This is a genomic window from Rhodococcus sp. NS-SX18 (assembly GCF_057367935.1).
Map to the genome: position 1 here is coordinate 4,736,433 of NZ_CM170633.1, position 55,840 is coordinate 4,792,272.

The 55,840-nt window shown below is 68.9% G+C and carries 56 protein-coding genes (2 of these 56 only partly in view); 24 read left to right on the top strand and 32 right to left on the bottom strand.

Translation table 11 applies throughout. The features are described from left to right. The 7 genes from AC2IPW_RS21645 to AC2IPW_RS21675 all read right to left on the bottom strand — a co-directional run. Positions 1-565 carry the 5' end (the start) of an acyl-CoA synthetase gene (locus AC2IPW_RS21645; RefSeq protein WP_486375644.1) on the bottom strand. Its footprint begins 986 nt before the window's first position, so only the first 565 of its 1,551 coding nucleotides appear in the window; its start codon is at positions 563-565; its stop codon lies off the left edge, out of view. Between the two features lie 31 nt (positions 566-596). After that, positions 597-1,754 carry an acyl-CoA dehydrogenase family protein gene (locus AC2IPW_RS21650; protein ID WP_486375645.1) on the bottom strand — a complete coding sequence of 386 codons (1,158 nt, stop codon included), beginning with the start codon at positions 1,752-1,754 and terminating at the stop codon, positions 597-599. Positions 1,755-1,802: 48 nt separating this feature from the next. Then, the gene (locus AC2IPW_RS21655; protein ID WP_003938189.1) at positions 1,803-2,612 is read right to left on the bottom strand and encodes a crotonase/enoyl-CoA hydratase family protein; all 810 of its coding nucleotides are present in this window, start codon (positions 2,610-2,612) and stop codon (positions 1,803-1,805) included. A 121-nt stretch (positions 2,613-2,733) separates the two neighbouring features. Further along, complete coding sequence (locus AC2IPW_RS21660) at positions 2,734-4,074, bottom strand: permease prefix domain 1-containing protein (protein WP_486375646.1); 1,341 nt, start codon at positions 4,072-4,074, stop codon at positions 2,734-2,736. Further along, a complete protein-coding gene (locus AC2IPW_RS21665; protein WP_003938191.1) occupies positions 4,074-4,430 on the bottom strand; it encodes a PadR family transcriptional regulator in 357 nt (118 codons plus the stop codon). Before AC2IPW_RS21665 ends, AC2IPW_RS21660 begins: the two co-directional genes overlap by 1 nt. Positions 4,431-4,644: 214 nt before the next feature. Beyond that, positions 4,645-4,896, bottom strand: coding sequence for a hypothetical protein (locus AC2IPW_RS21670; protein ID WP_003938192.1), 252 nt, complete (start codon positions 4,894-4,896; stop codon positions 4,645-4,647). Between the two features lie 92 nt (positions 4,897-4,988). Further along, entirely contained in the window at positions 4,989-5,411 is a 423-nt protein-coding gene (locus tag AC2IPW_RS21675; RefSeq protein WP_486375647.1) for a hypothetical protein, read from the bottom strand. A 126-nt stretch (positions 5,412-5,537) separates the two neighbouring features. Here AC2IPW_RS21675 and AC2IPW_RS21680 point away from each other — a divergent pair, with 126 nt between their 5' ends. Continuing rightward, positions 5,538-5,780 carry a DUF2630 family protein gene (locus AC2IPW_RS21680; RefSeq protein WP_486375648.1) on the top strand — a complete coding sequence of 81 codons (243 nt, stop codon included), beginning with the start codon at positions 5,538-5,540 and terminating at the stop codon, positions 5,778-5,780. A gap of 34 nt (positions 5,781-5,814) precedes the next feature. Beyond that, positions 5,815-6,306, top strand: a complete 492-nt coding sequence (locus tag AC2IPW_RS21685; RefSeq protein WP_486375649.1) for an acyl transferase — start codon at positions 5,815-5,817, stop codon at positions 6,304-6,306. Between the two features lie 16 nt (positions 6,307-6,322). Here the strand turns inward: AC2IPW_RS21685 and AC2IPW_RS21690 are convergent, their stop codons facing one another. Continuing rightward, positions 6,323-7,096, bottom strand: a complete 774-nt coding sequence (locus AC2IPW_RS21690; protein WP_486375650.1) for an alpha/beta fold hydrolase — start codon at positions 7,094-7,096, stop codon at positions 6,323-6,325. A gap of 66 nt (positions 7,097-7,162) precedes the next feature. Next, complete coding sequence (locus AC2IPW_RS21695) at positions 7,163-7,870, bottom strand: SOS response-associated peptidase (RefSeq protein ID WP_003938197.1); 708 nt, start codon at positions 7,868-7,870, stop codon at positions 7,163-7,165. A gap of 252 nt (positions 7,871-8,122) precedes the next feature. Here AC2IPW_RS21695 and thiD point away from each other — a divergent pair, with 252 nt between their 5' ends. Both thiD and AC2IPW_RS21705 read left to right on the top strand, forming a co-directional pair. Then, positions 8,123-8,935 carry a bifunctional hydroxymethylpyrimidine kinase/phosphomethylpyrimidine kinase gene (gene thiD / locus AC2IPW_RS21700; RefSeq protein WP_040783512.1) on the top strand — a complete coding sequence of 271 codons (813 nt, stop codon included), beginning with the start codon at positions 8,123-8,125 and terminating at the stop codon, positions 8,933-8,935. A gap of 179 nt (positions 8,936-9,114) precedes the next feature. Next, positions 9,115-9,813 (top strand): SDR family NAD(P)-dependent oxidoreductase, encoded by a 699-nt coding sequence (locus tag AC2IPW_RS21705; protein WP_416061951.1) that lies wholly within the window; start codon positions 9,115-9,117, stop codon positions 9,811-9,813. 12 nt (positions 9,814-9,825) lie between these two features. On the opposite strand, the gene AC2IPW_RS21710 is transcribed toward AC2IPW_RS21705, so the two are convergent. Next, on the bottom strand, positions 9,826-11,226 hold the full coding sequence (locus AC2IPW_RS21710) for an ABC1 kinase family protein (protein ID WP_486375651.1): 1,401 nt from the start codon (positions 11,224-11,226) through the stop codon (positions 9,826-9,828). A gap of 167 nt (positions 11,227-11,393) precedes the next feature. Here AC2IPW_RS21710 and AC2IPW_RS21715 point away from each other — a divergent pair, with 167 nt between their 5' ends. Beyond that, positions 11,394-12,389, top strand: coding sequence for a sigma-70 family RNA polymerase sigma factor (locus tag AC2IPW_RS21715; protein ID WP_054374345.1), 996 nt, complete (start codon positions 11,394-11,396; stop codon positions 12,387-12,389). A 9-nt stretch (positions 12,390-12,398) separates the two neighbouring features. On the opposite strand, the gene AC2IPW_RS21720 is transcribed toward AC2IPW_RS21715, so the two are convergent. Next, positions 12,399-12,851, bottom strand: a complete 453-nt coding sequence (locus AC2IPW_RS21720) for a VOC family protein (protein ID WP_054374347.1) — start codon at positions 12,849-12,851, stop codon at positions 12,399-12,401. 443 nt (positions 12,852-13,294) lie between these two features. Between AC2IPW_RS21720 and AC2IPW_RS21725 the strand changes: the two genes are divergently transcribed. From AC2IPW_RS21725 to AC2IPW_RS21735, 3 genes are all read left to right on the top strand, one after another. Next, a complete protein-coding gene (locus tag AC2IPW_RS21725) occupies positions 13,295-14,263 on the top strand; it encodes a pirin family protein (protein WP_003938203.1) in 969 nt (322 codons plus the stop codon). Between the two features lie 55 nt (positions 14,264-14,318). Then, positions 14,319-15,092, top strand: coding sequence for a pirin family protein (locus tag AC2IPW_RS21730; protein ID WP_003938204.1), 774 nt, complete (start codon positions 14,319-14,321; stop codon positions 15,090-15,092). Positions 15,093-15,167: 75 nt separating this feature from the next. After that, positions 15,168-16,085 carry a PaaI family thioesterase gene (locus AC2IPW_RS21735; protein ID WP_486375652.1) on the top strand — a complete coding sequence of 306 codons (918 nt, stop codon included), beginning with the start codon at positions 15,168-15,170 and terminating at the stop codon, positions 16,083-16,085. Positions 16,086-16,109: 24 nt separating this feature from the next. On the opposite strand, the gene AC2IPW_RS21740 is transcribed toward AC2IPW_RS21735, so the two are convergent. From AC2IPW_RS21740 to AC2IPW_RS21750, 3 genes are read right to left on the bottom strand one after another with little or no spacing between them, the layout of a single operon-like run. After that, a complete protein-coding gene (locus AC2IPW_RS21740) occupies positions 16,110-17,615 on the bottom strand; it encodes a tripartite tricarboxylate transporter permease (protein WP_003938206.1) in 1,506 nt (501 codons plus the stop codon). After that, positions 17,615-18,169 carry a tripartite tricarboxylate transporter TctB family protein gene (locus tag AC2IPW_RS21745; RefSeq protein ID WP_486375653.1) on the bottom strand — a complete coding sequence of 185 codons (555 nt, stop codon included), beginning with the start codon at positions 18,167-18,169 and terminating at the stop codon, positions 17,615-17,617. Before AC2IPW_RS21745 ends, AC2IPW_RS21740 begins: the two co-directional genes overlap by 1 nt. After that, positions 18,166-19,173 (bottom strand): Bug family tripartite tricarboxylate transporter substrate binding protein, encoded by a 1,008-nt coding sequence (locus tag AC2IPW_RS21750; RefSeq protein WP_486375654.1) that lies wholly within the window; start codon positions 19,171-19,173, stop codon positions 18,166-18,168. The genes AC2IPW_RS21745 and AC2IPW_RS21750 overlap by 4 nt, the downstream gene beginning before the upstream one ends. 168 nt (positions 19,174-19,341) lie before the next feature. On the opposite strand from AC2IPW_RS21750, the gene AC2IPW_RS21755 reads away from it, so the two are divergent. Continuing rightward, a complete protein-coding gene (locus AC2IPW_RS21755; RefSeq protein ID WP_486375655.1) occupies positions 19,342-19,752 on the top strand; it encodes a universal stress protein in 411 nt (136 codons plus the stop codon). 18 nt (positions 19,753-19,770) lie between these two features. Here the strand turns inward: AC2IPW_RS21755 and AC2IPW_RS21760 are convergent, their stop codons facing one another. Then, a complete protein-coding gene (locus tag AC2IPW_RS21760) occupies positions 19,771-20,976 on the bottom strand; it encodes a serine hydrolase domain-containing protein (RefSeq protein WP_289380586.1) in 1,206 nt (401 codons plus the stop codon). Next, positions 20,976-22,370, bottom strand: a complete 1,395-nt coding sequence (locus AC2IPW_RS21765; protein WP_486375656.1) for a WS/DGAT/MGAT family O-acyltransferase — start codon at positions 22,368-22,370, stop codon at positions 20,976-20,978. The genes AC2IPW_RS21760 and AC2IPW_RS21765 overlap by 1 nt, the downstream gene beginning before the upstream one ends. 136 nt (positions 22,371-22,506) lie before the next feature. Here AC2IPW_RS21765 and AC2IPW_RS21770 point away from each other — a divergent pair, with 136 nt between their 5' ends. Beyond that, positions 22,507-24,480 (top strand): M13 family metallopeptidase, encoded by a 1,974-nt coding sequence (locus AC2IPW_RS21770; RefSeq protein ID WP_486375657.1) that lies wholly within the window; start codon positions 22,507-22,509, stop codon positions 24,478-24,480. A 54-nt stretch (positions 24,481-24,534) separates the two neighbouring features. Here AC2IPW_RS21770 and AC2IPW_RS21775 read toward each other — a convergent pair whose 3' ends face one another. The 3 genes from AC2IPW_RS21775 to AC2IPW_RS21785 all read right to left on the bottom strand — a co-directional run bounded on the left by AC2IPW_RS21775 (position 24,535) and on the right by AC2IPW_RS21785 (position 27,502). Further along, a complete protein-coding gene (locus tag AC2IPW_RS21775) occupies positions 24,535-25,245 on the bottom strand; it encodes a M23 family metallopeptidase (protein ID WP_003938213.1) in 711 nt (236 codons plus the stop codon). A gap of 395 nt (positions 25,246-25,640) precedes the next feature. After that, positions 25,641-26,939, bottom strand: coding sequence for an alpha/beta hydrolase family protein (locus AC2IPW_RS21780; RefSeq protein ID WP_486375658.1), 1,299 nt, complete (start codon positions 26,937-26,939; stop codon positions 25,641-25,643). A gap of 71 nt (positions 26,940-27,010) precedes the next feature. Then, a complete protein-coding gene (locus AC2IPW_RS21785; protein WP_486375659.1) occupies positions 27,011-27,502 on the bottom strand; it encodes a metallophosphoesterase family protein in 492 nt (163 codons plus the stop codon). Between the two features lie 143 nt (positions 27,503-27,645). Between AC2IPW_RS21785 and AC2IPW_RS21790 the strand changes: the two genes are divergently transcribed. Then, positions 27,646-29,412 (top strand): thiamine pyrophosphate-requiring protein, encoded by a 1,767-nt coding sequence (locus AC2IPW_RS21790; RefSeq protein WP_416061957.1) that lies wholly within the window; start codon positions 27,646-27,648, stop codon positions 29,410-29,412. A gap of 6 nt (positions 29,413-29,418) precedes the next feature. Here AC2IPW_RS21790 and AC2IPW_RS21795 read toward each other — a convergent pair whose 3' ends face one another. Together AC2IPW_RS21795 and AC2IPW_RS21800 are read right to left on the bottom strand one after the other, a co-directional pair. Beyond that, positions 29,419-31,470 (bottom strand): CocE/NonD family hydrolase, encoded by a 2,052-nt coding sequence (locus tag AC2IPW_RS21795; protein WP_486375660.1) that lies wholly within the window; start codon positions 31,468-31,470, stop codon positions 29,419-29,421. Continuing rightward, positions 31,470-32,756 (bottom strand): ATP-grasp domain-containing protein, encoded by a 1,287-nt coding sequence (locus AC2IPW_RS21800; protein ID WP_486375661.1) that lies wholly within the window; start codon positions 32,754-32,756, stop codon positions 31,470-31,472. The genes AC2IPW_RS21795 and AC2IPW_RS21800 overlap by 1 nt, the downstream gene beginning before the upstream one ends. Before the next feature lie 192 nt (positions 32,757-32,948). Between AC2IPW_RS21800 and phoU the strand changes: the two genes are divergently transcribed. Continuing rightward, entirely contained in the window at positions 32,949-33,620 is a 672-nt protein-coding gene (gene phoU, locus AC2IPW_RS21805) for a phosphate signaling complex protein PhoU (protein ID WP_486375662.1), read from the top strand. Here the strand turns inward: phoU and AC2IPW_RS21810 are convergent. Continuing rightward, positions 33,571-33,858, bottom strand: coding sequence for a hypothetical protein (locus AC2IPW_RS21810; protein WP_054372498.1), 288 nt, complete (start codon positions 33,856-33,858; stop codon positions 33,571-33,573). The genes phoU and AC2IPW_RS21810 overlap by 50 nt on opposite strands. Positions 33,859-33,956: 98 nt before the next feature. Here AC2IPW_RS21810 and AC2IPW_RS21815 point away from each other — a divergent pair, with 98 nt between their 5' ends. Beyond that, complete coding sequence (locus tag AC2IPW_RS21815) at positions 33,957-34,754, top strand: SDR family oxidoreductase (protein ID WP_486375663.1); 798 nt, start codon at positions 33,957-33,959, stop codon at positions 34,752-34,754. A gap of 2 nt (positions 34,755-34,756) precedes the next feature. On the opposite strand, the gene AC2IPW_RS21820 is transcribed toward AC2IPW_RS21815, so the two are convergent. Next, a complete protein-coding gene (locus AC2IPW_RS21820; RefSeq protein ID WP_416061962.1) occupies positions 34,757-36,184 on the bottom strand; it encodes a DUF1254 domain-containing protein in 1,428 nt (475 codons plus the stop codon). 287 nt (positions 36,185-36,471) lie between these two features. On the opposite strand from AC2IPW_RS21820, the gene AC2IPW_RS21825 reads away from it, so the two are divergent. Together AC2IPW_RS21825 and AC2IPW_RS21830 are read left to right on the top strand one after the other, a co-directional pair. After that, complete coding sequence (locus tag AC2IPW_RS21825) at positions 36,472-37,833, top strand: APC family permease (RefSeq protein ID WP_486375664.1); 1,362 nt, start codon at positions 36,472-36,474, stop codon at positions 37,831-37,833. 184 nt (positions 37,834-38,017) lie between these two features. Further along, the gene (locus AC2IPW_RS21830; protein ID WP_486375665.1) at positions 38,018-38,767 is read left to right on the top strand and encodes an acetate uptake transporter family protein; all 750 of its coding nucleotides are present in this window, start codon (positions 38,018-38,020) and stop codon (positions 38,765-38,767) included. A 155-nt stretch (positions 38,768-38,922) separates the two neighbouring features. On the opposite strand, the gene AC2IPW_RS21835 is transcribed toward AC2IPW_RS21830, so the two are convergent. The 6 genes from AC2IPW_RS21835 to AC2IPW_RS21860 form a co-directional block, all read right to left on the bottom strand. Beyond that, a complete protein-coding gene (locus AC2IPW_RS21835; RefSeq protein WP_289381549.1) occupies positions 38,923-39,330 on the bottom strand; it encodes a four-helix bundle copper-binding protein in 408 nt (135 codons plus the stop codon). Positions 39,331-39,459: 129 nt separating this feature from the next. Further along, complete coding sequence (locus AC2IPW_RS21840) at positions 39,460-40,359, bottom strand: potassium channel family protein (protein ID WP_486375666.1); 900 nt, start codon at positions 40,357-40,359, stop codon at positions 39,460-39,462. Continuing rightward, a complete protein-coding gene (locus tag AC2IPW_RS21845; protein ID WP_486375667.1) occupies positions 40,344-41,720 on the bottom strand; it encodes a DUF2254 domain-containing protein in 1,377 nt (458 codons plus the stop codon). Before AC2IPW_RS21845 ends, AC2IPW_RS21840 begins: the two co-directional genes overlap by 16 nt. 7 nt (positions 41,721-41,727) lie before the next feature. Beyond that, a complete protein-coding gene (locus AC2IPW_RS21850; RefSeq protein ID WP_486375668.1) occupies positions 41,728-42,285 on the bottom strand; it encodes a DUF421 domain-containing protein in 558 nt (185 codons plus the stop codon). 56 nt (positions 42,286-42,341) lie between these two features. Then, positions 42,342-43,574 carry a cation:proton antiporter domain-containing protein gene (locus AC2IPW_RS21855; protein ID WP_486375669.1) on the bottom strand — a complete coding sequence of 411 codons (1,233 nt, stop codon included), beginning with the start codon at positions 43,572-43,574 and terminating at the stop codon, positions 42,342-42,344. A gap of 30 nt (positions 43,575-43,604) precedes the next feature. Beyond that, on the bottom strand, positions 43,605-45,089 hold the full coding sequence (locus tag AC2IPW_RS21860) for a PAS domain S-box protein (RefSeq protein ID WP_289381554.1): 1,485 nt from the start codon (positions 45,087-45,089) through the stop codon (positions 43,605-43,607). A 154-nt stretch (positions 45,090-45,243) separates the two neighbouring features. Here AC2IPW_RS21860 and AC2IPW_RS21865 point away from each other — a divergent pair, with 154 nt between their 5' ends. The 7 genes from AC2IPW_RS21865 (at position 45,244) to AC2IPW_RS21895 (ending at position 50,954) form a co-directional block, all read left to right on the top strand. After that, positions 45,244-46,428 carry an acyl-CoA dehydrogenase family protein gene (locus tag AC2IPW_RS21865; RefSeq protein WP_003934819.1) on the top strand — a complete coding sequence of 395 codons (1,185 nt, stop codon included), beginning with the start codon at positions 45,244-45,246 and terminating at the stop codon, positions 46,426-46,428. 52 nt (positions 46,429-46,480) lie between these two features. Next, positions 46,481-46,843 carry a hypothetical protein gene (locus AC2IPW_RS21870; RefSeq protein ID WP_003934820.1) on the top strand — a complete coding sequence of 121 codons (363 nt, stop codon included), beginning with the start codon at positions 46,481-46,483 and terminating at the stop codon, positions 46,841-46,843. Positions 46,844-46,846: 3 nt separating this feature from the next. Further along, positions 46,847-47,386 carry a nuclear transport factor 2 family protein gene (locus tag AC2IPW_RS21875; RefSeq protein ID WP_486375670.1) on the top strand — a complete coding sequence of 180 codons (540 nt, stop codon included), beginning with the start codon at positions 46,847-46,849 and terminating at the stop codon, positions 47,384-47,386. Between the two features lies 1 nt (position 47,387). After that, entirely contained in the window at positions 47,388-48,668 is a 1,281-nt protein-coding gene (locus AC2IPW_RS21880) for an aromatic ring-hydroxylating oxygenase subunit alpha (protein ID WP_371382091.1), read from the top strand. Continuing rightward, positions 48,661-49,164 (top strand): aromatic-ring-hydroxylating dioxygenase subunit beta, encoded by a 504-nt coding sequence (locus AC2IPW_RS21885; RefSeq protein WP_486375671.1) that lies wholly within the window; start codon positions 48,661-48,663, stop codon positions 49,162-49,164. Before AC2IPW_RS21880 ends, AC2IPW_RS21885 begins: the two co-directional genes overlap by 8 nt. A gap of 9 nt (positions 49,165-49,173) precedes the next feature. Then, a complete protein-coding gene (locus tag AC2IPW_RS21890; protein WP_486375672.1) occupies positions 49,174-49,932 on the top strand; it encodes an SDR family NAD(P)-dependent oxidoreductase in 759 nt (252 codons plus the stop codon). 71 nt (positions 49,933-50,003) lie between these two features. Next, positions 50,004-50,954, top strand: coding sequence for a PDR/VanB family oxidoreductase (locus AC2IPW_RS21895; RefSeq protein WP_486375673.1), 951 nt, complete (start codon positions 50,004-50,006; stop codon positions 50,952-50,954). Here the strand turns inward: AC2IPW_RS21895 and AC2IPW_RS21900 are convergent. The 3 genes from AC2IPW_RS21900 to AC2IPW_RS21910 form a co-directional block, all read right to left on the bottom strand. Beyond that, a complete protein-coding gene (locus AC2IPW_RS21900) occupies positions 50,948-51,598 on the bottom strand; it encodes a response regulator transcription factor (protein ID WP_486375674.1) in 651 nt (216 codons plus the stop codon). The two genes, AC2IPW_RS21895 and AC2IPW_RS21900, sit on opposite strands and share 7 nt — an antisense overlap. Before the next feature lie 88 nt (positions 51,599-51,686). Next, positions 51,687-51,983 (bottom strand): hypothetical protein, encoded by a 297-nt coding sequence (locus tag AC2IPW_RS21905; RefSeq protein ID WP_010593636.1) that lies wholly within the window; start codon positions 51,981-51,983, stop codon positions 51,687-51,689. 99 nt (positions 51,984-52,082) lie between these two features. Further along, positions 52,083-53,378 (bottom strand): amidase, encoded by a 1,296-nt coding sequence (locus tag AC2IPW_RS21910; RefSeq protein WP_486375675.1) that lies wholly within the window; start codon positions 53,376-53,378, stop codon positions 52,083-52,085. A gap of 165 nt (positions 53,379-53,543) precedes the next feature. On the opposite strand from AC2IPW_RS21910, the gene AC2IPW_RS21915 reads away from it, so the two are divergent. Together AC2IPW_RS21915 and AC2IPW_RS21920 are read left to right on the top strand one after the other, a co-directional pair. Beyond that, on the top strand, positions 53,544-54,974 hold the full coding sequence (locus tag AC2IPW_RS21915; RefSeq protein ID WP_486375676.1) for an MFS transporter: 1,431 nt from the start codon (positions 53,544-53,546) through the stop codon (positions 54,972-54,974). Between the two features lie 58 nt (positions 54,975-55,032). Next, positions 55,033-55,840, top strand: the 5' portion of a protein-coding gene (locus AC2IPW_RS21920) for a flavin reductase family protein (protein WP_289379326.1). Its footprint extends 380 nt past the window's final position; 808 of the gene's 1,188 nt are visible here — the first part of the coding sequence; its start codon is at positions 55,033-55,035; the stop codon falls past the right edge of the window.

Consider the following 55,840-nt stretch of genomic DNA (forward strand, 5'->3'; position numbering starts at 1 on the left):
CGACCGCATTGGAGGCCGCCTGCTCGCCGACCTGGGCACCGCCGAGCGCAGGCTTGATTCCCTTGGGACGGCCCGTCGTTCCGGAGGAGTAGAGCATGTCCGTGCCGCCGGGCTGGTCGGCCGGCGGCACGGTGCTCATCGCGGCGATCTCGGCTTCGTATCCGAGGTGTCCGGGGACGTCGCCGCCGAATGCCAAGCGGTGCCGCACCTTCGGCGTGTCGTCGGCAACGGCGACGGCCAGGTCCGCGAGCGGAGCGGAGACCACGAGGGCGGTGGCGTCGCAGTCGTCGACGATGTAGGCGACCTCGGAGGGGGCGAGATGCGTGTTGACGAACGTCACGTACATGCCGGACCGTACTGCCGCCCAGTACAGTTCGAATGCGGTGACGTCGTTGACCGACAGCACCGCGAGATGGTCGCCGGGGCCGAGGCCGTGGGCGCGGAGCCAGTGCGCGAACTGCACCGAACGGTCCTCGAGCTCACGGTAGCTCACCACCCGGCCGGTGGCGGCCTCGATCGCCGCCGGCTTGTCCGGGGTGGCCGACGCGTAGCGTCCGGGATACATCCGAGCTCCTTCCACCTGCCTGACGGGACGGCTACAGGCCGAGGTCCTTGGCAATGATCGTCTTCATGACTTCGCTGGTGCCACCGTAGATCCGGCTGACGCGGGTGTCGGCGTAGAGCCGGGCGATCGGATACTCGGTGATGTAGCCGTACCCGCCGTGCAGCTGCAGGCACTTGTCGATCACGCGACCGGCGACCTCGGTGCAGAACAGCTTCGCCCGGGCGGCGTCGGCGACCGACAGCTCGCCCCGGTCGAGCAGCTCGAGGCAGTGGTCCGCGAAGACGCGGGCAGCCTGCACCTCGGCGGAGCATTCCGCGAGGACGAACTTGGTGTTCTGGAACGAGGCCACCGGCTTGCCGAACACCTTGCGGTCCCGGGTGTACGCGAGGGCATGCTCGATCGCGGCCGCAGCCTGGCCCACCTGGTTCAGGGCGATGCTCAGACGTTCCTGGGGCAGGTTGTGGGCGAGGTAGCCGAACGCCTTGCCCTCCTCGCCGAGGAGATTCTCCACCGGCACCTTCACATCCTGGTACGACAGCTCGGCGGTGTCCTGCTGGTGCAGACCGAGCTTGTCGAGCTTGCGGCCGACGGAGAACCCCTCGGCGTCGGTGGGGACGCAGAGGATCGACAGACCGGCGCGACGGTCCTGCGGGTCGAACGGCGCGGTGCGGCACACGGTGAGGACGAGATCGGCGGTGACGCCACCGGTGATGAACGTCTTCGCGCCGTTGACGACGTAGTGCGAGCCGTCGGCGGACAGCTTGGCGGTAGTGGCGATGTTGGCCAGATCCGAGCCGGTGCCGGGCTCGGTCATCGCGATGGCGGTCATCATCCGGCCGGACGCGAAGTCCGGCAACCAGCGCTTACGCTGCTCGTCGGTGCCGTATTCGAGCAGGTACGGCAGGATCAGGCAGGAGTGCACGGTGTACGAGCCGAAGGAGACGCCGGCCCGCGCCACTTCCTCGAACACGATGGCGTTGTACTTGAAGCTCGACTCGCCGCCACCGCCGAACTCCTCGGGCACCTGGATGCCGAGGATGCCGAGTTCACCGAGACGGTGGAAGAACTCACGCGGGGGCCGGCCCAGCCCGTCCCACTCCTCGTGCTGCGGCAGCACCTCTCGCGCGATGAAATCGCGCACCATGGACCGGAATTCGTCGTGCTCCCGGCTGAAGATCGTCCGCTCCACGGCCGTGCTCCTTCGTTTGCGTGCGGCGACCCGAGGGGGTCGCGGCGGTCAGTTCCCGGTGAAGTTCCCGCTGCGGCGTTCGAGGAACGCCGAGAGGGCCTCGCCGTGGTCGGCGGTGTGGTGCGAGAGGGCCTGGAACGCTGCGGAGAGCTCGAGGATGCTGTCGAGATCCTGGCGCTGGCCCTCGCGCATCAGCTTCTTGGTCATGCGCAGTGCGTGCGGCGGGTTCGAGGCGACGCGGGCGGCGAGCTCACCGGCCGTGGCGAGCAGCTGATCGGGTTCGACGACCCGGGAGACCATGCCCCACTCCAGCGCGGTGGCGGCGTCGACGCGGTCGCCGGTGAAGGCCATCTCCGCGGCCCGCGCCGACCCGATGGCGCGGGGCAGCAGCCAGGCACCGCCGTCGCCGGGGATGATGCCGAGCTTGACGAAACTCTCGGCGAAGAACGCGGTGTTCGAGGCGATCCGCATGTCGCACATCATGGCCAGGTCGCAGCCGGCGCCGACCGCGGGTCCGTTGACGGCGGCGATGATCGGCACCTCGCAGTGGTAGATCGCCTTGGGCAGCCGCTGGATTCCGCGACGGTAACCCTCCCGCAGCTGATGCGGGGCGCCCCCGAACATCCCCGTACGGTCGGCCATGTCCTTGACGTTGCCGCCGGCCGAGAACGCGCTCCCGGCTCCGGTGAGGATCACCACGCGGGTCTCGTAGTCCGCGTTCGCCTCGTCCACCAGCTGCACCAGTCGCTCGACGACGTCGTCGCCGGAGATCGGATTACGCGCCTCGGGCAGGTTGATCGTCCATGTCGTGACGTGGCCTTCGCGGCTGGAGAGTACGACGTCCTCGGGTGCGCTCATGCGGAGGTCCTTTCGGCCGACGGAACGGCAGGCAGCAGATTAGGTCGAACGATCGTTCAAATTACTGTGCCGAGGACCTGTTGTAAAGAGGTGGACGCCGCGACGGCCGGGCCGGCCGCGCTCAGGCGAAGTCGAATACAGGTGGGAGCACGCACACCACCAGCGCCGCCCAGATCCCGAAGACCGGCAGGTAGCGGGTCTGCCAGCGTTCGACGGAGCCGAAGCCGCGGCGGCCACGGACGAACCCGAACAGGAGCCGAGCCGACCAGGCGAGACCGACCAGCAGAACCAGGTTCATCCCGAGTGCGGCCACCTTGTTGGCAGTGAAGCCGAACTCCGCGATTCGCGTGAGCATGGCGGCCAGCATGAGCACGTCGACCACCAGCGCGAGGACGACGAGGACGAGCTGCAGGCGGTCGAACAGGTCGGGCGGCAGGTACGGCTCGCGGGCGGAGACCGCGTACAGCAGCAGGCCCAGGACGACGACGAGGATCAGGTCCATCAGGATCAGCAGATTCCGGTCGACGTCGACGACGCTTCCCGTGGTCGCGAAGGCCCCGAGCAACACCAGCAGCATGACGATGGTGACGGGTGTGAACACGCGCGTCAGGACGGGCGCGATGTTCTCCACCACGTTCTGTTTCGCCTCGACCAGCCAGGCGGCGACGACGACCGCGCCCGCCGCGCCGAACGGCAGCACCCATTCCTCGACGACCCACTCGGCATCCGTGCCGAGCGCATCGAACGCGCCGATCGTCAGACCCACCAGCACACCCCCGCCGAGGGCGAGAAGGGTGAGATAGACGACCCATTCGCCGGTGAACCGGATGAAGTCCATCCGGCGCCGGTCGGACCGCCACTCGCCACCGACGTAAGCGAGGCCGACGACGAACCACAACACGATCGGGGTGTGGATCGCGACGATGACCTCGGTCGATCCGTTCGGCGTGAAGGGGTACCCGTTGATCACGACCGCCGCCACCGCGAACGACACCAGCAGCGCCGCGGCGCCGCGGGGCGACATCCGGCGCTTCCACGCGAAGTATGCGGTCAGGAACGGGAGCACGAGCAGAGCGAGGTTGCGCGCGACGACGCCCTCGTCCAGCGTCGCCAGCCCCACCTTCAGGGCGACGGCACCGCCGACGGCGAGCGCGAGAACGACGAGCAGTTCACGCCTGGGGCGGGGACCGCCGTCGCCCGAGGCGTCGGACGTCAGGACGAGCTGCTTCCAGAGCCGATCGGAATGCTCGCGTGCGAATTCCCGGGAGATGTCGTCCACGCTGCCCATGCGTTTGACCGCGACCAGGAATGCCTCGTCGGCCGCCAGTCCGGCGGCGGACAGATCCGAGATCTGGTCCCTCAGGTGGTCTTCCATCTCGTCGGCGTCGGCGGTGGAGATCACGCGGCGACGCTCGACGTAGCCCCGCCACCGACCGATCTGCGACTCCAGCGCGGCGTCCATCACGACCACCCCGGGGCCGCGGGCATCTCCGCGCAGCGCCAGACCTGGTCGAGCGCGTCCGCGACGACGTCCCACTGACTGCGCCGCTCGGCGAGCGCGCTCCGTCCCGCGTCGGTGATCGCGTAGTGCTTGCGTCGCCGTCCGGTGTCGGAGCTTCCCCACGACGCCGACACGTATCCGGACCGTTCGAGCCGGTGCAGCAGGGGGTAGAGCATTCCGTCGGTCCATTGGATCCGTCCACGGGACAGGTCCTTGACGCGTTTGAGGATGGCGTAGCCGTAGGACTCACCCTCGGCGAGGATTCCGAGCACGAGCGGGGTCGCCGACGCCGCCACGAGGTCCTTCTCGATGTACATAGGTCTCCTATGCCTAGATCTGCTAGGCATGAAGGTAGCAGGTCCAGCACAGGACGGTCGGTCTTCTGCTGCGAACCACGGGTTCGAAGCGGCCGTCACGCACTTACGCCGCAGGGAGGGTGCCGGTGTCCCGGCACCCTCCCTGCGGTGGGCATACGTCGCCACTCCGTACTGCTGTGTACCGCCCGGTCGGCAGGCGGCTCTCGTGACGCGGTCAGCCCTTCTTCGGCTCCGCCTCCACCTCGTCGTCGTCGGCGAAGACCAACCGGCCGTCATCCAGCGCGACGGCCCAACGGCGTACCGGCGCCCAGTCCCGTCCGAGTTGCTCGCCGGCCCGGGCGGCCTCGCTGGCGTAGTCCTCGACCACTACACCGGGCGCCCGGCTCTTCTCGCCGCCGCGGCGCACCACCACCCGCGAGCCGACGGTGAGCCCGCCACTGCCTGCGTCTCCCGAGTTGTCACTCATAACAAACGATCATGACATTGAATGCGCCTGCGGACAGCCCAACGGCGGTTCGGCGCCACCGTGTCGGCCTCGGCACGTCCTCACAGCTCGGCTCACTCGACGATCGGGAACAGGGAGTCGCCGTCCTCGGGACTGCCGTCGATCTGGCCGCGGTCGACGCGCGAGTCCTCGACGATGACACCGTCGACCACCTCGGCGTGCTTCCCACCGCCCGCGACGGCGACGTCCCCGTCGACCACCTCGTCGACGACATCCTCGGTCAGTTCGTCGTCGGGCATGGCCGCGACCGGCCGTTCGAGCGGCTCTGCGGGTGCCACGTCGGGCTCCTCCTCCGCGAGGCGCTGGTCCAGCGACTCGCCTTCCTGCTCCTCCCGCTGCGTGGTGCCGAACCGGTCGGCGCCGCTCCAGCCCTCCGGCGGGTCCACGGCCTCGTCGCCGTCGTCGTTGCGGACTTCGTCGGAGTCGAGGCCCTCGCTGGGGCTGAGGATGTCGCCGGGACCGTCTTCGATACTCATGGCTGTGACGTACCCGAGCCGGCGAACACGGAAACGCACAGACCACGGAAACACACAACGGCGCAGGTTTACCGGGGCCGGCGGCCGGATATGCCGGGGAGACGACCACAGCGAGGAAGCCTTCCCATGGACGAGAACGACCTCTTCCGGCACATCGAGGAACTGGTGGACGAGGAGAAGGCGCTGCGTTCGCAGTCGAGCGGTGACGGCACGAGCGATCGGGACCGGCAGCGTCTGCGCGCCGTCGAGGAACGCCTCGACCAGTGCTGGGACCTGCTCCGGCAGCGCCGCACGAAAGCCGAGTTCGGCAACGACCCGGACGAGGCGGAGGCGCGGCCCGTCGGGGAACTCGAGTCCTACCGCCGGTGAGGACCTCGGGGACCGGGATCGTAAGGAGGACGGCGTGCGGTTCAGAACATCGAAAGCTTTTGCCGCAGTGGTGCTCTCGCTCGGAGTGGTCGCCTCGTGCAGTGACGGCGACACCCCGGCGCCGACCACCGGCGGATCCGTGCCCGCGTCGGCACCGGTGACGGCGACGACGGTCGAGAGCACCTCCGTGCCGGACGCCTCGCCGACCACAGCGCGTGAGGACACCGCCCCACCGACCGAGGCGTCCTTTCCCGGCGAGAACCTGACCCCGGAGGAGGCCGGGGAACTTCAGCGTGCGGTCGACGAGGGCAGCCAGCCGTGGCGGCTGGATCCGTCCCTGGTCGCGCAGGCATTCGTGGCGGACCGGTTCGGTTGGAGCGACACCGAGGCGCGCATGGCCGACCCGCACACCGTGGAGGTGACCGACCGAGCGGACGGCAGCATCGTGGTGCTGCAGCTGCGCCAGCCCGTCCGCGAGGGGGCCGACGGCATCTGGGTCGTCACGGACGGCGTCCGGATCGGCTGAGGAACCCGCGCCGGAATCATGCCTGCGCCGCGGTTCGCCGCACGAGATCGACGATCGCGACGGGAGTATCCGACTGCGGCGCGTGCCCGGCCCACGGCAGCGGCACGAACCGCGCCCCGGGAATCAGTGGGACGTATCGCACCGTCTGCGCGGATGCGACGACATCGAGCACGCCCTGCGCGAGGGTGACGGGGCACGAAACGCGGTCGAGACCCGTCGGTACGTCCGTCAGTACGGCATTCCACAGCATCGACCAGTAACCCTCCGATTCCGCGAAACCTCCCTTCACGGACAGTGATTCGGCTTTCGAAGTGCGCCACGGAAGGGCCCGCAGCCCGGCGGTGAGTGCCGTGCGCCCGACGGTGCTGTGCGACATCCGCTCGATCAACGGGCTGCGTGCCTTGTTGACGATCCGCGCGGCGGCCATGAGCAGTCCCTGAAGCGCCCGCTCCGGCGGCAACCCGAGACCGGACGGGGACAGGGCCACCACCGATCGGGCGCGGTCGCGCCGTGCCAGGTCGAGCGCGAGGCGGCCGCCGAGGGAGTTGCCCAGGATGTGCACCCGATCCAGCCCGCGGGCGTCGAGGTCCGCCGCGAGGGCAGCGCCGAGGGACTCGACAGTGGGACGAGTCGGCAGCATCGGGGACGATCCGTGGCCGGGAAGGTCCACGGCCAGGACGTCGAAGTGCTCGGCGAGGCGCGGAACGAGTTCGGCGAAGTCGTCGCGGGTGGCGCCGATCCCGTGCAGGAGAAGCAGCGGTTCGCCGGAACCGGCACGTCGACAGGCCAATCGAGGAGTGTGCATCGTGCCCATCCTGCCCGGACCGGGAGGGTGCGGCCACCCGGGCGGCCCCCGTCACACCGGCTCGAGCAGTTCCGGACGGTTGTTGCGGGGGTTGTTGACCTCGGTGCCGACCTCGTACGGATGCAGGTGCGGTTCCGGTACCGAGGCGACCAGCGCGTCGACGTCGTCGCGGTCGGTGAGGGCCGGGTCGAGCCACACGTCCAGGAAGGACGGCGGCAGCACCAGCGGACACCGCTCGTGGATCTGCCCGGCGGCGTCGGTGGCCTCCGTCGTCAGCACGGTGACCGTCCACAGCCACTTGTCGGGATGGTCGTCGGGCAGGTCCGGATCGGGCCACAGCTCGTAGAGTCCCGCCATCGCGAGCACGCCGTCGCCGTGCAGGAAGTACGGGACCTTGGTGCCGTCCTCGCGCTTCTGCCACTCGAAGTAGCCGTCGGCCGGCAGGATGCACCGTCGCCGCGAGGCGGCGGCCTTGAACGACGGCTTCTCGGTGATCGTCTCGCAGCGGGCGTTGATCATCCGGTTGCCGATCTTCGGGTCCTTCGCCCACGACGGCACGAGCCCCCACCGGGCGGACCGGAGCTGTCGCACCGGCTCCGCGCCGGGCTCGCCCTTCGGGGCGCGCTCGAGCACCACCCGCACGGTCTGCGTCGGCGCGACGTTGTACGACGGGGGCAGCGGATCCCCCACCGTCTCCACCACGTCGAACAGGGAGCGCAGTTCCTGATCGGTGACCGTGCTCGCATACCGACCGCACATGGGCACTCACCTTCCGTCGTCGGGCCTCGACCGGTCGATTCCCATGGTGCCGCACGGCACCGACACGCGTGTGACGCCGGTCATCGGCAGAGGCCGTCCTGACGGGACGCCAAACCCCGCGCGCTAGCCTGGGTGCCGGGACCGGTCGCGCGAACCCGGCGGCGACGTCGCGGGCAGCCGTGGTCTCCCCGGACGTGCGGGCTCCTTCTCGGGTCGGCACGCAGTCTGTCCCCCATCGGATTGGAGTACACCGTGGTCGACCTCGCCTATGTCATCGCCGGGTCCGAAGCCACCGGCGGCGCAGGGCTGCAGGCGGATCTGAAGACGTTCCAGGAGCTGGGCGTCTACGGCGTCGGCACCACGACCTGCATCGTCTCGTTCGACCCCCGCAACGACTGGTCGCACCGCTTCGTCCCGATCGCACCCGAGGTCGTCGCGGACCAGATCGAGGCGGCCACCGCGGCCCACGACCTCGACGTCGTCAAGATCGGCATGCTCGGCACCCCGGCCACGATCGACGTGGTCGCCGAGGGTCTGCGGGGCCGGTCGTGGCGGCACGTCGTTCTGGACCCGGTGCTGATCTGCAAGGGGCAGGAACCCGGGGCGGCGCTCGACACCGACAACGCGCTGCGTGAGTCCGTGCTTCCCCTGGCCACGGTGGTCACTCCCAACCTGTTCGAAGCCCGCACCCTGGCGGGGATGGACCGCATCGACACCGTCGACGACCTCGTCGAGGCCGCTCGCCGCATCCACGCCCTCGGCCCGCGGTACGTCCTGGCCAAGGGCGGCGTCGAACTCGCCGGTGACGACGCCGTCGACGTCCTCTTCGACGGCGAGGAGGTCACCGTCCTCTCCGCGCCGAAGGTCGGCCGGGAACGGGTGTCGGGTGCCGGCTGCACGCTCGCCGCGGCCGTGACCGCCGAACTCGCCAAGGGCGCCGACGTGCCGGCCGCCGTCGCGCTCGCGAAGGACTTCGTCACCGCCGGTATCGAGGGCCGGGTCGGGGCGCACACCCCGTTCGACACGGTGTGGCAGGGCGCGTACGCGGCGTCGCGCACGAGCTAGGACCCTCTCTCCGTCGGCGGGACGGATTCGCCTACCGGAGTGCAGATCCGGACATCGACCACCGTCGGGACGGTTGTCGATGTCCGGAACCGGAGCGCGTGGCTCGGTATCGCGATGCGCGGGCGCGCCCGGCGCCTATCGTGGACGGGCATCCGTCCGCTCGGCCGAGAGGATCTTCGATGACCACGACCCGGTCCGCGCTCGTCACCGGCGGCACCGGCGGTCTCGGGGCCGCCGTCACGACGCATCTGCTCGAGTCGGGCTGGCGGGTCGTGGTCCCCTGGGTGGCTCGTACCGAACTCGGGCGACTCGGGGACCATCCGAGTCTGCGTCTCGTGGAGGCGGACGTGTCCGACGACGCGCAGCTGCGGCAGGCCGTCGCGCTCGCGGCCGCCGACGAATCCGCACCGCTGTCCGGCGTGGTGAATCTGGTGGGCGGGTTCACCTCGGGCCCGCGGGTCCACGAGACGCCCGTCGAGGTCCTCGACGCCCAACTGGACCTGAACCTGCGCACCGCCTACGCCGTGACCCGCGCGGCGCTGCCGCACCTGCTCGCGAGCGGCGGCGGATCGGTGGTCTGCATGTCCACCGCGGCGACGAAACGGCCGTTCGCCGGGGGCGCCGCCTACGTCGCGTCGAAGGCCGCCGTGACCGCACTGGTCGAGACCCTGGCCGTCGAGTACGCCGGCGACGGCGTGCGGGTCAATGCGCTGCTGCCCGTCGTCATCGACACGCCCGCGAACCGGGCGGCGATGCCCGACGCGGACCGGCGCTCGTGGTCGCAGCCCGCCGAGATCGCGCGGGTGATCCGGTTCCTGCTCTCCGACGACGGCGCCGCCGTGACCGGGGCGTCGATCCCCGTCACGCGCGTGGGCTGACGCGCCCGCGTGTCAGGCGGGTAGCTCGAGCCCCTGTTCGGCGGCGCGGCGCGCCACCTCCGCCGGGAAGACGTTGCGCAGCAGGTACAGGTCCCGGCCGATGACCCAGCCGGGGGCGAGGGCGGTGGCGTAGCGCTCGAAGTAGCCGAGCTGCTTGCCGAACAGCACCAGTTCCTCCGGGCTGGCGATCCCCCACTGCTTGCCGAGCCGGATCAGCGCGACGATGAGGTCGCTCAGCCGCAGCTGTCCCAGGTCGCGCCCGAGGATCGGAGCGAGTGCCTGCGCCACCTGCATGCCGATCTCGGCGTCGTCGGCGTCGAGTCCGCTGGTGTAGCCGAGGGCGCGGATGCCCCGCGCCACGCGGGCGAAGTCCCCGTCGATGGCGGTCGCGCGGAACAGGTCGCGCAGGATGGCGCGCCAGTGCTCGGGCAGCTCACCGACGATGCCGAAGTCCAGGAAGGCGAGACGGCCGTCGTCGAGCAGCCACAGGTTGCCCGCGTGCACGTCGCCGTGGAACGGCCCGTGCAGGACGACCGATTCGATCCACACCTTCACCCCGCGGCGGATGAGCAGACTGGTGTCGATCCCCGCATCGGCGGGCACCCGGTCCATGGGCACACCGCGGAGCCGTTCCATGCAGATCACGCGCGGGCCGCAGTAGTCCCAGTACACCTGCGGCGTGGTGACGGTCGTGTTGTCCCCGAACGCGCCGATGCACTCCCGGAACCGGCTCTGCCGGTCTGCTTCGACCGCGCTGTTGAGTTCGGTCATCGTGGACGAGTGCAGGTCGCGGATGATGGCGGTGGCGTTGGCGATGCGGAAGAACTCGAAGGCCTGCAGCAGACGCGCGCCGACGTAGGCCGCCCGCAGGTCGACGAGCATGCGATGGGCGATGCCGGGCCGCTGCACCTTCACGACCGCCTCCCGGCCGTCGTGCAGGACGCACGCGTGCACCTGGCCGACGGACGCGGCGGCCAGCGGGACGTCGTCGAACCGGGCGAACAGTTCGCCGACGGGATGGCCGAGGTCCTCCTCGATCACGGCGCGGGCCCGGTACGCGGGCACGGGTGCGACGTCGTCCAGGCAGCGCAGGCACGCGTCGGCCAGCGGCTTGGGGAACACCCCGGACGACGACGCCATGAGCTGGCCGAGCTTGACGAACGTGGGACCGAGGACCTCGAACGCGTCGACGGTGCCCTCGGCGGCGGCGTCGGCGGGACCGCGGCCGTCGGGCCGCAGCGGCCAGGCGAGCAGTTTCAGCAGGACGCTGACGAGGAGCACCACGCCGATGACGACCGTGCGGCCGGCTTCGCGCAGGCCGAAACGCTCGAGCGGGGGCATGTCGACATGCAGCGCCGACGCGGGCGGTCCCCCGGCGTACGGGCCTGTCGGTCGGGGCGCGATGTCGGGCACGGGTCACCTTCGTCCTTCTGCCTGCCGGCGGGGCTGTCGGCCGGGGCAGTTACTGGACGGTACCCGGAGTGCACAGATAGTTCGAGACCCTGTTTCCTGTCGGCCCCCGGGACTACGCTCACGCTCGTAACTGCACTTCGACAGCGACGGGCAGGCGGGGGTACGACATGACGGAGCAGGTTCTCGACTCGCAGGACGACTTTCTGACACTGGCCGGTCCGTACCGGCGTGAGCTGCTCGCGCACTGTTACCGGATGAGCGGCTCGATCCACGACGCGGAGGACCTCGTGCAGGAGACGTACCTGCGCGCGTGGCGGGGCTACGCCAACTTCGGGGGCCGCTCGTCGCTGCGGACGTGGCTGCACCGCATCGCGACCAACGTGTGCCTGACCGCGCTCGAGGGCAGATCGCGCCGGCCGCTGCCGACGGGGCTGGGGGCGCCGAGCTCGGATCCGGCCGACGACCTCGTCGAGCGCGGGGAGGTGCCGTGGCTCGAGCCGATTCCCGGCGGATCCTTCGGCGACGACGGCCGGCCGGAGGATCCGACGGACCCGGCGGCGATCGTGACCTCGCGGGAGTCCATTCGCCTGGCCTTCGTGGCGGCCCTGCAGCATCTGTCCGCGCGGCAACGGGCAGTGCTGCTGCTGCGCGACGTCCTGCAGTGGCGGGCGACCGAGGTGGCCGCCGCGCTGGACACCTCGACGGCCGCGGTGAACAGTCTGCTCCAGCGGGCCCGCGCGCAGCTCGAACAGGCGCAGGTGACGAAGGACGATCTGGTCGAGCCGGAGAGTCCGGAGGCCCAGGCGCTGGTGCAGCGCTGGGTCGAGGGGTTCGAGAAGTACGACATCGATTCGATCGTCGAGATGCTCACCCAGGAGGCGGTGTGGGAGATGCCGCCGTTCGAGGGCTGGTACCGCGGCGCCGCGGCGATCGGAACCCTCATCCGGACGCATTGCCCGGCGAGCGGTCCCGGCGATCAGGTTCTGCTGCCCACGGTGGCGAACGGGCAGCCCGCCCTCGGCCTCTACATGCGAGGCGAGGACGGGCAGCACCATCCGTTCCAGCTGCAGGTGCTCGACGTCGTGGGCGACCGGGTGGTGCATGTGACCGTGTTCTTCGACACCGATCTGTTCGCCCTGTTCGGACTACCCGAGCACCCCTGACGCCGACCGCTACGCCTGCGCGGACGTCTCCGCCTGCGGTCCCATCGCGGCGGCCGCGGCCTCGACGTCCATCCACATGACCTCCCAGACGTGCCCGTCGAGGTCGCGGAAGGCCCGGCCGTACATGAAGTCGGTCTTCATCTCCTCCGACCCGGCGGTGATCCAGTCGCTGCCACCGGCAGCGAGCGCGGCGTCGACGAGGCGGTCGACGTCGTCGCGGCTCTCGGCGGACACGCTCAGGAGCACCTCGCGGGCCGTGGCGGTGTCGCAGATGTCGCCGGTGATGAAGTCGCGGAAGCGTGGCTCCTCGAGGAGCATGACGTAGGTCTGGTCGTTGATCTCGAGGCAGGCGGTGTTGGCGTCGCAGAACATCTCGTTGAAGGTGAAGCCGAGGGCATCGAAGAACGTGCGGGCGGCAGCGACGTCCTTGACGGACAGGTTGGCGAAGAGCATGCGGGGCATCTTCAACTCCTTGCGTGTGAGCGGACGGCCGGCACCTCGTGTGAGGTGTCGAGCAGGTAGACCGTCCGGCTCCGGAAAACTCATCGCGCCGGACGGGATCGCCGAAACCCCGGCGCGAATCGGAGCGAGTAACTATGCTGTGCGCCCGGTGCTTCGCGCACCGGGGTGATGGACCATACCCCGACGGGTATGTACCCTGGCTTCATCGGCCGACGGAGACGATCGGCCGCCTCCGACACCGCGTCCCTCCTCCCTCCCCCCGAAGGCGGGACGTGGCGCCGGGCGTCACGCGCCCGGCGCGGACCCCCTGCCCTCCCTCCCCTCGGGCAGGGGGTTTCGTCTTTCTCAAGTCCGCCTGCGCCCCGTTCGCAGTGCGGGAACAAATCCCCCGGACCGTCGGTTAGAGTAGTTGCATAGTCAACTACATGCCGAAGGAGCCCGCCATGCCCGCGGTGACCGTAGACAACATCCTCACCCTGCCCCGCATCCCGGCGCCCGCAGCCGACGTGCCGGCCCGTCCGGTCCTCGGCGTGCGCACCGCTCCCGTCGGATACGAAGGCGAAGGCTTCCCGGTGCGCCGGGCATTCGCAGGTATCGACCAGCGCTTCCTCGACCCGTTCATCCACATGGACCAGATGGGCGAGGTGCAGTACGCCCCCGGCGAACCCAAGGGCACCCCGTGGCACCCGCACCGCGGATTCGAGACCGTCACCTACATGATCGACGGGATCCTCGAGCACAAGGACTCCAACGGCGGGGGCGGCACTATCGGCGGTGGCGACACCCAGTGGATGACCGCGGGCTCGGGGATCCTGCACATCGAGGCCCCGCCGGAACACGTCGTCGCCAGCGGCGGCCTCTTCCACGGCGTGCAGTTGTGGGTGAACCTGCCCCGGAACCACAAGATGGCGCAGCCGCGATACCAGGACATCGCCGGCAGCCACGTGGCCCTGGCCTCCTCGCCCGACGGCGGCGCCCTCGTCCGCGTCGTCGCCGGTGAGATCGGCGGTGTCCGCGGCCCGGGCGTGACCCACACCCCGATCGCCCTCGCACACCTGACCGTCGCGCCCGGCGCGTCGGTGACCCTGCCCTGGCACCGGGAGTACAACGCGCTCGGCTACGTGCTCGCCGGGGACGGCACCGTCGGCGCCGAGCATGCACCGATCCGGGCGGGACAGACCGCCGTGTTCGGACCGAACGGCGACAGCGTCACGTTCACCGCCGACCGCACCCAGGACTCGCGGACCGAGTCCCTCGAGGTGTTCCTGCTCGGCGGACGGCCGATCCGCGAGCCCGTCGCGATGTACGGGCCGTTCGTGATGAACACCAAAGCCGAGATCATCCAGGCGTTCGAAGACTTCCAGGCGGGACGTCTCGGGACGATCCCGGCCGGGCACGAACAGCTGCCGTGACGCCGCGCCGATGCCCTCGTACCCTGAACCCGCCGCACCTCCCCGAGGAGAATCCATGACCGACGCCACGACCCTCGACATCCGGCGCGCCGAGGACCGGCTGACGACGAACATCTCCTGGCTCGACTCGAAGCACTCGTTCTCGTTCGGCCACCACTACGACCCGGACAACACCCACCACGGGCTGCTGCTGGTCAACAACGACGACACGGTCCTGCCCGGCCAAGGTTTCGACACCCATCCGCACCGCGACATGGAGATCGTGACCTGGGTACTGCGCGGCAGCCTCGTGCACCAGGACTCGATCGGGCACTCGGGCGTCATCTATCCGGGCCTGGCACAGCGGATGAGCGCCGGAACGGGCATCCTGCACTCGGAGAAGAACGACTCCTGGCGGTTGCCCGGCGCCACCGGCGTGCACGCCGCGGAGCACGCCGAGCCGGTCCGCTTCGTCCAGATGTGGGTGGTGCCGGACGAATCGGGCATCACCCCCGGTTACGAGCAGCTCGAGATCGACGACGAGCTCATGCGCGGCGGGCTGGTGCCCGTCGCCACCGGCATCCCCGAGCACCGCGATCACGCCGCCATCCGCATCCACAACAAGTACGCCGGGCTGTCGGTCGCCAGGCTGCAGCCGGGCCGGCCGGTCGTCCTGCCCGACGCCCCCTACCTGCACGTCTTCGTCGCCCAGGGCACAGCCGAGCTCGAGGGCGCCGGAATCCTGCGGGAGGGCGACGCCGTGCGGCTGACCGGTTCCGGCGGACAGCGGGTCCACACCGACACGGCCGCGGAAATCCTCGTGTGGGAGATGCACGCCCGCATCGGCTGACCGGGGTGGGCGCGGCGGCGAGCCGCGAGCCTCGGTACCGTAACCGAGCGAACCCTCGCTCCGCTCGATCCCAGGATGCTGCCCGTGACCGTCACCGCCCCCGAAACCGATCGTCTCAACGCCTTCATGGGCATCGACACCGTGGCCGGGAAGCCTGGCACGGTGTCGTTCCGCCAGCCGCTCGGCACCTGGTTCCTCGACCACCGCGGCCGCACCACCGTCGGGTCGGTCGGCGTGCTCACCGATGTCGTTCTCGGCGCTGCCCCGCACCTCGTGTGGCGCGGGCAGGGCCGCGACACCCGGTCCGTCCTGACCCAGCTCAGCGCCTCGACCGCGAATCCGATGCCGGCCCGAGGGGATCTGCACGGCACCGGCCGCGCCGTCCACGTGGACGACTCCACCGCGTTGAGCACCGCGCAGATCTGCGACGCCGCAGGCGATCTGGTGGTGCAGCTGACGGGACGGTCGATGGTCGTGGATCGTCCCGCCGTGTTCGACTCGTTCGCGGACGCATCCGGTCTGGCCCGGCCCACCCCCGAACCCTGGACGGACCCTTCGGAACTCGCCGATCGCACCGGGCTCGACACGGTCGTCGGCATCGCCGCCGGAACCGTGGCCCGGGGCCCGCTCGCCGGCCTGCTCGATCTGCGCGTCGGCGCCGTCGAGAAGGGCCGTGTCGCCGCGGTCGTCCCACCCGCGGAGTGGATGGCCAATCCGATGGGCACCGTGCAGGGCGGCGTCCTGGTCTCCGTCGCCGGCACCGTCGCCGAACTCGCGGCGCAGACCCTCACCGCTGCCGGACAGGAGTACCGATTGCTGAACCTGACGCTCGACTACCTGCGCTCCCCCGCCGCTCCTGGCCCCGACCTCCTCGTCGATGCCCGCGTCACCCGGGCCGGCCGACGGCTCGCCTCGATCGACACGCATCTCACCGCACCCGACGGCGCGGTCCTGGTCCGGGCCCAGGCGAGCGTGCAGCTGCTGGCATCCTGACGACGGCGCACGAGGCCGGACGGATCAGAGGTCTGCCGCCTTGCGCAGGCGCAGCTTGTTGTATGCGCTGATCGCGATGACGACCACGAGCAGACTGTAGAGCGTGATGGTGATCGGGGTGCTCACCAGCGTGAGCGGATCGTTCTGGGAGTTGTTCATCGCGGCGCGCAACGACGACTCGGCCAGCGGACCGAGGATCACCGCGATCAGCACCGGGGCGAGGGGGACACCGTAGCGGCGCATGACGAAGCCGAGCAGCCCGAGCCCGATCATGAACACGACGTCGACGATCGCGGCGCTCGCGGCATAGACACCGAAGCAGGCGAACATCGCGATCCCCGCGTAGAGATACTCGCGCGGGATGTCCAGCAGTTTCGCCCACAACGGGGCGAACGGCAGGTTGAGGACGAGCAGCACGATCATCCCGATGAACAGGCTCGCGAGTAGCGCCCAGACCAGATCGGCGTTCCGGGTGAAGAGCAGCGGGCCGGGCTGCATCCCGTACTGCTGGAACGCGGCCAGCAGCATCGCCGCGGTCGCCGACGTCGGCAGGCCCAGCGCCAGCAGCGCTCCCATCGCCGTGCCTGCGGTGGAGTTGCCGGCGGCCTCGGGGCCTGCGACACCGCGGATGGCGCCCTTCCCGAACATCGGGGTCGCCCGGCGGCGGTCCAGTCGTTGTTCGGCACCGTAGGCGAGGAAGGTGGGCACTTCGGCACCGCCCGCCGGGACGACACCGAACGGAACCCCGAAGGCGGTGCCGCGCAGCCAGGCCGGGAGCGCGTCGCGGAACTCGGCCTTGGTGAGGAAGGGCCGGCCCTTCGACGGGACGAGACTGCGATCGTCGGGGCGCCCGAGTCGCGAGGCGATGTAGATGACCTCGCCGACGGCGAGCATCGCCACCGTGATCACGACGATGCTCACTCCGTCGAAGAGCGCCACGTTGCCGAAGGTGAAGCGTTGCGATCCGCTGACCTGGTCGGTGCCGATCATGGCCAGCACGAGACCGATCAGCAGGGCCGCCATACCTTTGAGCACCGAGTCCGACACCACCACCGAGGTGGCGATGAACGCGAACAGCGCCAGCGCGAAATACTCACCCGGCCCGAACTTCGTGGCCAGCTCCGCCAGCGTGGGCGCGAAGAACACCACCAGCACGGTGGCGATCATGCCGCCGATGAATGCCCCGATCGCCGACGTCGCCAGCGCCTGTGGGGCGCGACCGAGCCGGGCCATGCGGTGGCCTTCGATGGATCCGGCGATGGCGGTCGAATTGCCAGGCGTGTTCATGAGGATCCCGGAGATGGCATCTCCGAACAGGCCGCCGAAGTAGATTCCGGCGAACATCACCAGCGCGGCCAGCGGATCGAGGGTGAAGGTGACGGGGAGCAGCAGCGCGACGGCCATCGCCGATCCCAGTCCGGGCAGCACGCCGACGGCCGTGCCGATCAGTGCGCCGACGAGCACATACAGCAGATTCACCGGGGTCAGGACGTCGCCGAAGCCCCCGAGCAGTCCGATCACCGAGTCCATCAGAACAGTCCCATCACACCGGGCGGGAGCGTCAACCCCAGCAATCCACCGAAGACCAACTGCACGATCGACGAGAGCGCCAGCCCCACAAGAAAATTCATCACATACTTCGTGCTGCCCAGACCGACCGTCACGCCCCAGAACACCACGGCACCGGCGATGATCCATCCTGCCGGGATCAGCAGTACCGCGAACGCCACGAACGAACCGATCGTGATCCCGGCGGCCCGCCAGTTGCTGGCCGGCCCGCGGACGGGACGCCCGTGCTCGCCCGACAGCGGCTCGGGGACTTCAGGGTTGCGCAGGATGTTCACGGCCGTCAACGCCGCGATCACGAAGCAACAGCCTGCGGCGATCGCCGGAAACGCCTTGGGGCCGAATATCTCCGAGTCGTCGGCGATCTCCATGTCGACGATGCCGTAGATCAGGAACACGCCGAGCGCGACCAGCAGGGCCGGAACGATCAGGGCGCTCGCGCCCGCCCATCGGCTCCGCGGCGGGGCAGCAGACTCGGTGTCGGTGTCGGTGTCGGTGTCGTGGCGTCGTGTCGTCATGCCAGGTCCAGATCTTCCAGGATGGTGGCCACCCGCTGCTGTTCCTCCTCGAGGAACCGGCCGAACTCGTCGCCGGTGACGAAGGATTCCTCCCACCGGTTTCGTGCCACGGCGTCCTGCCAGTGTTCCGTCCGGGTCATCTCCGTGACGATCTCGATCAGTTCCTGCTGTTCGTCCTCGTCGAGGCCCGCGGGGGCGACGTAGCCGCGCCAGTTCACCAGGTCCACCGCCGGGAACCCGGCCTCCGCCGACGTCGGGGCGTCGAGCCCCTCGAGCCGCTCGGGGGCGACGACCATCAAGGGACGCAGCCGTCCTTCGATGAGCAGGTCCCGGAAGTCGTTGTATCCACTGATCCCGACCTCGGGGGTGCCGGGCGCGGTGGAGAGCAGATTGATGGTCAGTTCACCGCCGCCCGCATACGCCGCGTACCGGATAAGAGCGGGGTCGATGCCGGCCTCACGGGCGAGCAGCGCGGCGACCATGTGGTCGATGCCGCCGGCGGATCCGCCTCCGATCGGCATCGCGGCCGGGTCGGCCCGCCACGCCGCAAGCATGTCGTCCAACGTGCGGAACGGCGAATCATCAGGTACGGCAATCACTTCGAAATCCTCGGCGAGACGGGCGACGGGTGTCGTATCCGACAGGTCGACCGGCGAATCGTTGCGGGTGATTCCGCCGAGCATCACCGTGCCGGTCACCATCATCGTGGTGCTGTTGCCGTCGAGTTCGGTCAGCTGCGACAGCCCGATCGTGCCTGCGGCACCGGGGATGTTGACGACCTGCACGTTGTTGACGATGGCGCCGGTGCGCAGGGCCTGCTGGGACTCTCGTGCGACGAGGTCCCAGCCGCCACCTGCGGCGGCGGGGGCGATCAGCGTCAGTTTGGCGCGGGCATCGGCGCCCGAACCGCTCCGGTTCGCCACGATCCCGGCCGACACCACCAGGGCACCCACACACACCAGGCCCAGGATCCACCGGAGGGACCTCGAGAGCTGCACGGTCATCCCTTCGCCGAATTCGTGATCTGCGCCAATTTTGCGGTCATTCGGTGAGCCATGTCACCGGAAAGTGCGTAATGGTCATTTTGCGCATTGTGCTCGGTCCCATGTCGGCATCTCCGGCGACATCGCCGGTTATCGTGATCGGGCCGGGCGGATTCGGGAGGACACACGATGAGCATCGCGGTTGCGCACAGCGACAGCGCCGAAGGCCGGGCCGCGCTCCTCGCGGCCGCCGCCGAGGCGGATCTGCGCAGGACGGACCTGCTGGTCCTGCACGTCTCGGACAGCGACGAGCCGACCCTTCCGCCCGCCGTCACCGATGCGCTGCGGGCCCGGATCGAGTCCGTCCTCGCCGACGGCGGCGCCCCGAAGGTGGTCTGGCATCTGCACACGGCGGGTCGTGGGCACAACGTCGCGGGCGCCCTGATCGACCTCGTCGCCGAAACCGGCGCCGAGATCCTCGTTCTCGGCTCACGGCGCCGTTCGGCCACCGGCAAGTTCCTGCTCGGCAGCACCGTTCAGCGGGTGCTGCTCGACTGTCCCGTGCCGGTGCTGGCCGTCAAGGCCGGCGAGGACCGGTGAGGGGACGGGCGTAGGCCGTCAGGCCGCCCGCCTCGCAACGACGACGCCTGCGGCCCCGAGCCGCGGGAACCGCATGTCCGAGATGGGGGTGACACTGCCGAGGCGGTTGGTGACGAAGGCGATGGACAAGCCCGTCTCCGGATCCGCGAACGCACCGGAGCCGCCGAAGCCGAAGTGACCGATCGACTGCAGCGGCTGCTCGCGCAGCGCGACCCAGCCCGGGTGGTAGCCGAGCCGCCAGTTGGGGCGGATACCGAGCACGTAGTCGCGGCGCCGGGTCTGCACCTCCAGGACCTGCTCGAGGGTTTCCTCCTTCAGCAGCCGCGCTCCGTCGAGTTCACCGCCGTTCGCCAGCGCGCCGTACATCCGGGCCAGCGCGCGGGCGGTGAACACCCCGTTCCAGCCCGGCATCACCGCGTCGTGCGCGGCGGGGCTGCGGGCCAGCTCGTCGAAGCCTTCGGCCATGCCCGCCTCGGCGACGCCACGCAACCCGGGCAGCCGCGACAGCACGGTGCCGGTGACCGCCCACGGCGCGGGGGTCGGGTTCAGCCGGGGGAAGACCCGGGCGATGCGGTGCCGCTCGTCCTGCGGCACGTGGAACCAGAATTCGCGCAGACCGAGCGGGCCGGCGATCTCCTGCTCGACCAGTTCGGTGAAGGACAGGCCGGTCACCCGGATGGCGATCTCGGCGACGAGGTTGCCGTAGGTGACGGCGTGATAGCCGGGGCCGGCGAGCCGCCGCGGATCCGGGGAGGCGGCCGCGAGCGCGGACGCCACCGCATCGGAGTCGAGCAGCCCGAATCGTCCCGGGACGAGGCCCCGGGCGCGATGCAGACCGGCGCGGTGGGACATCAGCTCCCGGACGGTGATGGACTCCTTTCCGGCGGCCCCGAACTCGGGCCAGTACGTCGCGACGGGTTCGTCGTAGTCGACGAGCCCGCGCTCGGCGAGCCGGTGCAACACGGTGCTCGCGACGCCCTTGCCCGTGGAGAACGACAGCGCGACGGTGTCGTGGGTCCACCGCTTGTCCCGGGACGCCCAGCCCGCCCAGATGTCCAGCACCGGCTCGCCGTGCAGGTACGCCGCGAGCGCCCCGCCGCCGTTCCGGGTGTCGCGGAACATCTTGAAGAACCGGTCGGCGACCGGCAGGAAGCGCGGATCGACGATCATTTCGGTCCGAGGATGCTCCCCGTCCACCCGCCTTGCTCCCGTTTCGGCACTCATCACGCCACTCCTACCGCAGTCTCCAGCTCCGACAGAGACCGCTCCGTCAGAGGTATCAACGTCGCGATATCCGGAATTACTTCCCCACCGGCCACATATCCGAAACCGATCCGGTCGGCATACGAGCACACCGTGACGTTGAGGGCCATCCCGTCGTACACGATGGACACGGGGTACATCTCCTCGAGGTGGGCGCCGTTCCAGTACAGCTCGGTGCGCGGACCGGGCACGTTGGAGATCGGCAGGTTGTACCCGGGCCGGAGCCCCGGGTCGAACGGAAGCATTGGGGCCAGGATGGTCGGCAGGATGCTCGGTGCCGTCACCACCAGCGACGGCACCGGCCCCAGCGCTGCGACGCGGTCCTTGGCGACCTGCATCGAGCGGTGGATCAGCCGCAGCCGGTCGGCCGGGTCCGTGCGATCGGTACCCAGGGTGCACACCGCCGTTCCGAACGCATTGCCCGCCGTCGCGCCGTCCTGCCGTCTGCGCACCGAGACCGGGCAGATCGCCACGAGGGAGTCGCCGGGGAGTTCGTCGTGCTCGCCGAACCACGAGCGCAACGCGCCGGCCACCATGGCCGTGACGACATCGTTGCCGGTCACGCCCGCAGCGCGCTCGATCGCCCGCAGTCGCGACTTCGGCCAGCCGGCGGCGGCGAAGGCGCGCCCGGTTCCGAGCGGACCGTTGAGCCGGGTGCGTGGCGCCCCGAACGGCAGGATGGTGGTGTCGCTGGTCACGCCCTGCACCGTGGCCCCGACCTGCCCCCCGACGGTCCGCCGAACCAGACCCACACCGGAGGTGAGTGCCCCGAGGGCCGAGCGGGCCAGCCCGAGCGGCGTCGGAAGTCCACCGTGCGCGGCGTCGGGCCGTGGGCGCCTGCCGGTGGCGAAGAATGGGGACATCGACCGGCGATCGGGATCGGGCGACATCGACTCCTCGATCATCCGCAGGCCGGCGATCCCGTCGAGCACCGCATGGTGGACCTTGGTGTAGAGCGCGAACCGGCCGTCGGGAAGGCCGTCGACGAGGTGGGCCTCCCACATCGGACGGGAGCGGTCGAGCGGTTCGGCATGCAGCTCCCCCACCAGCTGCCACAGCGCGTCCCGCCCGGCGCCGGGCGGCAGCGACGCCCGCCGCACGTGGTAGCTCAGGTCGATGTCGTCCACGTCGCGCCAGGCCCACCACCCGCCGGTGTCCACGCCCCGGTGCGCCCGGCGTCGCAGCACCGGATCCACCTCGTCGGCACGGCCGAGCGCGTCCCGGTAGGCGTCGTCGACGAACCGCGAGCCGGCATCCTCGGGTGGGTTCAGGATCAGGACCACTCCGACGTGCATGGGGTTCGCCAGCAGCTCTGCCGTCATGAGAACCGCGTCGATCGGGTCCATCAGACCCACTCGTCCACCCCGCTTCCACGTGTCTGTGCGGCTTCGGTCACGGTAACTCGAGCGAGGCGTGTCGCGGGCGGAGACGGCCCGTCGCCCGTACGCAGGCCCGTGCCGGGTGCCGGGATTCGGTGTAAGGATGGACGGCATGACCATCGTGGAGCATCCCCGGGCTCGGCACTCGGGCATCGACCTGACCCACCTCGACGAGAGCACCCGAGCACAGGACGATCTGTTCGAACACGTCAACGGCCGCTGGCTCGCCGAACACGTGATCCCCGCCGATCGTGCCCTCGACGGCGCGTTCCGCACCCTGTTCGACAAGGCCGAGGTCGACGTCCGCACCCTCATCGAGGAGGCGGCCGCATCCTCGGCCGAGCCGGGTACCGATGCGCAGCGCATCGGCGACCTGTACGCCAGCTTCATGGACACCGGGGCCGTGGAGGCGGCGGGCCTGGACCCGATCGCCGGCGAACTGGCCGCCGTGGCGGACGCCGCGGACCGGAACGCTCTCGCGGCGGTGCTCGGCCGCTTGCAGCGCGTCGGGATCGGCGGTGCCGTCGGGCACTACGTCGACACCGACGCGAAGAACTCCGCGCGCTACCTGATGCACACGACGCAGTCCGGTCTGGGCCTCCCCGACGAGTCGTACTACCGCGAGGACGGCCACGCCGAGATCCGCGCGCAGTACGTCGCGCACATCGGGCGCATGTTCGAGCTGGCCGGCATCGGGTACGACCCGCAGCGGGTGCTCGAACTCGAGACCCGCCTGGCGGCCGGACACTGGGACGTGGTCAAACGGCGCGACGCCGACCTGTCCTACAACCTGGTGACGTTCGAGGCGCTGACGTCCGAGCGACCCGGTTTCGACTGGCGCGGATGGATCGGCGCACTCGGTGCCACCGAGGAACAGTGGGCCGAGATCGTGGTCCGCCAACCGAGCTTCCTCGACACGTTCGCGCACCTGTGGGCCGAGGCATCCCTCGACGACTGGAAGGCCTGGGCCACCTGGCGGGTCCTGCACTCCCGCGCGCCGTACCTCACCGAGGCGCTGGTCGACGAGAACTTCGCGTTCTACGGCCGCACCCTGACCGGGGCGCAGGAGATCCGCGACCGATGGAAGCGCGGCGTGGCGCTCGTCCAGGACCTGCTCGGCGAGGCCGTCGGCAAGCTGTATGTCGAACGGCACTTCCCGGCCGAGGCCAAGGCCCGCATGCAGCAGCTCGTCGCCAATCTGCAGGAGGCGTACCGGCGCAGCATCGCCGACCTCGAATGGATGAGCCCGCAGACCCGTGAGGCGGCGCTGCGCAAGCTGGAGAAGTTCACGCCGAAGATCGGCTACCCCGACAAGTGGCGCGACTACTCGGCGGTGACCGTCGCCGCGGACGATCTGGTCGGCAACTACCGCAGCGGCTACGCCGCCGAGTACGACCGCGACCTGGCCAAGCTCGGGGGTCCGGTGGACCGCGACGAGTGGTTCATGACGCCGCAGACCGTCAACGCGTACTACAACCCGGGCATGAACGAGATCGTGTTCCCCGCCGCGATCCTGCAACCGCCGTTCTTCGATCTGCACGCCGACGACGCCGCCAACTACGGCGGGATCGGGGCCGTCATCGGGCACGAGATCGGGCACGGCTTCGACGATCAGGGCGCCAAGTACGACGGCGACGGCAATCTCGAGAACTGGTGGACCGACGACGATCGCACCGAGTTCGGTAAGCGCACCGCGGCGCTGATCGCGCAGTACGACGAGTTCGAGCCGAAGGGACTCGCCGGGCACCGCGTCAACGGCAGCTTCACCATCGGCGAGAACATCGGCGATCTCGGCGGGCTCTCCATCGCGCTGAAGGCGTACGAGATCGCGCTCGACGGTGCCGAGGCGCCCGTGATCGACGGCCTCACAGGCCTGCAGCGGGTCTTCTTCGGCTGGGCGCAGGTGTGGCGTACCAAGGTCCGTGACGAGGAGGCGCTGCGCCGGCTCGCCGTGGATCCGCACTCCCCGCCGGAGTTCCGGTGCAACGGGGTGGTGCGCAACATCGACGCCTTCTACGAGGCGTTCGACGTGCACCCCGGCGACGAGTTGTATCTCGACCCCCCGCAGCGTGTGCGGATCTGGTGAGCCGGACGCCGGTGCGCCGCGCCCCCCGACGGGGCGGCGTACCGGCGTCCGAGACTAGGAACGCGAGGACTGCGGTACGGATACCCCGCGCGAGCCGAACCAGGCCAACGGATCCATCTTGGCGCCGCCCGGCTGCCACACCTCGAAGTGCAGGTGCGGACCGGTGGACTGGCCGCGGTTGCCCATCGTGGCGATCACGTCGCCCGCCCGGACCTGCTGGCCGACCGACACGAGCGACTGGTCGATGTGCCCGTAGACGCCGATCGTGCCGTCGTCCTGCTGGATGCGCACCCACAGTCCGAAGCCGGAGGCGGGGCCGGATTCGATGACGGTCCCGTCGGTGACCGACTTGATCGGCGTGCCGATGGCGTTGGCGATGTCGATGCCGTTGTGCGCCGTTCCCCAGCGGGGGCCGAAGCCGGAGGTCAGCGCCCCGATCGTCGGGAAGACGGCGCTCGGGCGGCTCGCGAGTTCGCGCGCGATGCGCTCGGCTTCCTCCTGGGCGATCCGCTCGGCCTCGCGCTGGCGCTCCGCGGCCTCCGCGGCCAGGCGCGCGGTCTCCCGCTCGGCGGCACGCTGCAGCTGGTCGACGTACCGGTCGGTGCCGGCGTCCGGGAATTGCAGCACCTGCGGCGCCGTCGAGAGTCCGACCGTCGGCTGCTGCCGCTCGGGGGCGGCCTGGGCCCGGGGCTGCCCGGGTGCCGCCTGGGCCGCGGCGCTGCCGGCCGCCAGCACGGCACCGATCGCCAGGGGAATGGTCAGCAACCGGCGAGCGGGCCCACTCCGGTGCGCACGCCGGTGTGCCCCACGCCGGGGTACTGCGGGTTCGAGTGTTTCGCTGAAGTTGTCACCATCGGGGCGGGCGTACGGGGCCAAACTGCTGTCCTCGACGTTCGAGTAGTCCGTTCAATAACGGATTGGTCACGGTCGAGTCACAGATTAGCGCATGCTTGCGGCTGTGGGTAGCGCGTCCCGGCTGACCGAATGTCACATCCGGTCGGTTCCGCGACCCGAATGTGACATTCGGTCGGAGGAAGCGCAGCCGCGCGCCGGGCAGTCAGCTGCGACAACTACCGAACTGCTGTCGCGGCTGCCCGGGAACCGCGCGGGTGTGGACTGGACACCGCCGCGGGGCCGGCTCCTGCCGGCTGCCACCTCGATCAGCCTTCCGCGGCCTCGCGCGACGACGCGCCGCCCGGAGCCCGGACGCGGTCCGGGTCGACCAGCACCGTGCCCAGCCAGTCGAACATCCGCTGATCGGTGAGAGCGCGGCCGAGGGGCTGGCAGTGGAAGTTGGCTCCCTCCGCGGCGGTGAAGGCGACGAGTTCCTTCACCCCCGGCAGCCCCTCGGCGAGCCGGCGGGACTGGCCGGGCCAGAACTGCTCGTCCTCCGGGTCGGTGACCAACATCGGCGTCGTGATCGCGCCGGCGAGGTCGCCGAGCCGGTACTTCAGCACCTCGGTGAGGGTGTCGAAGTACGAGTCCATCCGGCGGTAGGGGCGGGCCCGGAACCGCCAGGTGCGTTCGAGCCGGCCCGACAGCCGCATGCCGAAGGCCATGTCCCGGTCGAACTTCTCCCGGTCGCCCTTCTCGAGCAGTTCGATCATGTTCTTCGGCATGTGCGCGAGCCACGACGCGGACACGTCGACCACGCCGGGGTCGGCGACGGCGGCTGCGATCCGGTGCTCGAAGGCCAATGCGCGCGGAACCCAGTATCCGCCCTGGCTGATCCCGTAGAGCGCGATGCGCGACTCGTCGACCTCCGGGTACCGGAGAAGGAAGTCCACGATCGGGGTGATCACAGCCTCCCAGTCGTGGCGGAACGGCACGCCGCGTTCGAACAGCATGGACTGCTGGCCGGGGCCGTCGAAGAACAGCACGTTGTAGCCGCGCGCCAGGGCACCGGCCCCCGCGGCGGTCCACAGGCTGCTGATCGGTCCGTCGCTGCCGTTGTTCAGGATCAGTGTGGGGCGGGGCTCGCCGGTCTCCACACCGAGCGGACGCAGCAGGTAGCCCGGCAGGAAGCCGTCCTCGTAGGGAATGTCGACCTGTTCGGCCGGGTGCGGGGTGGTCTCGACGAACCGGTCCCACGCCGCCCGATGCTGCCGGAACGTCGGCAGCAGCGGGCCGTCTTCGCCCAGCCCGTCGACGGAGTTGACTGCGGTAGCGAAATACGTTGCCGCACGCAGGTATGCGCCTGCGGCACTGACCGCGTGCCCGGCCTCGGCGGAGGCGTCGGCGAGCCGTCGGACGCGATTGCCGAGCGCCACCCAGGCGTCGAACCACTTCTCGGGGTCCTTCTCCCCGATCGGGGCGATGGTGGCGAGCACCTCCCCCACGTCCGCCGCGCCGTGCACGGCCTGCCCGAGCAGGAATCGGACGTCGAAGTCGAGGTCCTCGTCGCGATAGAAGCCTGCAGTGAACGCCTGGTGGGGATGCGCGAAGAAGGATGCGGGCATGTGAGCTCCCTCGGGCGGTAGCGGGGCACACCCACCGTACGCCCGAACCGGTCGTTCGGCTCGATTTCCGGTCACAGGCGGTGCAGTGCGACCTCGCCCAGTGCGCCGTCGGCGACGGTGGCGGTTATGTAGGTGCAGAACGGTTGTCGCCGGCGGTCCGTCGGCGACCCCGGGTTCAGCAGCCGCAGCCCTGTCGCCGTGGTGGTGTCCCACGGGATGTGGCTGTGCCCGAACACCAGGACGTCGGTGTCCGGGTACGCCGCCGACATCCGTCGGTCGCGGCCTGCCGAGGCGCCGGTCTCGTGGACGACGGTGAAGCGCACATCCTCGAGCGTCACGCGTGCGGTCTCGGGCATCCGGCCTCGCAGCTCGGCACCGTCGTTGTTACCCCAGCACGCGACCAACCGGGCCGCCCGCTCGGACAGGGCGTCGAAGAGCGCGACGTCGACCCAGTCCCCGGCGTGCAGCACCACGTCGGCGCGATCGACCTCCTCCCACACCCGCGCCGGCAGGTCCCGCGCGCGGACGGGGACGTGGGTGTCGGCCAGCAGCAGCAACCTCATGCGATCAGTGTGCCCGCCAGGTTTTCGCCCCACGGCGAGGTTTCACGCGGCTCCCACCGGGCACCCCGCCCCGAGTACGCGACGAACGAGTACACGACGAACGATGCCCGCGGCGGACGGCGGGCGCCACCGGGAGGAACACCATGGCCAACGTCGCCGACGGGATTGTCGACCGGCTCCGGGCCTGGGGCGTGCACCGCGTCTTCGGCTACGCCGGCGACGGCATCGACCCGATCCTGGCCGCGCTCGACCGCTCGTCCGAGCACATCGAACTCGTCACGACCCGGCACGAGGAGATGGCGGCGTTCATGGCAACCGGCCACGCCAAGTACACGGGCGAGGTGGGGGTGTGCCTGGCCACCCAGGGGCCGGGGGCGGTGCATCTGCTGACCGGCCTGTACGACGCCAAACTCGACGGCAAACCGGTGGTGGCGATCGTCGGGCACGTGGTGACGACGGCCCAGGGCAGCGGCTACCAGCAGGAAGTCGCGCTGCCCACCCTGTTCAAGGACGTGTGCGCCCAGTACGTGCAGACCCTCGACACCCCCGAACAACTCGACGCGGTACTCGACAACGCATTCCGCACCGCGCGGGCGACGTCGAGCCCGACGTGCGTGATCGTCCCGCACGACGTGCAGCAGGCGGGCGTCGCCGAGGAGGAGCACACCCACGGCGTGGTTCCCAGCGCCGCGACGGTCGCGGTCCCACGGGTCCTGCCCACCGACGCGGACCTCGACCGGGCCGCCGACCTGCTGAACTCCGGGCAGCGGATCGCGCTGCTCGTCGGCCAGGGCGCCCACGGTGCGGCCCGGGAGGTCGACGAACTCGCGGAACTGCTCGGCGCGGGTGTGACGACGTCGCTGCTCGGCAAGCCCGTCATCGACGAGTCCCGGGACTGGGCCTGCGGTGTCATGGGGCATCTCGGCACCACCGCCGCGGCGGACCTGACGACCGGTTGCGACACCCTGCTGATCGTGGGCAGCAACGACCCGTGGACGGAGTTCTATCCCGCTCCGGGCCAGGCGCGCGCCGTGCAGATCGACATCGACGCCCGCAACCTCGGCGCCAAGTATCCCGTCGAGGTGCCCCTCGCCGGGGACGCCCGCGAAACGCTGCGCGCCCTGCTGCCACGGCTGCACCGAACCGACCGCCCGTGGCGCCGCGACGTCGAGCAGATGGTCCGGAACTGGCGGCGGATCGCCGCCGCACGACGCACGGAGCCCGCGGACGGGCTCGATCCGCAGGCGGTCGTCGCGGCCCTGTCCGACCATCTCCCCCCGGACGCCCAGGTGGCGGTGGACGTCGGTTCGGTCGTGTACTGGTACGCCCGGTTCCTGCGACTGCCACCGGGAGTGCCGGCACACCTGTCGAGCACCCTCGCCTCGATGGGATCCGCGATGCCGTACGGCCTGGCCGCCAAGCTCGCCCACCCGGATCGCCCGGTGGTCGCGCTGGCCGGGGACGGCGCCATGCAGATGAACGGCATCTCGGAGCTGATCACTCTCGCCCACCGCTGGCGCGACTGGGCCGATCCGCGCTTCGCCGTCCTCGTCCTCGACAACGGAGATCTCACCGAGGTGTCCTGGGAGCAGCGGGAAATGGAGGGCGATGCCCGCATCCCCGCCTCGCAGACCGTCCCGCCCTTCCCCTACGCCGACTACGCCCGTCTGCTCGGTCTCGAGGGCATCCGGATCGATCGGCCCGAGGACGTCGACGAGGCGTGGCGTACCGCCCTGAGCGCCGATCGTCCGGTGCTGATCCAGGCGGTCGTCGACCCGGGCACCCCGCTGCTGCCACCGCGTGCCCCCGCGGAGAAGGTGGAGACGATGCTCCGGGCCCTCGAGCGGGAGGGCGCGCACGCGGCGGCACAGCGGCTGCGCCGGCAACGCGAGCAGGAAGCAGCCAACTGACGGCGGTCAGACGAGGTTCCGCGGAATGCGGCGGTGCCAGTTCTGCGAATGGACCCGATTCTCCACCGGCCGCGGGTCGACGTCCGGGTTCCCCAACTCGAACGCGTCCAGGCGGGCGTCGATGACGAATTCGTCTGCTGTGCACCGCAACACGGTGTTCGTCGTGATCTCGGTACGCCAGTCGCCGCGTTCGAGGCGGCGCACGGTCCTCGTCTCGCCCCGCACGGAATCGACGTCGTTGCCCCGGAAGCTGAACCACTCGGTGGTGGCGCGGCGGACCGTCGTGCCGACGTCGTCGAGCAGGATCGTGCCCTGATCGTTCTCGATCTCGAGGGTGGAGACCCCGGTCGCCAGGTCGCGTTCGACCTTCCAGTGGTGCCGGCCCGGTTCCAGGTGCGTCGCGGGGGCCTCCGGAGCAGCCTCGGGGGGGCCGAACGCACGTAGTCTCTCGTCGTCCCCGGGACGCTGTGGGCGGTGGGGAAGCGTCAGGGTGCTGGTGCCCGTATTCACCGTCAGCATCACAGGTTCCGGCGACGGCCACGCCAGCGGCCAGTACGACGAGGACACGGACAACCGGATGCGATGGCCGGCGGGGAACGAGTGGGCCATCCCGTTGAGCGGCACCCGCACACGGTACGTCCGGCCCGGCTCGAGGGGTTGCGGGTCGCCGCTGCCGTCGCGGTGGGTGAGATTCAGCAGGCCGTAGGTGACGCGGGTGGCCTCGCCGTCCGGCGCCACATCCGACAGACGCGCCGCCACCATCGCATTGGGTCGGTCCGCCGACACGTCCAACTCGAGCGTCGGCAGCCCGAACACCTCGAAGGTGTCGTCGAGCGGTTCGGTCTCGAACACCAGCGAACCGCCGTCGTCCTCCCGCTGATCGCCCGGCAGGTCCGGTGTCGCGGCATACGAGGCCCACTTGCCGGCGAACATGCCCACACTGAGCGGCGACTGCAGCCGGATCCGGTGGTGGTCGGCTTCCTCAGCAGGCTTGTCGGACAACGAATGCCGGGTCAGAGTGTAACGCCGGTCCTCGATGTTCGGGGACGGCCAGCACGGTTCCGACACCCAGCGACCGGGCCGGTCCGCGTACGTCGGCTGCGGCGGGATGCTGTCCTGCATCCAGGCCCGCAACACCGGCTCGTCCATGATTCCGGTGTCGCGGCCCTTGAGCCAATGATCCCACCAGCGGACGAGTTCCTGCAGGAACCCGATCGCCGGCCCGGGCACGCCCAGGTGCGGATACCTGTGCCCCCACGGGCCGATCAGACCGAGACGCGGAACGTGCAGATGTTCGAGCAGCCGGAAGATCGCGTTGGTGTAGCCGTCCGCCCAGCCGCCGACCGCGAGCACCGGACACTCCACGTCCCCGTAGTTCTCGTTCACCGACGCCCGCTTCCAGTAGTCGTCGCGGTGCTGATGCTCGAGCCACTTCTCGATCCACAATCCGCTGCCGGACAGGCGCTCGTGCCACATCTCCCGCCACCGGTCACCGACGATCGCCGGATCCGGGGGCAGGCTGTTGAACGCGAACATCACCGTCGCCTCGGACAGATTGTCCGAGAGCAGGCATCCGCCCATATAGTGCATGTTGTCGACGTACAGATCCTCGGTGGCGGAGGCACTGACGATCGCCTTGAGCGCCGGCGGGCGGCGGGCGGCCACCTGCAGACTGTTGAACCCGCCCCACGAGATACCCATCATGCCGACATTGCCGTCGCACCAGGGCTGTTCGGCGAGCCATGCGATGACGTTGCAGGCGTCGTCGTGTTCGGCGGCCAGATACTCGTCGGCGAGCACCCCGTCGGAGTCTCCGCTGCCGCGCATGTCCACACGCACGGACACGTAGCCGTGCCCGGCGAGATAGGGGTGGTTGAGAGCATCCCGCGCCCGGGTCAGGTCCCGCTTCCGATACGGGATGTACTCGAGCACCGCCGGGACCGGTTCGTCGGTGACCGGGCGCCACATCCGGGCGGCCAGGCGCGCGCCGTCGCGCATGGGAACGAACACGTTCTCGACGTCTCGCACCTCGTACGGGAACGACTCGACCGTGTGCACTAGGCGGCCTCCTCGAATTCGAAGGGCAGTGCCTCGAGGCAGTCGCGATAACGCTGCTCCAGTTCGTCATGACCGGAAGCGCCGAGGTAGAGGGTGGCGAGCTTGTACCGGTAGGCGTCCTGGTTGGGTAGGTCGGACAGCCGGGTGCCGGGCTGTACGTCGATCCGCACGACCGTACCGGGGAAACGTGCCTGCAGCGCGGCGATCTCACTCTCACTCGGGACGCGGGTGACGATGCCGTCGTCGTAGCGGGGCACCATGCACTGGGCCGCCACCGCGAATTCGCCCTTCCGCTGCGGCATCCGCGGCCGACGGCCGAGAGCGACGTCGATCGCCACCGCGTGATTGGACGCTCCGTCCACCTTCGCGAACAGGTCGCTGTGCGACTGCGAGATGCGGGTGTTCACCTCGATGAGCCACAGCTTGCCCGTCTCGGCGTCCCACATGAATTCGGAGTTGAAGCAACCGTTGTCGTAGCCGGTGTGCCGGAGATAGCGCTCGGTGACGTCGATCATCTGCTGTTGCACCTCGGGCGGGACGGTGCGCGCGGGGTAGTCGAGGTGATCGAAGCTGTGGCCGGACTCGTCCTTGCGCATGTCGAACACGCCGTGCACTCCGAACTCTCCCTGGAAGATCGACCCTTCGGGCGCTGCCTGCGTGCCGGTGACGATCTGTTCGGCCAGGCAGGTGCGAGCGCCCGCGGCGCGCGCCTCCACCGGGATGTCCACGTGAGCCAGCGCTTGGTCGAAGGGACTCGCGATGCGGCCGATCTCCTCTCGGATGCGTGCGGTCGCGGAGGCGAACTCCTCGGCGTTCGACACTTCGAAGCCCAGCTGGGACGAGTGCGCCTTGATCGGCTTGACCCAGAACGGGAACGGGACGTCGATCTTGTCGAGTGCCTCCGGATCGAAGGGATCGAACGCGTCGAAAGCCGGCACACACTCGGGCACGACCTCACGCTGCAGGATGCGGCTCCACAGCTTGTGTTCACTGCGGATCACACTCTCGAGGCTCGGCGACGGCAGGCCGCGTGCGGCCGCGAGAACAGGCACGAGCACGCTGGTCGGAAAGTCCCAGTGGGCGATGATCGCGTCGACACTGCCCTCGAACGAATCGAGCTCCTTGTCCGCTCTCTCGAGCAATGTGTCGAAGTCGAAGCTCTCGGCGGAGACCAGCGACTCGTAGTCGAGCAATCCGTGGAAGGTGAAGCCTTCGGGAATCTCGACGGTGCCGAGCTCTCCGCGCTGCAGATCGGTCAGTCCAGGTACGAAAATGTTCTCAGTCATCGTGAACTGGCTATCCCCGTCGGGTCGCAACGAAACCTCGGCCGTCCGGTCGGACCGTATTGCGGGGATTGCCGGACTGTGTGCGCCGCGACCGGGTATTGCGGGGAAACTCGTCGATGGGGGTATACCGGGGGCCATCTCCGGGTATGCCTTCCTGACAGCAACGGAGGACAGCGCAGTGGATCGGTACACATGAGGGCGTCGTTCGATCAGCAATTACGCAACCTCACCGGTCAGCTCCGGGGTCTCGCCGAACTCGCCGCGAGGGCCCTGGAGCTGTCGACACGTGCGTTGCTCGACGGCGACGTCGCAGCAGCCGAGGAAGCGCTCGATCTCGGCGAGGACATCGACACCTTGCACACCGAGTGCAGCGAACGAGCCGTGGCGATCCTTGCCTTGCAGCATCCGGTCGCCGGGGATCTGCGGTTCGTGTTCTCCGCGGTGCGCATGAGCAGCGATCTGGCACGCATGGGCCAGCTCGCCCTGCACATCGCGCGCGCAGCCCGGCGTCGCACCCCCGGCGAGCTCGTCCCCGATCAGGTCCGGGGCGACATCACCCGGATGGGCGAACTCACGGCCACGATGGTCCGCGCCCTGTGCGATGCCTTCCGCGAGCCGAAGCTGGAGCTGGCCGCGCAGATCCGGAGGACCGACGCGGAACTCGACCTCGTCCACGCCCGCGTCCTCGGGACCCTGCGGGATCCGGCCTGGACGCACGGCGTGACCCCCGCCGTCGACCTCGCCCTGGTGGCTCGCTTCTACGAACGCTTCGGAGACCAGGCCGTGGACGTGGCCGAACGGGTCGTCTTCCTGATCACCGGACGTCGCCCCGACGGCGATCCAGCTCTACCCGGGCGGCCCTGAGAATGTGCCCGGGCCGGTCCGGGTTCACGGTCCGTTCGAGGTCGGCGACGAACTCCTCCACACGCTCCGTGGGCCAGGATTCCAGCCCTCGGCCCGTGCGCTCGGGGTAAGCGGCGTGGACGACGTCGAGGATCCGGTGCGCCAGCCGGCTCGCGTCCTCCACGTCGAGACGGTGGGTCGTGCCGTTCAGGGTGACGTCCAGCCCGTCGCCGGTGTCGGTCACGGCAAAGGTGGTCATGTGTGCCTCCTGTGCTCCCCAGGCGTGAGGGTACTCGAGACGACCACCCGCGACCACCGACGGCGTGTCAGCGGCCGGCGACTGGGTACTCGCCGGACATGAGCATTCCTGCACACGAGCGGCTCGCGATCGTCACCGGTGCCGATTCGGGAATCGGCAAGGCCACGGCCGAGACGCTGGCCTCGGAAGGATTCGACGTGGGCATCACGTTCCACACCGACGAAGCCGGCGCCCGCAGCACCCGGGACGGGATCGAGGAGCGCGGCCAGCGCTGTTTCGTCGTCCGCCAGGATCTGACCAGCCCGGACACCGCCGACGTCGTCGACACGCTCGCCGAGAAGCTCGGCGGTCTGGGTGTTCTGGTCAACAACGCCGGAACCGGGCACATGGACCGAGTCCTCGACCTCGGCTACGAGACGTGGCGGGAGGTGCTCGCGACCGACCTCGACGGTCCGTTCCTGTGCGCTCAGCGCGCGGCTCGCCGGATGATCGCCGGTGGCCGCGGGGGCCGGATCATCAACGTCACGAGCGTGCACGAGCACATCCCCCGGCTCGGGGCCGCCGCCTACTGCAGCGCCAAGGCCGGCCTGGGCATGCTCACCAAATGCCTCGCACTGGAGTTGAGCCGGCACGGGATCCTCGTCAATACGATTGCGCCCGGCGAGATCTCGACCCCGATGACAGGCATGGACGAGTCACAGGCGTACCACGAGGACCGTCCCGGCAATCCGGTCGGCCGGCCCGGGCACGTCCACGAAGTCGCCTCGGCCATCGCATTTCTCGCATCGCCACGCTCGTCGTACCTCACGGGCGGCTCGATTCCCGTCGACGGCGGGCTGATGCTCATGGCCGCGCACGGTCACGACATGGCCGAGGAAGCCTGGCGCGAGATCTGACGTCACACCGGCTCGATGTCCGGTAGCCGCCACGTCCTGTCGAACCACGGTTCGAGAGGACCGTACAACCGGAACATGGCCCACCAGCTCTTGCCGGGCACGGTCTGGATCCAGTTGTGGCCGCCCTCGGGTGGCTCGGGGCCGAAGTGGATGTCGACGGAGCCGTCGTCGTTCGGGGTGAAATCCCGGTCCTGGCTCGTCACCGACGGCCACTCCTGCCCGGTCTGCAGCATCGACCGGGTCTGGGTGTCGTAGACGAGGACGGACCAGAAATTGGCGGCCGGAACGTCGGCGGGAACGCGGAGCCGGTAGGTCCGGCCGCCGTCGAACGGGTTGCCGTCGGTGTCGACGCAGGCAACGACGTATTGGGACCCGGCGCCGATCTTCTCGACGTCCTCTGCCGGACTCACGCCGGTGACCGAGAAGTTGAACTGCACGGCAGCGTCGAGCAGGGCGACCCCGTCTTCTTCGAACCGATGGCCACCGAGGAAGAATGCGCGCCAGGTGCTGCCCGGGTAACGGTAGGCCTCTGGCTGCCGGAACCGGTAGGTGAGGGCGCGACCGGTGGCGTCACCCACCGCGGCTGCTTCGGTCAGAATCGCCCGCATGCGCTCGTCCGGGTCGAACGGCCTGCCGCGCCGGATGCCGATCGAGGCGAAGAATCCCAGGGTGAGCGGATCGGACGATTCGGGCGGTTCGGACTGCACCACCTCGTCGAGCATTTCCCACGCCCGGAAGTCGGCGGGCGGGACGCCGACCATCGGTTCCGGCGACACGTTCACGAACCGCATGGACGGTGGACGGTCGGCGAGCGCGAGGGGATAAGCCCGGGTCTTGTCCTTGATGACCTCGACGGCGGGATGGGGATCGCCGTGCTCGTCGAGGAAGCCGCGAACGAACATCGCCATGCCGAAGCCCTTGGTACGCACCACGAAGTAGCCGTCGGGAACCTCACCGTCGTAGCCCGGAGGCAGCAGCAGGTAGGCGCCGCCCTCGCCCTTGTCGGGTCCGGACAGGCCGACGTCGGCCACCCAACGCCCCCAGCTGTCGTCGATCGCGCCCAGCACACCGGGCGGCGCCTCGATCACGAGCGGACCGTCGTGCAGGTCGATCCAGATGGCGGTGTAGGAGGTGCTCGTGTTCGCCGTGAGCCAGACGGTGCACGGATGCATCAGGTCTTCGAAGACGTACGCCGTCGAGTTCACCGGCCCCTGCTCCAGGAGCGCCCTGCGCATCGCCATCATGTTCAGCGCGGGCAGCGCCAGCAGGTACGCCTGGACGGCGCGCTGGAAGTCCAAATTGTCGAACAACGTCCGGACCGTCGCATCGTCCGGAAAGCCGTCGAAGAATCGCAAGGTCCCCAACCGGGTGTGAACCGCGTCGGGCGACTCGATGCCGGCAGGGATGGGGGTCGCAGTCGTCTTTGTCATCGTCAGCCTCCTCGTCACGATGCCCGACTCCGACGCTACGAATCCCCACACCGGCTCTCAAGGGCCGAAAGCCCACAACTCGCCGCCGCTGCAGATTGCGAGAACGCCGCATCTCGTAACCCCACCCCCCGGTGCTTCCGCCGGCCGTTCGGGGGCGAATCTCCGGCACCACCGGGCGTACGCAATCTTTCCGAGGGTTCTACCCGGCCCAGCCAGGGTAGGCACCGAACAATCGACTGCCCGAGGCGGGCGCGACAACTCGACGAACGTGAAACGAGGTGGAACAGGTGCTGTCGGACACCGAGCAGAAGAAGAAGCAGAAGAAGAAGTTGTCGCTGACCGGATCGGTCGCGCTGGGGACCGGGGTGATGATCGGCGCAGGCATCTTCGCGCTGGTCGGACAGGTGGCGGAACTGGCCGGGTCCTGGGTGCCGTGGGCGTTCGTCGCGGGCGCGCTGGTGGTTGCGTTCAGCGCCTACTCGTACGTGCGGTACTCGAGCACGAACCCGTCCTCGGGTGGGATCGCGATGATCCTGAAGGCCGCGTACGGACCCGGTGTGGTGGCCGGGTCGTTCTCGTTGTTCATGTATGTGTCGATGATCCTGGCCGAGAGCCTGCTGGCCCGGACCTTCGGCACGTACCTGTTGCGCCCGTTCGGGATGCAGGGCTCAGCCGTGTGGGTGCCGGTCCTGGCGGTGGTGGCAATCGTCGCCGCGACGGTGGTCAACCTGGTCGGCAACCGGTGGGTGGAAGGGTCGGCGACGGCGACCGCCGCGATCAAGATCGTCGGGATCGGGGCACTGGCGGTGGCCGGGATCGCCGCCACCGGCGTGTCGGCATTCTCGCGGCTGGTCACCGGGGGCGCGGATGCGACGCCGCCGGAGAGCGGACTACTCGGTTTCCTGGCCGGCATCGCCCTGTGCATCCTGGCGTACAAGGGCTTCACCACGATCACCAATCAGGGTGACGATCTACGCGATCCCCGGCGCAACATCGCGCGCTCGATCGTGATCGCGATCGCGGTGTGCACGGTGCTCTACCTCCTGCTGACCGTCGCGGTCACCGGGAGCCTGTCGGTGCCCGAGATCGTCGCCGCCCGCGACTACGCACTGGCCGAGGCTGCCGAGCCGCTGTTCGGGTCCTGGGGTGTGTGGCTGACGGTGGCGGTGGCGGTGGTCGCGACGTTGTCCGGCTTGGTGGCGAGCCTGTTCTCCGTGTCGCGGCTGTACGACATGTTGCGACAGATGGGCCAGGTGCCCGGGTTGCCGGGGTCGGTGAATCGGCAGTCGCTGCTGATCACGGCAGCGTTGGCGCTGGTGACGGCGACGGTGTTCGATCTGAGTCAGATCGCGTCGCTCGGGGCGATGCTGTACCTGTCGATGGACATCGCCATTCACTGGGGCATGGTCCGTCGTCTGCGCGACGAGGTGGAATTCGCAATCTGGGTCCCGGCGGTGGCGATCGCGCTCGATGTGCTCGTGCTCGTGCCCTTCGTGATCATGAAGGTGCGTACGGATCTGTTCACGGTGGTCGTCACCGCCGTGGTGGCCGTAGCCGTCTTCACGGCACAATGGCTGATCGTACGGCGCCGCGGCGACGCCGAGACCGATCAGCAGTCGTCGGACGGGCGCCGGTCGCAGGGCCTCTGATTTCGCCCGGCGGGTGCGTGGGCCCGCCGACGGTCGGTGGGTCAGCGTCACTTACGCGCTGAACCCACCGACTCGGGCCGAACGGTGCGTCACCGCCTCCGACTCGATGTGCACGTGGATCGAAATCGACTCCACAATGTGGGCCGCAGGGTTTGCACCGTCCAACTCGGGTAGTGCACGGCCCATGACAACTGCCTCGTCCGTCCCACCCGAACCGACCACCGGCGTTGTTACCGGTATCGGCCTGCGTCCCATCGGCACGCCGTTGCCGCTGGGCTTTCTCGGCCTGTGCGTGGCCACCTTCTGCCTTGCCGGTCTGCAGTTGGGTTGGGTACCACAGGAGCAAGGAAAGTCGATTGCCCTGGTGGTCCTCGGTTCGACCGTGCCGGTGCAGTTCATTGCCTGCGTATTCGGGTTCCTGGCACGCGATCCTGTGGCCGGCACCGGCATGGGCGTGCTGGCCGGGACGTGGGCGGCGGTTGCGTTGGTGACCGTGCAGTCCCCACCCGGCGCGGACAGTGCCGGTCTCGGATTGCTGCTACTGGCAGCGGCCGCGGCCATGCTGGTTCCGGCCGTGGCCGGTCGCACCAAGACCGTGGCTGCGGCGGTGATGGGCCTGAGCGCGGTGCGGTTCGCTGTCACCGGACTGGCGCATCTGACCGGCAGCTCGGGGTGGCAGAGCACGGCGGGGTGGATCGGTGTGCTGCTGACGGTGGTGAGTCTGTATGCCGCTCTGGCGTTCGAACTCGAAGGGGTGACCAAGCCGTGCGGTGCTGCCGCTGTGGCGGCGCAGCGACGCCGCCACAGCGATGAACGGGGACGCGGCCGCCCAGCTCACCGACCTCACGCGGAAGCCCGGGGTGCGCCGGCAACTGTGAGCCGCGAGAAACCCACGGTGTGGAAACCGAGTTGCCAGGCGCCTGCGACGCTCTGACCATCGGGACCGAGATCGGTTCGCTGCTGGGTGAATTCATATTCCGGAAGTAGCTCACCGCGGTACGCGGATCAGCGGCATCCCCGCGTACCTCGGTACGAACAGACGACGCGGTCGCCGATGTGGGATATGCGGCGACCGGCGACTGCCGGTGCTCAGCCAAGGGAACCGATCAGGTCCCGGCAGGCCTGTTCGCATCGCCGGCACGCCTCTGCGCACGTCTTGCAATGCACGTGGTGGGAGGCGTGCTGGGCGCACTCGTCCCCGCAGGACTTGCACGCCGCCGCGCAGGTCTCGAGCACCGACCGAGTCAGGTCGGCGTCGTAGCCGGTATGGCGCGACAGGACCCGTCCCGTGGTTTCGCAGATGTCGGCGCAATCCAGATCGGTGCGGATGCACTTGATCAACTCGGCCACCGAGTCCTCGCTCAGGCAGGCATCGGCGCAGGCGGTGCACGCCTGCGCGCATTCGATACACGCCTCGATGCACGCGGTGAGCTTGCCGGTGTCGATACCGCCGAGGTCCTTCGGGTAGCTGTCGAGCATGGTCGCTGCAGTGCTCATGAGTTTCCTTTCGTCGAACCGGAACACCAGAGCTGCACGCTCCGGTACGAACTCGCGTACCCACGAGCGTGCGGGACGACACGAGACGCATGATTCGCTTTTCGGCCGATTCGGTTGCGGGGAGTCCTGCTACGTGGTGATCACCGGCTGATGCCGGTGGTCGGCAGCGAAGCGTTCGCAGATCTCGTCGACGGTTCCGCCGGTGTGGAGGAACCCGGCATCCAGACGCCGGGCAAGACGACGGGTCTGTTCGTCGAGGATCGCCGCGGCCCGGCGGACCTCGATCGCGGACGACCCCGCGGCCGCGGCCGCGAGTCGCGGTGCGTACGACAGAGCGGCGGCGAGCGAGAGGTCTCCGTCGGATTCGCGGAAGAAGTAGGTCTCGCCGTACTGCATCAGGTCCAGTTCGCTCGTGGTCAGCGCCTCGGTGACCGAGTCGAGCCACTGCACGGCGATGCTCGCCTCCGCGGCGGGAAGGATCTGTTCGGTGCCGGTGGCCGCCAGAAGCACGAGCCGGCGGGCAGTGGCGCGGCGACGGCTCAGCGCCGGATAGATCTGCAGCACCCAGGAAATCGCCGCAGTGAACAGCACGAACCCCATCAGCGCCTGCAACGGAATCAGCAGTCGCAGCGCCGGATAGGCTGGTGTGATGTCCCCGAAGCCGAGGGTGCCGACGGTCACCAGGGACAGATACAGCGCCATGACCGGGTCCGACGCGGCCGACGGGCGCAGCGCACTGGCGAAGTAGAATCCGTCGGGCATGTGCGGCAGGTAGATCAGGGCCCAGCCGAGCACGATCATCGTCGCCCACGCCCCGGCGGTGACGACGAGTCCGACCGGCCCAACCGAACCCAGCAGCCGCCGTCGCCGCCCGAGGTGGTGCGCCCCACGCCACAGGACCACGAACACCCCCCGGCAGATCGTGCCCAATCCCCGGGGATGCCACAACGTCACGAAGATGTCCCGCAGCGCCCCGACGATCAGCGCCGCACCCACCATGCTCGAGATCCAGATCATGATGTCTGCCATCGTCCTTCGAGGGCGTCGCCCACCTGCCCGGTGAGCTCGTCGAAGTGCCCACGCGTCGCGGTACCGTGGCCCGGGATGTGCTCCCGCAGGCGCCCGAGCTGGTCGGTGATCGCCGCACGCTGCTGCGCAGTGGTGGCCTTCCATGCCAGCTCCCGCAGCATCGACAGCAACGCGTCCAGCACCGCCGGATCGTCGGCGCCGTAGAGCCGCGGCTGAGTGCACACCAGATCCAGCAGTTCGGCGAAGGTCGGTCGCGCCAGCACCACCCGGACCCGGCCGTGCTCGTCGCACAGGGGGTACGGGCCGAGGCGAAGGTCGAGCAGGTCGCCCAGGACCGCGGTGCACGAGACCAGTCCGTGCACCGCGGTGGTCGGGTCGTTGATGCCGGGCGACAGGGCCCGCACCACTACATCGGTCAACTGCCGCAGCCCGTACCCGATGTCCTGGACGGCGGTGCGTTCGCTGCCGGTGCGCAGCGCACCGCGCACCCGCTCGCACAGCCTTCGGGCCTCGTCCTCGGCCGGGGGCTGCGGACGCAGGGACCACCACGACGCGACCGGCGTGCCCGCCAGCACCGGACTGCCCACCGGCCGGCTCACCCACACCACCGCCTCTGCCTGCTCGGCCGCCGCGAGCAGCGCGTGCTCGTCGAGTTCGACCAGGAATCCGGACGAGGCCGCCTCGACGTAGTGCGGGCTCGCCGGGGGGACGGGCAGCGTGGGCCGATCCTGCCGATCCGCAGGCAGCAACCTCGCAGCGGTCTCGCAGGTGTCGGCGCGCACCTGTTCGAGCACGGCCTCGACGCGGATCTGCCGGACCAGATGCCCGAGGAACAGCACGAGTGCGAGGACGCTGGTGACCGCGAGCAGGTACGCCGTCGTGACCGCCAGCTGGGGGACGAAGGCACTGTCGTCGGTGTCGCTGCGGACCGTGCGCAGCACGGTCAGCGCGTAGACGAACGTCGCGAGGAACAGTCCCAGGGTGCGTTGGACGACCCGGTCGGCGGCGAAGGTGCGCAGCAGCCGCGGCGAGTACTGACTACTGGCCAGCTGCAGGGTCACCAGGGTCAGCGAGAACGTCAGCGAGGTGACGGTGATCAGCGAGCCGGCGATCGCACTGAGCACCTCGCGGGCGGCGTCGGCACCACCACCGAACAGGTACCCCGCCACCGTCGGTGGCAGCCGGTCGTCGACGGCGGCGTCGAGCTCGGGCATGCCGATGCCGGCCAGCACGGCCAGCAGCACCGCAGCTGCCGGGACCGGCCACAGCCGCGAACGTATCGCTTCGACGAACACTTGCCGGCGTTTCAGCGCAGCCCCGATCGGTCCCTGTCGTGTCCGGGTCCGAGAGTCGTCGGTCATCGCAGGCTCACTCGGTGCCGTCGGCGCTCGTCGGATTCCGGGCAGAGGCGCGGCGGCCGGGGCGGGTCACATCCTGCAGTGCCGACCCGTCCCCGAACTGTTCGCGACCGATCACACTCAGACTGCCGTCCGACTCCAGCACCACGGCCGCAACCCGGCTGACATCCCCGGTGCCGGTTGCACGGATCGCCTGACGGACCTCTCCTGGGCTGATCCGCTGCTGTGCCAGCGCCGAATCCAGCACGGTGCCGTGGTCGACGAGGATCGTGGGCCGGGCGGTGAGCACGGCGCGGCTCCGGGGCCAGCGGGACGACACGGTCGCAACGATGTACTGCAGGGCGGCCAGCAGGATCAAGGCCACGGCGCCCTCGGCCCAGGCCACGTCGGAGCTGAGCAGGATCGTCGCCAGCGTCGACCCCAGCGCGACGGTGACGACCAGGTCGAACGCGTTGAGCTTGGCCAAGGTTCGTTTGCCGGACACCCTCAGCACGATCACCAGGGCAACGTAGGCCGCCGAGCCCACCAGCAGTACCCGCGCAATTTCCGACCATGTCTCGAACCACATCTGCTGCGAATACCCCGGGAACGGCCCCGCAATCACACTCGGAACCGGGGCGGCGCTCACCGGTGCGGCTCGGGGGACCGCGCCGCCGGAGCCGTGGCCCGCCGGTACAGCACCCGGCCGGCCACCGCGGTGACGCCGAAGACCACCGTGCTCACCGCCAGCACCAGCGACCCCGCGGCCAGCACCGTCTCGTCCGCGCCCAGCCGCTCCGCTTCGAGAGTCAGGTAGAACAGTGCTGACACCCCGATAGGGCCGAACCAGCCCAGATACAGCGCATCCGGCATCGACAGGTGCAGCGGCCGGCGGAGCAACAGCAGAACCGGCACCCGGCGTAGCGTCAGTACCGCCACGACCAGCGCTACTCCCGCCCACCCGAGTTCGGCCCACTGCCGCCAGGGCAGCGCCGCTCCCAGCAGGACGAACAGCGGCAACACCGCAAAGCGGTTGATCGCCTCGTCGATCGGTACCTCCGCCGTCCGCTCGCTGCCGGTACTGGTGAGGTTGAATGCCAGTCCGCCGACGAACACCGCCAGCACCCCGTCGACATGGATCAATCCGGCGACACCCAGAATGCCCAGCGCGAGCACGACGGTGAAGAACAGTGCCGGCGCCGGATCCGTCGCCCCGTACCTCTCCCCCCAGCGCAGGGCCCGGCCACCGGCCCATCCGCTCGCGGCCCCCATCAGCACTGCTCCGGCCACCTGCCACAGCGACTCCAGTGCCGCCGTGCCCGCTCCCATGCCTCCGGCGACGGCGACCGCGGCCAGCACCAGTGGCAACGCCAAACCGTCGTTCGCCCCGGACTCGAGCGAGAGGACCTGCCGATTCCGGGCGGGCAGATCCTCCTCGGCCGCCTCTCCGGTGACGACGTTCGAGGCGAGAACCGGGTCCGTCGGGCACAGGGCCGCGCCCAGCAGCACGGCCGTGGCCAGGGGCATGGACAGCAACGCCCACCCCACTCCTGCGGTGACAGCCGCCATCACCGGCATCGCTACAGCCAGCAACACGGCGACGGGACGCCATTGCCGGCGCACGTCCGTCATCGGATAACGCAGCGCCACCGCCATCACCGATACCGCCAGCAGGATCCGGCTCGCCTCGTGCAACAGCCCCTGCTCGACCGTCAACGCCGGCAGGGAGAGTGCGTCGAGCACGTACGGTCCGAGCAGCACACCCGCCGCAAGCCCGAGCAGAGGTTCGGATACCGGAAGACGGCGCATCTTTGCCGACAACGCCGCCACACCGACGCCCAGCACCCCGACGGTGGCGAGAACGACGTCGATGCTCATGCGTTCAGAGTTGCCCGGAGACCGGCACTGTCAATCCTCTCCGGATTCGGAGATGGGCAGGCACATCCGGACCTCGGTGCCGTGCGGGTCGTTCGGCAGATAGCGGATGCTGCCCCCGTGGCGCTCGACGATGTGCTCCGAGATGATCAGACCGATTCCGGAACTGTCCTGTTTGGCGGAGAACGCCCCGGACGCCAGCCGATTTCCCGAGGCATCGTCGTCCATGCCCCGTCCCTGGTCGAAGACCGAGACACAGGCCCACTCCCCCCTTCGAGCCGTCCGGACGGTCAGCTCCTTGACGGCGGTCGAGGGCAACACGATCTCGTCGATCGCGTTGAAGCAGAGGTTGATGACCACCTGCCCGATGAGCACGCTCTCGCCTTCGACCGGCAACGGCGAACGAGACCTGTCGAGCGAGATGTGCACCCCCCGCTCGGCTGCCCGCAGACGTACGAAGTACAGGCTCTCGTCGACCGTCTCGTTGAGGTCGATGGCTGTCTTGGTGCTCTCGATCCGCCGCACGTAGCGTTTCACGGAGGACACGATCTCCGCCGCCCGGCGGAGCTGCTTCGCTATCCTGTCCAACCCGTAGCGCAGGGCCTCGGGGTCGAGAGATCGGTCGGAGATCCGTGCCTCGAGACCGCTCAGGTAATTCGTCGAGGCCGCGAGGGGCTGCCCGAGTTCGTGAGCGAGGATCATGGCCATGTCCCCCATCGCGTTGTACCGGCTGAGGTACTGGAGATTGGCCTCCTGATACGCGTGACGGCGTTCCCACTCCACCCGATCCGTGACGTCACGGATGGTCAGCACCCGGGACGTCATCCCGTCGTGCACCACGGCCTCGAGGAAGCCGGACAGCCAGGTGGTGCTCCCGTCGCTCTTCTCGATCTCCTGCATGATGCCCACCGGTCCTGCCGCCGCGTCCAGTTTGGCCACGACGGGCTCGGCGGTCAGCCGGGGCTCGCACCGGCCCAGATCCTCCAGATACACCCCGGACAGTTCGTCCGGGGTTCTGCCGAACAGCTGGGCCGCGAGCGGCGAGATGTCTTCGATGCAGTTCGTCTCGTCGAGCACCACGATGCCCGCCGACGTGTGCGTCATGATCCGCTGCAGAGACTGCGATACCCAGCTGAGTTCCTCCTGCAGCTCCACTTCTTCCGCGATGTTGCGGAACTCGACCATCACGACCTGCCCGTCCTGGAACGTCAGGCGTGAGGCGACCGCATCGGCGAGGAAGTCCTGACCGTCCTTGGTCCGGTACTTCCACTGTCTGCGGCTCGAACCACGTACGACGGCGTCCTGGAGCCACGCCACCCCGACCGAGCGCCGGTACTGGCGCTCCTGGCTGCTCATGTGGTGAGCCTTCAGCGGTCGCAGTTCCTCGAGCGTGAAACCGAACATCCGGCACGCAGCGGGGTTGGCCCAAAGGATGTTCTTCGACGCCGCCTCGTGGATGAGGATCCCCGTCTCCGTCTTCTCCACCATTTCCTGGAAGTCGCGGCCTGTCGGGAACATCGATCCTCACTTCCGGGTGCCGTGACGGTTCATTGTCGCCCCATGATCGGCGGATCGACCATAGGGGATTGCTTTATGACCGGCGGAGTAAATCCCGATACCGCCTCGTCCGAACCTTTCCTAGCGTTCTCCTCAGCGCGACACGACGAGGTGGATGGAGACGACGATGGCGATCCGGAGCACGATGAATCCAGTGCAGGCCGCGACAGCGGGTCCCGCGCGGGAGAAGGCCTTCGAGGACGCTCTCGCCGTGTTGCGGGACCGGCGCGACGAGTTCAACCGGCAACGATTCGTACCGAAGGACTTCGTCGCGCTCCTCAAGCGCGCCGGGCTCTACCGCGCGTCGACCCCCGCACAGTTCGGTGGCGAACCGATGGCCCCCGCCTCCTTCATGAAGCAGGTCGAGCGGATCTCCGCGGTGGATCCGGCGACCGGCTGGGTGGCAAGCTTCGGGTCCTCACTCGTGTACTTCGCGGCCCTGCCGGTCGAGACCCAGCAGAAGATCTACGCCGACGGCCCGGACGTCGCCTATGCGGGTGGGTTGTTCCCCATGCAGAAGGCCGAGAAGGTGGACGGCGGCTACGTGTGCAGCGGCCTCTGGCAGTTCGCCAGCGGATGCCTGGGCGCCGACATCCTCGGCATCGGCCTCGCCGGCGGTCCGGAAACGAACGGCAAGCCGCTGACCGCGCTCGTCGACCCCGCCGACGTGGAGATCGTGGAGAACTGGGACGTCGCCGGGATGAAGGCGACCGGATCGCACGCCGTGAAGGCCGACAGGCTCTTCGTCCCCGAGGAGATGACGTTCGTCCGCGGCGGCGCTCCCCGGATCGACGAGCCGCTCACCCGGTATCCGTCGCTCGCCTACGCGGCCCAGGTGCTTGCGGTGGTGACTCTCGGTGCCGCACGGGGAGCTCTGGACTACGCCCACGAGGTCGGAGCGGTGCGATCCAGCATCACCGGCGGTGACAGCAAGGGAAATCGTCCCGCGTACAAGACCGGGCTGGCCCGCGCCGAGGCCGATCTCCGCTCCGCTCGGGCCTTCTTCTACGAGATCACCGACGAGGTGTGGAACCTGGCGGTCCGCGGCGACGAGATCACCGGCGAACACACGGCCCTGCTCCGCCTGGGGGCGACCCAGGCTGCCCACGTCGGCCGCAACGTCGTGCTCGCCGCGTTCGACCTGGCCGGCACCGGGGCGATCTACGAGAGCCACCCGCTGCAGCGCTACCTGCGGGACGCGCTCGTCCCGGCCCAGCACGCCATGCTCCAGACCAACACCTTCGAGGCGGCCGGAGCCGTCCTCCTGGGCCTCGAACCCGGCATTCCCAGCTTCCCCTGACCGGGACACGACCTTCGAGACCGGTTCCCGCCTTCCCAGCGAAAGGACGCCCATGACCGCCGAACCGTTGCGCACCCTGTTCTGCATCGGCAACAACCAGAACTTCTTCGATCTGCCGAAGGCCGAGATCGGCCCGGTGTGGGTCGGCATCTCCACCATGCTCTCCACTCTCGCGAACATGGACGGAGTCCAGGTCATCGGCACGTTCGACGACGACGCCCACATGGTCGGCCCGTCCGACGGCTGGCCCTGGACCTGCTACGTCCTGGCCGACGTGAAGGACCAGGAAACAGTCCGGGCCGCGTGCAACTTGTTGCGGACGACGATGATCGGCGAGTACGCCCTCTGGAAGTACTTCAAGATCGAGGCCCGCATGGGCCGGGAACTGACGATCCGCGCCGACGTCGCGGTCTGACCCGTGACCGGCACCGAGCAGCGCCTCGAGATCGTCGAGGCGAAGGACGCCGTCCGTGACTGCATCGCTCGCTACCTGGACCTGTGCGATGTGCCCGGACCACTGCAGAGCCCCGAGCAGCTCGGTGTCCTGTTCACCGACGACGCGACCTGGGAAGGATTGGGTCCGGAGTACGCCGACAAGTTCGGGATCGCCCGTGGGCGACACGAAGTCGTGGCTCTCGTGTCCCGGTACCTGCCGCCGGCCGACCACTTCCTCCGCAACGTGCACCTCCTCGGCAGCGAGCAGATCCGTCTCGACGGCAACCGTGCGAGCGGGCAGTGGATCATGCAGCAGTTGTCGCTCCGTTCGACGGGAACGGCCGAACTTCTCTGCGCCCGGCTCACGATCGACTTCGAGCTCGACCGGGCACCCGGAGGTGCGACGGCCCGCATGAGCCGATTCTGCACCCGGCGGATGTTCGCCGCGCCGCTGCCGACCGACGCGATGGCCCACCTGATCCAGGGCGACCGCCCGAGCTTTCACTTCACGAACGAAGGATGACATGACGACGACAGAAGAACCCACCGCACGCACCTACGCGGACCTCGTCGAGAAGGACCGGGTCGCGGGCCGGCTGTACACCGACCCGGACATCTTCCAGGAGGAGATGAAGAGGATCTTCTACAAGACCTGGGTGTGGGTGGCACACGAGAGTGAGATCCCGGAGGCGGGTTCGTTCAAGACCACCCAGGTCGGCGATCAGCCGGTCATCGTGACCCGGGATCGCAAGGGCAACTTCAACACCCTGCTGAACCGGTGCCGGCATCGCGGTGCGACGGTGTGCGATCAGCGCAGTGGCAAAGCCAACGGCTTCACGTGCCCGTACCACAACTGGTCCTACGCGCTCGACGGACGACTCCGCGGCATTCCCTACCCGGACGGATACGAGGGCGTCGTCGACAAGAGGGACTTCCCGCTCCAGACCCTGCGTACCGAGAGCTACCTGGGAATGATCTGGGCAACGTTCGATCAGGACATCGAGCCCCTCGAGGACTTCCTCGGGGACGCCAAGATCTGGATGGAGCGCTTCTTCAAGCAGAGCAACGGTTTTCCGACCAAGGTGATCGGAGTTCACAAGTTTCGATTCAAGGGGAACTGGAAGATCCAGCTCGAGAACACCACGGACGGCTACCACTTCCCGATGGTGCACAAGTCCTGGATGGCCTCGGTCGATGCCGAGACGGCGGACATGATGTCGTTCATGGACGACCCCACGGCCGAGACCCACGCCCTCGGCAACGGGCACAGCGTCGCGATCATGGCCGCAGCCCACGCGGATCTCGACGTCGACGACGGCACCGAGGAGATCCAGCCTCGCTTCCAGCACCTGGTCGACGAGCTCGCCGCAGCGGGCGAAAGTCCCGAACGGATCCGGCGCTACATGCGATCCATGCACGGTTGCGGTTTCAATCTCAACACTTTCCCGAACGTCGCGATGTCGTCGTCGTTCTTCCGTGTCCTCATCCCCCTCTCCGTCGACGAGACCGAGATCTGGCACATGGCACTGGGAATGGATGGTGGGCCCGAGAGCATCAACCGCGAGCGGCTGAGGATCCACGAGCACTTCCAGGGCCCGTTCGGTTTCGGTAGCCCCGACGACGCCGAGGGGTGGATCCGGGTGCAGATCGGCGCCGGTGGCAATCCGAACATGCCGATCCTCGTCAACCGCGGCGAGGGACGCGAGTACACGACCGAAGAAGGCTGGCCCACCTCACATGTCACCGACGAGACGGGCATGCGGGAGGCCTACGCGATGTGGAAGAAGATGATGAGCAATGACTGAGACCCTGGCGATGTCGCCCCTGACGGACTCCCGCACCCTCCGCGCCATCGAGCTCGTCTGGAGGGAAGCACAGGTCCTCGATGCCAAGGACTATCGGACCTGGGAGCAGATGTACACGGACGAGGCTCTCTACGTGATTCCCATCGATCCGCACACCGAAGACTTCGCCGCGGGCCTGAACATGGTCTACGACGACAAGCGCATGCGGCACCTGCGCGTCGAGCGGATGATGCAGGGCTATTCGCCGTCTGCGGTGGCCGCGGCCCGGACCGTACGCATCGTCTCCCGGTTCACCGTGGAGGAGGTCACCGACACGTCGGTCACCCTCCGGTCGGCCCAGATCCTCAATGCCTTCAAGCGCAACGAGTTCACGACCGTCGGCGCCGAACTGACCCATCGGATCGCTCTCGGGGAGGACAGGGACGCAATCGCTCTCAAGGTCGTGCGGCTCATCGACAGCGAGGACGCGGTCAGCGCCTCGGGTTACCTGCTCTAGGGGGCCGATGTGATCTCTCAGTCCACCGGACCCGGCATCGCCGTCGTCACCGGCGCAGCCGGAGGTATGGGTGCGGCGATTGCCCGGAAGCTCCACAGCGACGGTAGACGGGTTCTGCTCACCGACATCGACACGGCCGGTGCCGAAGCCCTCGCAGCGGAGCTGTCCCGCGACGGGTCCACCGCCCGTGGCCTCGAGCTCGACGTCAGCCGCAAGGACGGGTTCGAGGTAGCTCTGGCGACCTGCCGGCAGATCTGGGGCACCCCCACGATCGTCGTCAACAACGCCGCCGTCACGCAGGCAGCGGATCTGATGAACCTGGCGGAGGCGGACTTCACGAGCGTCCTCACGACGAACGTGAACAGCATCTTCTTCGGTTGCCAGGTGTTCGGTGCGGCAATGGCGGACCGGGGCTTCGGACGGATCGTCAACATGGCGTCGCTCGCCGGCCAGAACGGCGGGACGGCAACCGGGGGCCACTACGCGGCGTCGAAGGGAGCGATCCTGACCACCACCAAGGTCTTCGCGCGCGAACTGGCCGGCCGGGGAGTGACCGTCAACGCGATCTCTCCCGGCCCGCACGACCTTCCGGTCGTGCGCGCGACGGTGCCTCCCGACAGGCTCGAAGGCATCGTCGCCGGTATCCCTGTGGGACGCTTGGGGAATCCGTCGTTCGTTGCCGACATGGTCGGGCTGCTCACCTCGGACGACGCCTACTTCGTCACCGGCGCCTGCTGGGACGTCAACGGCGGACTGTATCTCCGCTGACCGGATTCCTCCCATCCTGGAGGGTCCGGTCGGCGCTTTCCGTCCGGAGAAATTCACGAGGAGAAACGGCCATGGCACTCATCGACGTCACCGTCGCCGAGATCGTTCAGGAATCACCCACCGTCAGATCGTTCACGCTGACGAAGACCGACGGATCCCCACTGGGCACGTATCGGCCTGGTGCGCACATCGACGTCGTCGGACCCACGTCGATCACCCGTCAGTACTCGCTCTTCAGTACACCCGATGCGCAGGATTCGTTCGCCTTCGCGGTCAAGCGTGAGCAGAACTCCCGCGGCGGTTCGGCTGCTCTGCACGAGCTGCAGGTGGGCGACGCTCTCCGGATCAGCCCTCCACGGAACCTGCTGAGCATCGCGACGGACGCCACGCACCACGTCCTGGTCGCGGCCGGCATCGGCATCACACCGATGCTGAGCATGGCACGCTACATGGACGTCCACGGCATCAGCTTCGAACTGCACTACTTCGCTCGCAGCGAGGCGGAAGCCGCCTTCCTTCCGCTGCTGCGCGAGCGCTGTCCCGACAAGCTCCACGCCCATCTCGGGGTGGGCCGAGACGAGCAGGACGAGATCCTCGGGAGCATCTTTGCGGGAGCGGACCCCGGAACCCATGTGTACACGTGCGGACCCGAGGGGTTCATGACCAAGGTCGTTGCGCTCGCGAGCCGGCACGTCCCGGCCGGGTCGATCCACCTCGAGAACTTCCACGCGACCGAACAGCCGGACGCGTCCGAGAACTCCCCGTTCGAGGTGGAACTGGAAGGCGAGACCTACCGGGTCCCGGCCGACCGGAGCATCGTCGAGGTGCTGCAGGAGAACGGCTGCGACGTGGACACATCCTGCCAGGAGGGTATCTGCGGTACCTGCATCATGCAGGTGGTCGCAGGGACTCCGGTCCACCGGGACAACGTTCTCACGCAGGCCGAGAAGGAGTCCGGCGAGCTCATGGCGGTCTGCGTCTCGCGGGCCGCGGGCGAGCGTCTGGTGCTGGACTACTACTGATCCTCGACCGGCACGTCCACCCCGTACCGGAGCACGTCCCGTACGAGGGTGCTGATGCTGTCGGCGTCGGTCTTGCTCTTGATGCGGGCACGATGGACGTCGACGGTCTTCACGCTCATGCCGAGCTTGCGGGCGATGTTCTGGCTGGGCAGACCTTCGACCACGAGCGCCAGGATCTGGCGCTCACGCGGGGTGAGGGACGCGACCTTGCTCCGCACCGATTCTCGCAGTACGTGATCGGTGAAGCGGAGACGAGCCTTCTCCACCCCGGCCTGCACGGCGTCCAGCAGTCGTTGCGGATCGTAGGGCTTCTCCAGGAAGTCCAGGGCGCCCGCCTTCAGGGTGGAGACGGACATCCGGATGTCACCGTGGGCGGAGACGAAGATGATCGCGGCGTGCGGCGCGAACTCGTTGAGCTTCTCCTGCAACCGCGTCCCACTCATGCGGGGCATGCGCACATCGAGGACGATGCAGGCCGGCCGGCTGCCGTCGTAGGCGTTCAGGAACTGCTCACCGCTGTAGCAGATCACCGGTCTGATCCCGATGCTCTCCAGCAACCAGTCGACGGATTCGCATACTTCGAAGTCGTCGTCGACCACGTACACCGTCGTCTCGGCTCGGAGGTCTTCCGCACTCTCCGCCATGGCTCGTCACCACCTCCGAATTCGGGAGCCAGGGCTTGTCCCCGACTCCCGACATTGTCCCCGCCCTGGCCGGGCGGGAACCATCGGCTCACGCAACGTCCGCCGGAGCGTCGTCCCAGCAGGCGTCGGCGGTCCAGTAGTCCATTCCCGCGGCGCTCACCCGGTGCTGCCACTCCGTGGTCCGGCGCAGGAGTGGTTCCTCCCTGCGGACCGACTCGTCGGCCGCCTCCGGTCCGTCGGCCTCCACTGTCCAGTGGACCCAGTTGACCTCACGGCCGTACTCGTCGTGGACGAACAGATCGACGTGGTGCCAACCGCGGTCGAAGGTGTCCTCGTAGCAGGTGAGGAACATCCTGTGATGGTTGGTCGGGCGGGGTTCGAGCATGAGCGGTCCTTTCTACCGAGCGAGCAGATTCACCGAGCCGAGCGAGCAGATTCACCGAGCCGAGCGAGCAGATTCACCGAGCCGAGCGAGCTCGCCGGCTCAGACGGCAATCTCCGGCAGTTCGCGAAGGAGCACTTCGAGCTTCTCGCCCACGTCGAGCAGCCGGTCCTCGTGTCCCGGTAGCCCGACGATCTGAAGACCCAATGGCAGTCCCGAGGACGTGCGTGCGCCCGGCACGACCACGACCGGCAATCCGAGCAGCTGCCACGGTCGGCTGAGTATCGGGGACCCGGTTGCGGACAGACCGAAGGGGGCCGGTCCCAGCGCTGCCGGGCCGACGATGATCGGAGCGGAGACGAGAATCGCGTCCAGCAGTTCCCGGGAGCGGTCCCGACGGGTCAGGGCCGCGGCATACTCGGTTCCGGCGATCCTGCGACCGTTCTCCAGCAGATCCCGGATCGGCGCGCTCAGTGCACCCGCGTGTTCGTCGAATTCGTGGGCCCGAGCCCGCGCGGCTTCGTACGACATGACGGTGACGTGGTCCTCGGACAAGGTCTGGACATGATCGTCCCAGTCGAGAGGTTCGGCCTTCACCCCGATCTCCTCCAGCAGGGCGGGCACATGTGCCAGCAACGCAGACATGGGGGGCTCCACGGGGTGGAGGGCACCGGCGTTCCAGACCAGGCCCCGAGTCACCGGCTCCGACGCCGGAACCTCCGAGCGCTCGTGACCGAATGCGTTGTGCACGAAGCGAAGATCGGCTACGGACCGGGTGAGCAGGCCCAGGGAGTCCAGGGACTCGCTCAGACCGGTGATGCCGGACATGTCCGTGGTGCCGTGCGCGAGAACCATGCCGGCGACCCCGCAGTACGAGGCCGGCCGGGTCAGCGAGCCGGCCGTCTGGGTGCCGAGCGCAAGGGGCACGGTCCCCGCTGCGACGGCCGCAGCAGAGCCACTGGAGGATCCGCCGGGGGTGTGTTCGAGGGCGTGCGGGTTACGGGTGGGGCCGGGAGTGAAGTAGCCGAACTCCGTCGTCACGGTCTTGCCCTGGACGATCGCACCGAGGGAACGCAGACGGGTCACGCAGGCAGCATCGGTGCCGACCGCATTCGGAGAGGTCACTGTGGAACCGGCGCGCGTCGGCATCCCGGCGACGTCGATGAGGTCCTTGACCCCGACGGACACCCCGGCCAACGGTGCCGAGCCGGGGCCCCGGTCGACGGCACGGGCCTGTTCCGCAGTCATCGGCGACAGGCACACCCAGGCACCGAGTTCCGGTTCCCGCAGTTCGATCGCTCGTCTGACCTGTGTGGCGAGGTCCTCGGCGGTCAGCGATCCGGTTCGGACAGCCCCGACCTGCTCACCCAGGGACAGGTCCGACGCGCGCGTGCTCATAGTCCTCCTCCGGTCTCGACTCCTTCATTCTGGGTGAACACGGCGGGAGCCGACAGTAAAGGTTTCCCTCCTACCGCAGTAGGGACGCGTGGAAATAGCTTCTGAACCACTGTCGACTCGCCGACGGATCGAGCATCCGCGGCTCGCTAGGAAAGGTGGCTGCTCATGGCTTCGACCGTGGCGCCCGATGTCTCCGCCTCCCCGGAATCCGGGGAGAAGAGGATCGACTTCCACAGGATGAACCGCAAGGCGTGGATAGTGACGGCTCTGCTCGTCCTCTTCCAGATCGTGGCCTTCGCCGACAAGGCCGTGCTCGGCCTGGTGGCCTCCGAGGCCATGCCCGATCTCGGAATCTCCGCCGTGGAGTTCGGATTCATCGGCAGCGCGTTCTTCTTCCTCTACGCAGTGGTCTCCGTGATCACGGGTTTCCTGGCTGCCAGATTCTCGGTCAAGTGGATCATCCTGACGATGGGCGTCGTCTGGGCGGTCATGCAGTTCCCGATGCTCCTCGGTGGCGGTGCCGCGGTGCTGTTGGTGACCCGCATCGTCCTCGGCGGCGCCGAAGGCCCGGCTACGGCGATGTCCCTGACGTCGGCCCATTCGTGGTTCGAGCCGCGTCGTCGCGCACTGCCGTCCAATCTGGTTGCCGCCGGCTCGACGCTGGGGCCGGTCATCGCCGCGCCTGCCCTCGCCTGGGTCATCGTCGCCTGGGGTTGGCGCTGGGCCTTCGGCGTCCTCGGCATCGTCGGATTCGTGTGGGTCGTCGCCTGGCTCCTGATCGCCGCCGACGGACCGTTCGCCGGGCACGGCAAGCACACTCCGGCGGACGACTGTACCGGCGACCGGAAGTCGGCGCAGGGCAGCGGGGAGGTCGCCACGGCCGAGGTGGACGAGCAGAAGCCGGTCGTCGTATGGCGCGCCCTGCTCAGCATGACCTTCCTCGCCGCGGTGATCGGAGGGGCCTCCAACTTCTGGGTCCAGGGTTTCGTCACGACCTGGTTGCCTCAGTACCTCGGCACCGTGGTCGGCCTGTCACTTCCTCAGGTCGGCACAGTCACCACCATTCCCTGGATCCTCGGTGCCGCCGTGCTGCTGCTGCTCGGTTTCCTCGGCCACCGGTTGATGAAGCACGGCCACAACGCGCATCGCGCGATCGCTGTCCCGTTCGGTATCGCAGCCCTGGTGGCCGGAACCTGCTTCATCCTGGTCCAGACGACCTCCGGTGTGCCGGCCGTCGCCCTGCTGTGCCTCGCAGCCGGCTGCAGCCTCGCGTACCCGATGACCGCCTCCGCGATCGCCTACGCGGTCGGTGCCAAGCAGCGGCCGATCCTCATGGCCACGCTCGGCGGCGTGGCCTCGATCGGTGCCATCGTCTCCCCGACGCTCGTGGGCTGGCTGATGGCCCGCGCCGGTTACGTGTCGCCCGCCGCCGGCAGCAAGCTGACTCCCGAGATGGCGACGAACATGGCGACCGGTGTGCACCAGGCATTCACCATCACCGGCATCATCCTTCTCGTGGGCGGCGTGCTCTGCATCCTGTTCCTCCGGCCCGAGAGCCTCGGACGGAAACTGCAGTCCGAGTACGTCAAGCATTGAACCCGGCATCTCGGATGCATGCCGGAACCATCCCGTCCCCGAGATCAGGAGGACCGCAATGACAGATATCGCGACCCCGGTCGACCGAGGGCTCTTCCGGGAGGTGATGGGGCACTACCCGACCGGTGTGGCCGTCGTGACCGGCCGCGCGGACGACGGTGAACTGCTGGCCCTGGTGGTCGGGACCTTCGGGTCGGTGTCTCTCGATCCGCCCCTCGTCTCGTTCATGCCGATGAAGACGTCGAAGACGTTCGCCAAGCTGCGGGAGTGCGCGTCGCTGTGCATCAACATCGTCGGCGGTGAGCAGGAGGAACTGGTCTCCGCCCTCGCCCGCCGCTGGGAGAACAAGTTCGACGGAATCGACTGGTTCCCGTCCCCGTCGGGGGATCCGGTGCTGGCGGACTCGGTGGCCTGGATCGACACCCGCATCACCGACACGGTGGAGGCAGGGGACCACTGGATCGTCCTGTGCGCCGTGGCGGACATGGCCGTCACCAACCCGGTGGCCCCGCTGATCTTCTTCCAGGGCGGTTACGGGAGCTTCGTCGGAACCTCGTTGCTGGCTCGGCTGGAGCACCGGCTGCTGTCGGAGATCCAGGAGGCGGACTGCGCCCGGACGGCCGTCGAGGACCTCGCGCACGACATCGGCTGCGAGGTCACGGTCTACACCGCGGTGGGTCGGGACGAGATGGCAACGGTACTCTCGGCGTCGGCTCCCGGAATCGATCCGGAGAACGGCCTGGCGCAGCGAGTTCCGATAGTGCCCCCGATCGGTGACTCGCTCGTGTTCGATCTCCCGCCGGAAGATCAGGAGCGGTGGCTCGCCAAGGCCCGCAGCGTCGAGGAGCCCGGGAGGCAGCTCTACC

Excerpts from the sequence above, each read along its gene's own strand:
- AC2IPW_RS21740 (WP_003938206.1), bottom strand. The coding sequence starts at position 17,615 with ATGGACTCGGTGATCGGACTGCTCGGGGGCTTCGGCGACGTCCTGACC.
- AC2IPW_RS21810 (WP_054372498.1), bottom strand. The coding sequence starts at position 33,858 with ATGACCACCTTTGCCGTGACCGACACCGGCGACGGGCTGGACGTCACC.
- AC2IPW_RS21860 (WP_289381554.1), bottom strand. The coding sequence starts at position 45,089 with ATGTTCCCGACAGGCCGCGACTTCCAGGAAATGGTGGAGAAGACGGAG.
- AC2IPW_RS21705 (WP_416061951.1), top strand. The coding sequence starts at position 9,115 with ATGACCACGACCCGGTCCGCGCTCGTCACCGGCGGCACCGGCGGTCTC.
- AC2IPW_RS21715 (WP_054374345.1), top strand. The coding sequence starts at position 11,394 with ATGACGGAGCAGGTTCTCGACTCGCAGGACGACTTTCTGACACTGGCC.
- AC2IPW_RS21750 (WP_486375654.1), bottom strand. The coding sequence starts at position 19,173 with ATGACCGTGCAGCTCTCGAGGTCCCTCCGGTGGATCCTGGGCCTGGTG.
- AC2IPW_RS21695 (WP_003938197.1), bottom strand. The coding sequence starts at position 7,870 with ATGTGCGGTCGGTATGCGAGCACGGTCACCGATCAGGAACTGCGCTCC.
- AC2IPW_RS21660 (WP_486375646.1), bottom strand. The coding sequence starts at position 4,074 with ATGGACGCCGCGCTGGAGTCGCAGATCGGTCGGTGGCGGGGCTACGTC.
- AC2IPW_RS21665 (WP_003938191.1), bottom strand. The coding sequence starts at position 4,430 with ATGTACATCGAGAAGGACCTCGTGGCGGCGTCGGCGACCCCGCTCGTG.
- AC2IPW_RS21840 (WP_486375666.1), bottom strand. The coding sequence starts at position 40,359 with ATGGCAGACATCATGATCTGGATCTCGAGCATGGTGGGTGCGGCGCTG.
- AC2IPW_RS21725 (WP_003938203.1), top strand. The coding sequence starts at position 13,295 with ATGCCCGCGGTGACCGTAGACAACATCCTCACCCTGCCCCGCATCCCG.
- AC2IPW_RS21850 (WP_486375668.1), bottom strand. The coding sequence starts at position 42,285 with ATGTGGTTCGAGACATGGTCGGAAATTGCGCGGGTACTGCTGGTGGGC.
- AC2IPW_RS21785 (WP_486375659.1), bottom strand. The coding sequence starts at position 27,502 with ATGAGGTTGCTGCTGCTGGCCGACACCCACGTCCCCGTCCGCGCGCGG.
- AC2IPW_RS21910 (WP_486375675.1), bottom strand. The coding sequence starts at position 53,378 with ATGAGCACGCGCGCGTCGGACCTGTCCCTGGGTGAGCAGGTCGGGGCT.
- AC2IPW_RS21885 (WP_486375671.1), top strand. The coding sequence starts at position 48,661 with ATGACTGAGACCCTGGCGATGTCGCCCCTGACGGACTCCCGCACCCTC.
- AC2IPW_RS21895 (WP_486375673.1), top strand. The coding sequence starts at position 50,004 with ATGGCACTCATCGACGTCACCGTCGCCGAGATCGTTCAGGAATCACCC.
- AC2IPW_RS21865 (WP_003934819.1), top strand. The coding sequence starts at position 45,244 with ATGGAGACGACGATGGCGATCCGGAGCACGATGAATCCAGTGCAGGCC.
- AC2IPW_RS21880 (WP_371382091.1), top strand. The coding sequence starts at position 47,388 with ATGACGACGACAGAAGAACCCACCGCACGCACCTACGCGGACCTCGTC.
- AC2IPW_RS21655 (WP_003938189.1), bottom strand. The coding sequence starts at position 2,612 with ATGAGCGCACCCGAGGACGTCGTACTCTCCAGCCGCGAAGGCCACGTC.
- AC2IPW_RS21770 (WP_486375657.1), top strand. The coding sequence starts at position 22,507 with ATGACCATCGTGGAGCATCCCCGGGCTCGGCACTCGGGCATCGACCTG.
- AC2IPW_RS21845 (WP_486375667.1), bottom strand. The coding sequence starts at position 41,720 with ATGACCGACGACTCTCGGACCCGGACACGACAGGGACCGATCGGGGCT.
- AC2IPW_RS21830 (WP_486375665.1), top strand. The coding sequence starts at position 38,018 with ATGACAACTGCCTCGTCCGTCCCACCCGAACCGACCACCGGCGTTGTT.
- AC2IPW_RS21735 (WP_486375652.1), top strand. The coding sequence starts at position 15,168 with ATGCTGCCCGTGACCGTCACCGCCCCCGAAACCGATCGTCTCAACGCC.
- AC2IPW_RS21720 (WP_054374347.1), bottom strand. The coding sequence starts at position 12,851 with ATGCCCCGCATGCTCTTCGCCAACCTGTCCGTCAAGGACGTCGCTGCC.
- AC2IPW_RS21670 (WP_003938192.1), bottom strand. The coding sequence starts at position 4,896 with ATGAGTGACAACTCGGGAGACGCAGGCAGTGGCGGGCTCACCGTCGGC.
- AC2IPW_RS21820 (WP_416061962.1), bottom strand. The coding sequence starts at position 36,184 with ATGACAAAGACGACTGCGACCCCCATCCCTGCCGGCATCGAGTCGCCC.
- AC2IPW_RS21905 (WP_010593636.1), bottom strand. The coding sequence starts at position 51,983 with ATGCTCGAACCCCGCCCGACCAACCATCACAGGATGTTCCTCACCTGC.
- AC2IPW_RS21730 (WP_003938204.1), top strand. The coding sequence starts at position 14,319 with ATGACCGACGCCACGACCCTCGACATCCGGCGCGCCGAGGACCGGCTG.
- AC2IPW_RS21680 (WP_486375648.1), top strand. The coding sequence starts at position 5,538 with ATGGACGAGAACGACCTCTTCCGGCACATCGAGGAACTGGTGGACGAG.
- AC2IPW_RS21855 (WP_486375669.1), bottom strand. The coding sequence starts at position 43,574 with ATGAGCATCGACGTCGTTCTCGCCACCGTCGGGGTGCTGGGCGTCGGT.
- AC2IPW_RS21815 (WP_486375663.1), top strand. The coding sequence starts at position 33,957 with ATGAGCATTCCTGCACACGAGCGGCTCGCGATCGTCACCGGTGCCGAT.
- AC2IPW_RS21760 (WP_289380586.1), bottom strand. The coding sequence starts at position 20,976 with ATGAGTGCCGAAACGGGAGCAAGGCGGGTGGACGGGGAGCATCCTCGG.
- phoU (WP_486375662.1), top strand. The coding sequence starts at position 32,949 with ATGAGGGCGTCGTTCGATCAGCAATTACGCAACCTCACCGGTCAGCTC.
- AC2IPW_RS21675 (WP_486375647.1), bottom strand. The coding sequence starts at position 5,411 with ATGAGTATCGAAGACGGTCCCGGCGACATCCTCAGCCCCAGCGAGGGC.
- AC2IPW_RS21755 (WP_486375655.1), top strand. The coding sequence starts at position 19,342 with ATGAGCATCGCGGTTGCGCACAGCGACAGCGCCGAAGGCCGGGCCGCG.
- AC2IPW_RS21800 (WP_486375661.1), bottom strand. The coding sequence starts at position 32,756 with ATGACTGAGAACATTTTCGTACCTGGACTGACCGATCTGCAGCGCGGA.
- AC2IPW_RS21900 (WP_486375674.1), bottom strand. The coding sequence starts at position 51,598 with ATGGCGGAGAGTGCGGAAGACCTCCGAGCCGAGACGACGGTGTACGTG.
- AC2IPW_RS21835 (WP_289381549.1), bottom strand. The coding sequence starts at position 39,330 with ATGAGCACTGCAGCGACCATGCTCGACAGCTACCCGAAGGACCTCGGC.
- AC2IPW_RS21745 (WP_486375653.1), bottom strand. The coding sequence starts at position 18,169 with ATGACGACACGACGCCACGACACCGACACCGACACCGACACCGAGTCT.
- AC2IPW_RS21780 (WP_486375658.1), bottom strand. The coding sequence starts at position 26,939 with ATGCCCGCATCCTTCTTCGCGCATCCCCACCAGGCGTTCACTGCAGGC.
- AC2IPW_RS21915 (WP_486375676.1), top strand. The coding sequence starts at position 53,544 with ATGGCTTCGACCGTGGCGCCCGATGTCTCCGCCTCCCCGGAATCCGGG.
- AC2IPW_RS21870 (WP_003934820.1), top strand. The coding sequence starts at position 46,481 with ATGACCGCCGAACCGTTGCGCACCCTGTTCTGCATCGGCAACAACCAG.
- AC2IPW_RS21790 (WP_416061957.1), top strand. The coding sequence starts at position 27,646 with ATGGCCAACGTCGCCGACGGGATTGTCGACCGGCTCCGGGCCTGGGGC.